Origin of the sequence: Winslowiella arboricola (genome assembly GCF_025527015.1) — a bacterium.
Taxonomy (GTDB): Bacteria; Pseudomonadota; Gammaproteobacteria; order Enterobacterales; family Enterobacteriaceae; genus Erwinia; species Erwinia arboricola.
This window is the reverse complement of record NZ_JAODIM010000036.1, coordinates 1-57,671: the sequence shown is the minus strand read 5'-3', so window position 1 is coordinate 57,671 and position 57,671 is coordinate 1. Positions and strand designations below refer to the sequence as shown.

Genomic DNA, 57,671 nt, shown 5'->3' with positions numbered 1-57,671 from the left:
GGCTGAACGGCGTCAGCGTACGCAAAGCGCGCTGGAACTGGTGGGACTGAGCGGTTTCGGCGCGCGCAATCCTGCTGACCTCTCCGGCGGCCAGCGTCAGCGCGTGGCGCTGGCGCGCTGTCTGGTAGCGCGTCCGCAAGTGGTGCTGCTCGATGAGCCATTAGCTAACCTCGATGTCCATCTGCGCGCCGCGATGGAGGAAGAATTTGCCCGTTTCCACCGCCATTCCGGCGCCACGCTGCTGTATATCACCCATGACCAGCAGGAAGCGATGGCGATTGCTGATCGCGTGGTGGTGATGGATGCCGGGCGGGTGATGCAGTTTGCCAGCCCGCAGACTTTATATCGCGAACCTGCCAGCGAAATGGTGGCGCGTTTTATCGATGATGGCCGGGTGATTGCCGTCACGGATATTGAGCCGGATCATCATGGCTACGCCTGGGTGACGCTACTGGGTGTTCGTCTGCGTCTGCGCGCCAGCGCCAGTCAACCGACCATACCGCACGGCAAAATCTGCCTGCACGCGGCCGATTTACGGCAGGCGCGGGACGATGAGGCAGGTTTTGCGGTGCGCATTCAGCGCCTGATTTATCGCGGCGGCTATAGCCAGCTGGACGTAGAGCCAGAGGCCGACAGCTGTCGCTTAACGCTTCACCTGACCGAGGCGCAACATCTGCGCTGCGGCGATCGGCTGATGCTGACCGCTGATGATGGTTGGGTGATTCCAACAACAAAATAAGATGAATATTAAGGATGCCCGGGACATGTTCAACACCAGTACCAAATTGAAAACGCTGCTGATATCTGGCGCTTTACTGGCTTCAGCCGTCGCCACTGCCGCTGATGGCAAGCTGGTGGTCTATACCTCGCAGGCACCGGAAATCGCCCAGCAGACCATCGATGCGTTTAAAGCCGCCAGGCCAGGTATTGAAGTGGAATGGACGCGTAACGGTACAACGCAGTTAATGAACGTACTGCGCACAGAGGCGATGAGCGGCCAGGTGAAAGCCGATGTGCTGCTGGTCGCGGATGCCATTAACCTTGGTACGCTGAAAAAACAGGGCCAGCTGATGGCTTATGCTGATGCGCCGGTCAGCAATATCAGCGCCGATTTTTATGATAAAGATAAAACCTGGTTTGGCACTAAAGTTATCGCCACTGTGATTGGCTATAACACTAAAAATGCCCGGCCGGTTGATAGCTGGATGGCGCTGACCGATGCCAGCAACAAAGGCCAGGTCGCGGTGCCAGGTCCGCTCTATTCCGGCGCGGCGCTTTATCATCTGCATACCGCAATCAATACCGCCGATATTGGCTGGGCGTTCTATCAGAAGCTGGCGGCCAATGGCGTGACGCCGGAAGGCGGCAATGGTCCGGCGCTAAAAGCGGTAGCCAGCGGTATGGCGAAATATGGCGTGATCACCGACGCCGATATCATTCGCGCGAAAAAGCAGGGCTCGCCGGTTGATCTGATTTATCCAAAAGAGGGCGTTTCATTTGTTACCGAACCGGTAGCGATTCTTTCCGGCACCCATAATCTGCCAGCGGCGAAAGCCTTTGTTGATTTCCTGCTGTCGGAAAAAGGTCAGCAACTGGTGGCGCAGCAGGGCAACCGTCCCATCGATAAGCGCGTAGCGGCGCCGGAGGGCTTTGCGCCGATTGACAGCATTAAGCTGCTGACGCTGGACAGTGATAAAGCGGTAGCTGATGACAAACAGGTGCGGGCGAAATTCAGCGAAATCTTTGGCGGATAACCTGATGAGCATCGCGCAGGAGTATACGCAGAGTCTCCCGCGGCGCCAGTGGCGCTGGCTGCGCACGGAGACCAGCGTGCTGTGGCTGCTGGCGCTGCTGATCGGTCTGTTATCGATAGCGCCATTAACCCGGCTGATCTGGGCGGCTATCGCATCGGAGGGGAGTCCGGATCTGACGCGCGCCTGGCATCTGCTGAGCAGTACGAAAGTGCTGCGCGCCACCGCTAATACGCTGGGTATCGCAATCGCCAGCACGGCGATTGCTGTGCTGCTCGGCACCCTTGCCGCCTGGTTAGTGGCACTGACCAATATGCGCGCCAAACGGGCGTGGGTATTCGCCTTTATTCTGCCGCTGATGATCCCGCCGCAGGTGACGGCGCTGGCCTGGGTGCAGGCGCTATCACCGGCCAGCTGGATTATTACCCTGTTAAACCGCATCGGTTTGCCGCTGGCCAGCGATGGTCAGCAGCCGCTCTATTCGGCGAGCGGAATTATCCTGCTGCTCGGCCTGCATAACGCGCCGCTGGTCTTTCTGTCGGTGCGTGCCGGTCTGCGCCGCCTGCCTGCGGATCTGGTGGAAGCGGCGCGGATCACCGGCGCTTCGCCGTTACAGGTGATGTGTTCGGTGATCCTGCCACTGGCGCGCCCGGCGATGTTTGCCGGTGCGGCGCTTTCATTTGTCGCCGCGGCGGGAAACTTTGGTATTCAGGCGATGCTGGGGATCCCGGGACGGGTGCCAACACTGATTACCCTGATCTATCAGCAGCTGAATAACAGTGGCGCCGATGCGCTACCGGATCTGGCGCTGCTGTCGCTGTTAATTGCCGTGATCACCATCGGTGGTCTGGTGCTGAGCCGGGTGCTGGGTGGTTGTCGCGATGTGCGGGTGACCGGCACGCCGCGTCAGTTGCAGCAACCGCTCGGCCACTGGCGTTTGCCAGTGGAACTGCTGGTATGGCTGGCGATTATTCTGACGCTGGCGCTGCCACTCTCCGCGCTGATCACCACTTCGCTGACCAGCGGTTTCGGTCAGACGCTTAACTGGCAAACCCTGACCTGGCTGAACTACCGCAATGCACTGTTTGATTTCCCGGCGATCCGTAACGCTTTTTTCACCAGCCTCGGTCTGACCCTGCTGGCGGTCGTGATCCTGACAGCAATGGCACTGTTTATGGCTTTCTTTCTCAGCTGGCAGCGCACGCGGCTGGTGCGGGTACTGGCGCTGTCGAGCGAACTGGCTTATGCGCTGCCGGGTATTGTTATCGGTATCGCCGCGATTCTGTTTTTCCTTAAGCCGCTGCCGCTGCTGGATATCAGCCTGTACGGCACGGTATGGATTATTCTTGCCGCCTACTTATCCAACTTCCTTGCGCTGGTATTGCGTCCGACGCTGGCCGGGTTCGCCCAGATTGAGCGTTCGCTGGACGAAGCTGCGCAGCTGGCGGGCGCCGGTTTCCTGCGGCGGATGCGCGATATCCTGCTGCCGCTGGCGGCCCCTTCCGCAACCGCCGGGGCGATTCTGGTGTTTCTGACCGCGCTGAATGAAATTCAGGTGTCGATTTTACTGGTCACCGCCAACAGCCAGACGCTGGGGCCAATGATTGTGGCGCTGGATGAAGGCGGTTCCTCGACGCTGGCGGCGGCGGTTGGCTGCCTGATGATCGTCGTGGTGCTGCTGTTTATGTTACTGGCTTCACGGGTAGCAAAACGCTTACCTGAAGGGGTATTGCCATGGCAAATCTGAAGGTAGTCAGTGGTGTGGGCGATAAACTTCCCGCGGCCTTTCTGGTGGAGCTGCACGGCTTTCGCCTGCTGTTTGATTTAGGTGAAGGACCGCAGGCGGGGGTTCGCCCCGATATCAGCGGGCTGGGTAAAGTGGATGCCATCTGTCTGTCCCACTCCCATGAAGATCACACCGGCGCGCTGGATTATCGCGCGCAGCTTGGCGATCCGCCGGTCTTTGCCACCGCGCAGACCTGGCAACAGCTGCCGGACAGTGGCATTGATGCCGGTGACCGCCATCTGCTACCGTTAAAAGGCCATGTTTCCGTCGGCCCGGTTGCACTGTTGTGCGGACGCAGCGGTCATGCGCCGGGTTCAGTCTGGTTTCATCTGCCGGATAACGGCGGCCTGACCTATATGGGCGACTGGAGCCGTGAATCGCGGCTGCTGCCTTTTGATCTGCCGCCTGCGGCGAATTTATTGATTACCGATGCCTCTTATGGCGATCGCGCCGAGCCGCTGGCGCAACAAATTAGCCGTATCGCTGAGGCTGCCCGAGGCGGTGCGGTGTTACCGGTGCCAGCCCATGGTCGCGGGCCGGAGATGGCTTTACAGCTGCTGGATCAGGGCATCAAAGTGCTGCTCTGCCCGGAGGTGCGCAAAGAGGTGGCGCAGCTGTTGCACGAGCCGACCGCCATCTGCTCGCGTCTGCAATTACGTCTGCTGGAGCTGTTGCATCACCAGCCTGAGCAACCCGACTATACTCAGGGGCAGGTGATTATCGCCACCGATGCGATTGCTGACGCCGGACTGGCGGCACAACTTAGCCAGCGCCCGGGCTTTCGCTTTATTTTCAGTAGTTATGTGGCATCCGGCACCCGTGCGCGCCAGATGCTGGATGCGGAGCAGGCGATCTGGCTACCGTGGAATGTGCATCCGGTGCTGGAGGATCAGCTGATGCTGATCCGCGCCACGCGTGCGCGTCAGGTGGTAGCGGCTTTTGTCCCGGAAACGCAGACCCGGCAGCTCTCATCGCTGTCGCCCGCCCGACTCAACTGGCAAAGCAGCATTGAATTTTAGGGATTATGATGACGTTAACCGAAGAAGCGCAGCATGCACGGCGTCAGGCCGAAAAAAAACAGGACAAGCAGGCGGTATTATTACGTGCGGCGCCGCTGCCCAATAGTGACCGCTGGCTGTGGCTGGGTAATCTGCCTGCCGCCCAGGATGGCGCGCTGCTGCTGCAAAGCGGTATTACCTCGACGCTTAACCTGGCGGTGAATCTGCATCCTGCTGCACTGACGCTGGCAGATGGCACCACGGTGCGTCGCACGCAGGTAGGATTGATCGATGGCGCGGGCAATCACGTCAATCATCTGCTGGCAGGCGTGCTGGCGCTGGATGGCATGGTGCATCAGGAAAGTCCCGGCAAGCCCTCGTATCCGCTGCATCGACGCGGCGATATCCTGGTGCATTGCCGCGGCGGCCGCAGCCGTTCGGTGGCGGTGCTGGCGCTCTATCTTACCTTTAGCCAACCGACAAAATATCCCGATGTCACGGCGGCGCTGGCTCACTTACGTCAGCTGCGCGGCACGGATGAGGCGCACCCCTGCCAGCCGCTGATGACGCTGATTCATCAGGTGGCGGAGATGCCGCTGCGTAATTATCTGTTTGCATAAAAAAAAGGAGCCAGTGATGGCCTCCTCTTTACCAGTAATCAATTACAGATGATCGCGGCCATGCGGTTCATCCCAGTTAAACGCCGGGCCGGTTGAGATCACCCCGTGCGGATTAATGGTTTTATGGCTGCAATAGTAGTGATGACGGATATGCGCCAGATCGACGGTTTCAGCAATGCCTGGCATCTGGTAGATCTCACGCAGGAAACCATTCAGATTCAGGTAATCGCCAATACGATGCTTGTCGCATTTAAAATGGGTGACATAAACCGGATCAAAGCGCACCAGCGTGGTCCACAGGCGCAGATCGGCTTCGGTCAGTCGGTCACCGGTCAGATAGCGATGCTGTCCCAGCATCTGCTCAAGGCGATCCAGTGAGCTGAACAGCGTGGTCACCGCCTCATCGTAGGCTTCCTGCGATGTAGCGAAGCCGCTTTTATACACACCATTGTTAACCGTGTCGTACACCCAGCTATTCACTTCATCGATACTGCTGCGCAGTTCTGCCGGATAGTAATCGCCGGCACGGGCGCCAACACCATCAAACGCCGAGTTAAACATGCGGATAATATCGGCGGACTCATTACTGACGATGGTGTTCAGCTGTTTGTCCCACAATACCGGCACGGTCACGCGTCCGGTGTACTCTTTGTCGGCATGCAGATAGAGCTGATAGAGGAATTCATTCTGATACAGGCTGTCGCCGGTGGCCGCCGGGAAATCATCATCAAAGGTCCAGCCGTTTTCCAGCATCAGCGGATGCACCACGGAAACCGGGATCAGTTCTTCCAGGCCTTTGAGCTTGCGCATTAACAGCGTGCGGTGCGCCCACGGACAGGCAAGGGAGACATACAGATGGTAGCGGTCACGCTCGGCGCGAAAGCCGCTTTTGCCGGTTGCACCGGCTTCGCCATCGGCTGTCACCCAGTTACGAAAGGCAGATTCTGAGCGCTTAAAGCGCCCGCCGGTGGATTTGGTGTCATACCAGTTGTCGTGCCAGACACCGTCAATTAGTTGTCCCATAAATCCTCCCGAAAAAAAACGAGGCGAGGATGTTGTCATCCTCGCCCTTGCGATTACTTACACAGTATAGACTGCGGAGCTTACCATTTTTTATTGATAATGCGGTCGATGCTGAATGCGCCCGGACCGCTGATACCCAGCGCCAGGAAGCCGCCGGCAATGCTCAGGTTTTTCATAAACATCATCTGGTTAACGCCTTCCGCAAAGTTGTTGTGGAAAATCAGCGCGGTCAGAATGGTAAAACCAGCGGTAAACAGCGCGGTTGTGCGGGTCAGGAAGCCAAACAGAATCGCCAGACCGCCGCCAAACTCAAGCAGAATGGTCAGTGGCAGGAAGAAGCCCGGTACGCCCATCGCTTCCATATACTGCTGCGTACCGGCATAACCGGTGATTTTTCCCCAACCTGCGGTAATAAACAGGATTGGCATCAGAATGCGTGCAATCAGCAGGCCAGTATCTTCTAATTTTTTCATCATCATCTCCAACGTGTTTTTTTATTATAGGCAGCACAAGTCAGCCAGCTAAGTAACAAGGCTCGCGGGCAGTTTGCGCTGGAGTCCTCAGGTTGTTGAAGATGATAATCGCGAAAGGTGACGGTTGTAAGCGAGATATACTGTCGATGTTGTTCAATAAATATGAAGATGGGGATGGGCGAGTGGGATGAAGTGCAATTCTTTGACAGATGCGGCGAAAACGCCGTGCCTGGGATCAGAACGCTGTAGGGGCGGCGTTTTCGCCGCCCGTTCTGTTAATCAGCTGACGGCAAATTCTTGCGAATCAGACGCCAGGTGCTCCAGATACCAAAACCACGCCGCGCCCAACGCAATAAAAAGCCCGATTTGCGTCGGGTGTTGCGCGTGGTCCAGATAGCCAGCGCGCTACTGCCGAGCAGCAGGTAACGCCGCAGGCTGATTAGCGTGAGCCAGCCATGATCGTAGCGAGCGGTATGTGCCAGCCAGTCACGCCGTGCGGCACTGAGATCCAGACGTTGCTGCTGCACTCTGCCCAGCAGCTCAGCCTTGCGCTGTTGGCGCTCGCGCTGACTCATGCGTCATCCTCAAGCAGTTTGCGGTCGGTCTCCAGCTCTTTACGTGTGGCGCTGAGCAATGTCGATTTGCGCGACTTGCTCAGCGTCCACAGGCCAAAGAACAGAGCAAGAGCGAACAGCACGCCGGTGGTGATGCCAATCGCCATCAGACGATACTGCGCGTCAACTGCCCAGATAATCAGCACCATCAGGCTCATCAGACCAAATGCGGTAAACAGCATGGTGAGACCGACCATCAGCAGCATTTGCAGCAGATTGGCTTTCTCTTCCTCCAGCTCGACCACTGCCAGCCGTACGCGGGTTTCAACCATGCCGACCAGCGTGGTGAGTACACGCTGTCCAATGTTAATGACCCCTTTGCCCGGGCCGTGGCTTTGCTGTGAGTCGGCCATGATTAACGACGCGTCAGCAGCACGCCGAGCACCACACCCACTGCGGCGCCGATGCCTACACCATGCCATGGATTTTCACGCACATACTCGTCAGCGCGGCCAGCGGCTTCACGCGTGGTCTGCGCGAGGCGTTCGCCGGATTCACCCAGACGATGACGGGACTCTTCCAGCGTAGCGCGCGCTTTGCTGCGCAGCTTGTCCAGCTCACTTTTCGATTTGTCAGCCGAGCTGCTCAACACTTCTTCCAGCGTATCCGCCAGGTTTTTTAATTCGGCGCGCAGATGTTCTGAGGTGGTATCTTTTGACATGAAACACTCCTTTATGATGATTAAATCAGGTCAGTTAGTAAGGTGCCGCTTCTGTGCTTTTTAACTCTTCCCGTGCTTCTGCCAGTTTTTTCTCACGTTTGGCGATTTTTTCACTGTCGCCCTTATCCCGTGCTTCTTTTAGATCATGCTCACGCTGAGTAATTTCCTGCTGGTGCTGTTTAATCTTCTCCTGATGCTCGCCTTTCAGCTTTGCATCGGTACAGCCTGCGCGCGCTTCCGTCAAAGCACGTTCCAGCCCGGTGATCCGGCGCTGATTATCATGCTTACGGGCCATATCGATTTCATGCTGGATCGCTTGCTCTTTCTGCAGACAGAGTGGTTCTGCTGCCTGAACAAAGCCGGAGAGAGAGAATAGAGCCGGGCAGAGAATGTAGCGAAGTTTCATCTGACTTTACCTTCCTTTGTTGATATGCCGACCAGCATTCTGATCGTCACTCTGGGGTCCTGAGTCTGCGGTGAGACAGATAACACTTTGTAAGGATAGTCAGAAATCCGTCAAAGCTCAAAGCAGAGGAAAGAAGCAGGAATGTTCCTGGTGGCGAAAAGTGAAAAGAGTGGGGGATCCTCAGCCTACCGACTGAGGATTAAAGCTGATACGACTGAACCAGTTCTTCGATGATGAAGAGTCCATCTGCGCAATTTCAAAACCATACGGCAGGATTTCGCGTAATGCTTTTTGTGCCGCGATGCTCTGCTCCCGGGAATCAAACTTGATGACCAGCGAATCGCGATCCGGGGTGATGCTCTTAATCTGGATGCCCTGCGCATTAAGGCGTTGCCAGACATAGAAACCATCAGGCAGCGAGGTTCCCTGCCGGGAAGCGCGGATCTGTAACGCGGTTTCCTGACGATAGATCGCTGGCATCAGGGCCACGGCCAGCAGCGCCAGCACACTTAGCATCAGCCAGGGCATCAGGCGCCGGCGCGCCGCTATCCATTTAGGTTGCAGCATCATTCTCAGCTCCCTTTCTCGTTGCTGCTGCTGCGTTTTTTACGCCACAGCACATACAGTGAGCCAAACAGTCCAAACACCAGCAGTACCAGCGGCAGCAGCATCAGGCAGAACATCAGCTGATCTTCATAACGACGGAAAATCGGCGTTTTACCGAGCGCGAAGCCGAGAACGGTAAGAATCACTACCCATAGTAGCGCGCTCATCCAGTTAAAAAACTGGAAGCGGGCATTGCTGAGGCCGGATAAGCCGGCAATGGTCGGCAGCAGGGTGCGCACAAACGCGATAAAGCGGCCAATTAACAGCGCCGAAAGACCGTGGCGGTGAAACAGGCTATGCGCACGCTGGTGATACTGCGCGGGCAGATGTGATAGCCACTTCTGTACCGTATCGGTATTTCCCAGCCACTTACCCTGTATATAACTGACCCAGCAGCCGAGGCTGGCGGCGGTAGTCAGGATAAAAATGGTAAGCGGGAAATTCATGGTTCCTTTGGCGATCAGTACGCCGACCAGAATCAGTAAGCTGTCGCCGGGCAGAAAGGCTGCGGGTAACAGGCCATTCTCCAGAAACAAAATCATAAACAGGATGCCGTAAATGGCCCAAACCAGAGTGGGATCGGCAAGAGTCTCAAAATCTTGTTGCCACAATGCATGCAACAACGCTTTCATAATATCCATTAAGTCTTCCTGAACATCATTGTTAAACACGCTCGCTGGAGTAGAAACTCTGACAGGCTGGCGCTGATTTTGCTCGTTTTGCCAGGCACTGGCCGCCGCCGGATTGGGATAAACTCACATTACGTGCATAAAAGCAGCACTCTATTTCTGGCCCGTCGCAAAGGGTAAGAAAAGGCAGTTAACTGTAACAAAATTCGCCACTCTGAGACAGGAGAAACTAGCAACAGCATGGGTGTTTTACCGTTCAATGGCGTTAGCAGAAAGGAGTTTTACACAGGCTGACACTATTGCAGGTTTGCTTAATTTGTCAGCCGGGGCAGGAAAGGCGATTTTTACTCTGGCTTTTCCGATTTTTCGAGGGTTATCACCGGGTTTTCGGCGAACATATAGCGATCGACATTAAATTCGAAGTCATCGCTGGTGGCACGGAATAACATCTGTCGGGTGTTCTCCAGATGCTGCCACATCGCCAGTTTGCTGGCGGCGGGATCTTTACGCATCAGCGCTTTTAGAATGCGGTCATGATCGTCACACCAGCTTTCAATCGATTTATCGTCTATATGCTCGTGCAGCTTCAGCCAGTAAGGGTTGTACAGGCGGTGCGACCACATCTTTTCGACAATCGCGGCTAACGCGCTATTTTGCGTCGCTTGCGCTATCTGCACATGGAATTTCATATCCCATTCTGAGTCGCGAAAACGATCTTCATTGCGCGCCTGCTCCTGAATCTCCATCAGTTGCATAATATCCTGACGGGTAACCTGAGTGGCGGCAAATTCAGCCACATTACTCTCAATCAGCTGGCGCGCCTGAAGCAACTCAAAAGGGCCGAAATTGGCGAACTCGAGCTGACTATGGGGCGTAACGCTCTTTTTCTGCTGATTGCTGACCACGTGGATGCCAGAGCCTTTACGCACTTCAACGTAACCTTCCACTTCCAGCATAATGATCGCTTCCCGCACCACGGTGCGACTGACGCCGGTCTCTTCGGCGATAATGCGCTCGGCAGGCAATTTATCACCCACGGCGTAATCACCTGCTTCGAGGCGCCGTTTTAGTTCGGCAGCCAGTTGCTGATAAAGACGGCGTGATTCGCTCAGTTCCATGATGGCGTCTCCGGAATATAAACACGTGGGGGGGGTAGTTGTTATACCAGTTTATTGCCGGATTTTACAGCGCAGGGGCCGAATCCTTTCGGCCTGTGGTTGAGATTATGCTTTTGGTACCGCATTAACCGGCGGGATGGCGCTACTTTGGGCGGTGAGTTCTGACACCGGCTGATTTTTCAGCAGAGTCCAGATGGCGACCGCACCCAGCAGGTCAAACACTGCCAGCGCCGCGAACAGCGGGCTGAAACCAAGCGTATCCGCCAGCGCACCGACTACCAGCGCAAACATAGTACTGGCGGTCCACGCGGCCATACCGGTCAGACCGTTGGCCGTCGCCACTTCATTGCGACCAAAGACATCAGAAGAGAGCGTGATCAGCGCGCCGGACAGTGACTGATGCGCAAAGCCGCCAATACATAATAAGCCAATGGCGACATAAGGACTGGTAAACAGGCCGATAGTGCCGGGGGCGATCATCAGTACCGCACCCATGGTAACCACCAGTTTGCGCGAGACAATCAGGTTAACGCCAAACAGCCGCTGGAACAGCGGTGGCAGATAACCGCCGACGATGCAGCCGAGATCGGCAAACAGCATCGGCATCCAGGCGAACATGGCAATCTCTTTCAGATTGAAGCCATAGGCTTTAAACATAAACAGCGGGATCCAGGCGTTAAAAGTCCCCCAGGCGGGTTCGGCTAAAAAACGTGGCAGCGCAATACCCCAGAACTGGCGGTTACGCAGGATCTGCCAGGCCGACATTTTTTTCGCATTGTTAGTCTGATGCTGGGCCTCCTGACCGGAGAGAATATAGTCGCGTTCTGGTTCGCTTAATTTCTTCTGATCTTTTGGGTGTTTATAAAAAATCAGCCAGCAGATCGCCCATATCAGGCTCAGTACACCGGTAATAACAAACGCCATCTCCCAGCTATGGGCCATTATCGCCCAGACCACTAATGGCGGAGCCAGCATCGCGCCAATCGAGGAGCCAACATTAAAGTAACCGACGGCAATTGAGCGCTCTTTGGCCGGAAACCATTCGCTGGTGGCTTTTAAACCTGCCGGGATCATTGCCGCTTCCGCCGCGCCAACTGCACCACGGGCAATCGCCAGTCCGCCCCAGCTACCGGCCAGTGCGGTAGCGGCGCAGAAGATCGCCCACATAATGGCAAACATCGCATAGCCGATTTTGGTGCCGACGATATCGAGGATGTAACCGGCAACCGGCTGCATAACGGTATAACAGGCTGAGTAGGCCGCAATGATATAGGAGTATTGCTGAGTGGTGATATGCAGATCGGTTTGCAGTGTCGGCGCCGCCACGGCGATCGCATTGCGTGTCAGATAGCCTAATATCGTACCGATGGTGACCAGCCCGATCATATACCATCGTAACCCTTTAATTTTACGCATTTAATACCTCTTCCAGTCTCTGTTTTCATGCGCTTATGGCATGTCTTGTTATCTGGAGCGGGACCGCTTCTCGCTGGTTTTTAGCCAGCACTACCCGCGAACGCGCAGCATGGCTGAGCGCCTTAATTGCTTGTTCCTCGCCAACCCCTCAGGGTAAACATGCCAACTTTCGATAGCGGGCTAAAGATAACTTGTCATACAGATTTAAAAGTTGAGAGCCATCACAAAAACCATTTTTCTTGTGTGGGATAATAAATTCGTCGTTTTGTCAGGGGATTAGCCATTCAGCTGGTCACGGGAAAAGAAATCAAAACGATAAACATGCTGCTAATGTGAGATGAATCACAAAATTAGCACTGCGCTGACGAGAATTGGTATGATAACTTTTTAACGTCAGGGCCGTGCAGGCCACGGCGATAAAAACGTCGATCAAGAGGAAGCAGGTATGTCCCATTTTATGAGCGAAGATTTTTTACTGGATAGTGAGTTTGCCCGGCGGTTATTTCATGATTACGCTGCCGATCAACCGATTTTCGATTATCACTGTCATTTGCCGCCGCAGCAGATAGCCGAAAACAGGCGTTTTACAAACCTGTATGACATCTGGCTGAAGGGCGATCACTATAAGTGGCGGGCGATGCGCGCCAATGGTGTGCCGGAAGCATTCTGCACCGGTGACGCCAGCGACCGTGAAAAGTTTGATGCCTGGGCGCGTACCGTGCCGCATACCATCGGCAATCCTCTCTATCACTGGACGCACCTCGAATTACGCCGCCCGTTTGGCATAACCAATGTTCTGCTGTCAGAGAAAACCGCCGACAGCATCTGGCAGCAGTGTAATCAGCTGCTGGCGCAGGACGCGTTTAGTGCACGCGGTATCATGACGCAGATGAAAGTGAAAATGGTCGGTACCACCGATGACCCGATCGACGATCTGCAACATCACGCTGCGCTGGCGCGCGAAAGCAGTTTTGCCACTAAAGTGCTGCCTTCATGGCGCCCGGATAAAGCCTTCAATATTGAAGCGGAAGGGTTTGTCGAATATCTGCAGAAACTGTCGGCCAGTGCCGATGTGGCGATTTCACGCTTCGATCACCTGCGCCAGGCATTAAGCAAACGCCTGGATCATTTTGCCGCCCACGGCTGTAAAGTCTCTGACCACGCGCTGGATGTGGTGCTGTTTGCCGAAGCCGATGATGCGACGCTGGACACCATTCTGACGCGCCGCTTGCAGGGCGCAACGCCGGATGAAACGGATATTGCGCGCTTTAAAACTGCGGTGCTGGTGTGGCTGGGAGCGGAATACGCGCGTCGCGGCTGGGTGCAGCAATATCATATTGGCGCGCTGCGTAATACCAATCGCCGTCAGCTGACGCTGCTGGGGCCGGATGTCGGTTTTGACTCCATTAACGACCGCCCGCTGGCGGAACCGCTGGCGCGTCTGCTTGATGCGCAAAACCGCAATAATGCGCTGCCAAAAACCATCCTTTACTGCCTGAATCCACGCGATAACGAAGTGCTCGCCACCATGGCCGGTAATTTCCAGGGCGAAGGCGAGCCTGGCAAGATGCAGTTTGGTTCTGCCTGGTGGTTCAACGATCAGCTGGATGGCATGCAGCGTCAGATGACGCAGCTGGCGCAAATCGGTTTATTAAGCCGCTTTGTCGGCATGCTGACCGACAGCCGCAGTTTCCTCTCGTATACCCGTCATGAATATTTCCGCCGCCTGTTGTGCCAGATGATTGGCCGCTGGGTAGAAAACGGCGAAGCGCCAGCAGATATCGATTTGCTGGGCAAGATGGTGCAAAACATCTGCTTTAACAATGCCCGTGACTATTTCGCCATTGAACTTTAACCAGGGATTGACTATGCAAACGCTAAATCGCAACCAGTTTCCAGGACGGCAGCATCCCGACCGTATTATTCAGTTTGGCGAAGGTAACTTTCTGCGGGCTTTTGTTGACTGGCAGATCGATCTGCTGAATGAACATACCGATCTCGATGCCGGTATTGTGGTGCTTCGCCCGATTAACAGCCAGACGGATAACAGCCTGAACAGTCAGGATGGCCTCTATACCGCACTGATCCGTGGCCTGAATGATCAGGGTGAAGTGGTGAGCGAACCACGGCTGGTGCGTTCAGTAAACCGCGAAATCCATATCTGGCGCCAGTTTGAAGAATTTCTGGCGCTGGCGCGCGATGCCAGTATCCGTCTGGTGTTCTCCAATACCACCGAAGCCGGTATTGCCTACGATGCCGCTGACCGGCTGGAAGATACCCCGGCTAACAGTTTTCCGGCCAAACTGACGCGCCTGCTGTATGAGCGCTTTAAACACTTTAATGCGGCGGCGGATAAAGGCTGGATTATTCTGCCGTGCGAGCTGATTGATGATAACGGCGCGGCGCTGAAAGCACTGGTATTGCGTTATGCGCAACAATGGCAATTGCCAGCCGCGTTTACGCAGTGGCTGGAACAGCACAACACCTTCTGTTCGACGCTGGTGGACCGGATTGTGACCGGCTATCCGCAGGATGAAGCGGAGCAAATTTTCCAGCAACTGGGCTACCGCGATAACTACCTGGATACTGGCGAAGTCTATTACCAGTTTGTGATTCAGGGGCCAGCCTGGCTGCAGCAGGAGCTGCGCCTGGATCGTTATCCGCTGAATGTGCGGCTGGTTGATGACATCAAACCTTATAAAGAGCAGAAAGTGGCGATCCTGAATGGTGCCCATACGGCGCTGGTGCCGGTGGCGTATCTTGCCGGACTGGACACTGTCGGTGAGGCGATGAATGACACGGATATCGCCGCTTTTGTCGACCGCATGCTGCGTGATGAAATTATTCCCACATTAGATCTGCCCGGCGAACAGCTGCATGCTTTTGCCGATGCGGTATTAAGTCGTTTCCGCAATCCGTTTATTCGTCATCAGTTGTTGTCCATCGCGCTCAACAGTATGACCAAATTCCGCACCCGCCTGTTGCCGCAACTGCTGGTCAGTCAGCAGCAGCAGGGGCACTGGCCACGCCGGCTCACTTTTGCCTTTGCGGCGCTGCTGGTGTTTTATCGCGGTCAGCGTCACGGTGAGACCTTCTCGCTGCAGGATGATGCGCACTGGCTGCAGCGGTTTGCCACGCTGTGGCCGCAGCTGGATCGCGGGGAGATCACGCCACAGCAGCTGGTCGAGTGCGTGCTGGCCGATAAAACCCACTGGCAACAGGATCTGACGCAGTTACCCGGACTGGTGGCTGCGGTGACCGAACACCTGCAAATTATCGTCGAGCGCGGTACACGCGCCGCAGCACAACAACTGGGGTAACACCGCTATGCAACGCATGATTAAAATCGACCCGCGCGATAATGTCGCGGTGGCGCTAAGCGATCTGGCTGAAGGGGAAACTCTGCAGCTGGACGATCTGTCGGTAAGGCTGCTGCAGCCGGTGGCGCGTGGCCATAAATTCGCGCTTCAGCCGCTGGAGCCGCAAGCGCTGATAATTAAATATGGCCTGCCGATTGGTCATGCCACCCAGCCGGTCGCGGCGGGCGAGGTGATCCACTCGCAAAATGCACGCACGAATCTCAGTGATCTCGATCAGTATCAGTACCAGCCCGACTTTCTGACGCTGCCCGCGCAGGCGGTGGATCGCGACGTTGCGATCTATCGCCGCGCCAGTGGTGAGGTCGGCATCCGTAACGAGCTGTGGATCCTGCCAACCGTCGGTTGCGTCAACGGTATTGCGCGGCAAATTCAGTCGCGCTTTCTGCGCGAGACCGAAAATGCCGCGGATATCGATGGCGTTCATCTGTTCAGCCACCCGTTTGGTTGTTCGCAGTTGGGTGAGGATCATGAGAACACCCGCACCATGCTGCAGAATATGGTGCGCCATCCGAATGCCGGTGCGGTGCTGGTGATTGGCCTGGGTTGTGAAAATAACCAAGTGGATGTGTTCCGCGAAACTCTCGGCGAGTTCGACAACGATCGCGTCATCTTTATGATCTGCCAGCAGCAGGATGATGAAGTTGAAGCCGGTATTGAGCGTCTGCATCAGCTGTATAACGTGATGCGTAACGATCGGCGTCAGCCGGGCAAACTGAGTGAGCTGAAGTTTGGGCTGGAGTGTGGCGGCTCTGACGGTTTATCCGGGATAACCGCCAATCCGCTGCTGGGGCGCTTCTCGGATCAGATGATTGCCAATGGCGGTACCACGGTGCTGACCGAAGTACCAGAGATGTTTGGCGCTGAACGTATTCTGATGAGCCGCTGCCGAGATGAAGCGACCTTCGATAAAACCGTCAGTATGATCAACGACTTTAAACAGTATTTTATTGCCCATCAGCAACCGATTTACGAGAACCCCTCACCGGGTAATAAAGCGGGCGGTATCACCACGCTGGAAGAGAAATCACTGGGCTGCACGCAGAAAGCGGGGCAGAGCCAGGTGGTGGATGTGCTGAAGTATGGTGAGCGGCTGAAAGTACATGGACTCAATCTGCTAAGCGCGCCGGGGAATGATGCTGTTGCAACCAGTGCGCTGGCGGGAGCCGGTTGTCATATGGTGCTGTTCAGCACCGGGCGCGGCACGCCGTATGGTGGCTTTGTACCGACGGTAAAAATTGCCACTAACAGTGAGCTGGCAAGCAAAAAGCCGCACTGGATCGATTTCGATGCCGGTAAGCTGATTTATGGCGCCAGTATGGATGCGTTGCTAAGTGAGTTTGTTGATCAGATTGTGGCGATTGCTAATGGCAAACTGACCAACAATGAACGCAATGATTTCCGCGAGCTGGCGCTGTTTAAAAGCGGGGTAACCTTGTAATACGGGAGCTGAGAACGGCTCCCCTGCAATAATCCAGGGGCGGCGTTCTCGCCGCCCGCTACCATTACGCTTGCTGTGAAACGCGACTCTGTTCCGCCTGACAGACGGCCGCTGTAAACAGAATATCGGTGGAAGAGTTCAGCGCGGTTTCCGCCGAGTCCTGCAGTACGCCGATAATAAAGCCCACTGCTACCACCTGCATCGCCACTTCATTCGGAATACCAAACATATTACAGGCCACCGGGATCAGCAGCAGCGAGCCACCGGCAACACCGGATGCGCCACAGGCACAGAGGGATGCCACCAGGCTTAACAGAATCGCCGTCGGCACATCAATGCTGACACCCAGCGTATGTACCGCCGCCAGCGTCAGCGTGGTAATGGTAATCGACGCGCCGGCCATACTGATGGTGGCACCGAGCGGAATCGAAACCGAATAGGTGTCTTCGTCCAGATTCAGCCGTTTTGCCAGCGCCATATTCACCGGAATATTGGCCGCTGAGCTGCGGGTAAAGAAGGCGGTGACGCCACTTTCGCGCAGGCAGGTAAACACCAGCGGATAAGGGTTACGGCGAATTTTCCAGAACACCAGCATCGGGTTAAATACCAGCGCCATCAGCACCATACAACCCAGCAGCAGCGTCAGCAGATGGGCGTAGCTCCACAACACATCAAAGCCGGTAGAGGCGAGAATTGACGCTACCAGGCCAAAAATACCTATTGGCGCGCAGCGGATCACCAGACGCACCATCCAGGTGACCGCTTCGGAGGCATCGTTCAGCAGGGTTTTGGTGGTATCGCTACTGTGGCGGAACGCCAGACCTAAACCGATGCCCCACACCAGAATGCCGATGTAATTGGCATGCAGCAGGGCATCAATCGGGTTGGAAACCATGCTCATTAGCAAACCGCGCAACACCTCGACAATCCCCGACGGTGGGGTGATATCGTTATTGGCGGCGCTTAGCGTCAGGGTTTGCGGATAGAGATGGCTGAACACCACCGCCACAACAGCGGCGAAAAAGGTGCTCAGCAGATAGAGCATCACAATCGGGCGAATACTGGTTTTCGTGCCGTGCTTATGGCTGGCAATCGCCGAGATCACCAGCACCAGCACCAGCAGTGGCGCCACGGCTTTCAGGGCGCTGACAAACAGCGTACCGAGTAAACCTACCGCCAGCGCAGTGTCTTTTGAGAACCATGCCAGAGCAATGCCAGCGACCAGACCAAACATAATCTGTTTCACCAGGCTGCCACCGAGAAGGCGTGCGAGCAAGCCGGAAGGCTTCTTTTCCATCATCATGTTCAAAACCATTACTTAATAGTTATAAAAGTCTTTCATCCGGCATCCCTGGGTGTTTCTCCAGATGAAGTGTTTGCCCGGGGGAGTATAAGGAAATGTGATGGCAGGAAAAGGGGAAATTGTCACTATTTGATGCGGGCGGCGAGAACGCCGCCCCAACGGGAATGATGTACGGGCGGCGTTCTCGCCGTCCGTAAAGGTTATTCGCTGATTTTTTTCTGGTCGTTGCGGTGATTAACCCAGGCATTAATTAACAGCGTCAGTGCCAGAATACCGCCGACAACCCCCAGCGAAACCGAGACCGGAATATGGTAGATATCGACAATCAGCATCTTCGCGCCGATAAACACCAGCACAATCGCCAGGCCGTACTTCAGCATTGAGAAGCGTTCCGCCACATTCGCCAGCAGGAAGTACATGGCGCGCAGGCCGAGGATGGCGAACAGGTTTGAGGTCAGTACGATAAACGGGTCAGTGGTGACAGCGAAGATCGCCGGAATACTGTCGACGGCAAAAATTACGTCGCTCAGCTCCACCATAATCAGTACCAGCAGCAACGGCGTGGCAAACAGTACGCCATTTTTACGGGTAAAGAACTTCTCTCCTTCCAGGCTATCGGTCATCCGCAGATGGCTGCGCAGCCAGCGTACCACCGGTTTATCACCCACCGCGCTGTCATCTTCTTTCGCCAGCGCCATTTTGATGCCGGTAAACAGCAGGAAGGCACCGAAGATATACAGGATCCAGCTAAACTGTGTGACCAGCCAGCTACCGGCAAAAATCATAATGGTACGCAGCACAATAGCGCCAAGCACACCGTAGATCAGTACGCGGCGTTGCAGCGCCGCCGGTATGGCAAAGTAGCTAAACAGCATCAGCCAGACAAACACGTTGTCGACCGCGAGGGCTTTTTCCAGAACATAACCGGTAAGGAAGGCGAGAGTCTGCGTATCGGCCACTTCGCGCCCAAGAGTGCCATTCAGGTGCCACCAGAAGGCGGCACTAAACAGTAGCGAGACGGAGACCCACACCAGCGACCAGACGGCAGCTTGTTTCAGTGACATGGTGTGGGAGCCGCGACGTCCCTGCAACAGCAGGTCAATCGCCAGCATAATAAGAACCACGACAGCGAAGCTGCCCCAGAGTAACGGCGTGCCGACAGTATTCATAAACTATCCTTTAAAAACAAAAACGGCTGACATCGGAAGACGTCAGCCGCTCTGTTGACGTGCAAGCAAAACCTCGCCTTCCGGCAAGGTCTCACTTACAACGCAGGATAAGGTGCTATCCGGGTTGCCCAGTAACCGGGCTAAAATCACGCGTGATGCGCTGATTTATCATGGCCGTAATGACGATTAACTGGCTAAGAAGTTACTCCCCTTTGCAGAAACGTAAGATACGTTCAGCGGCAGCAATGGTCAACGAAACAATGTAATATTTAGAAATATTTACACAGCCGTGAAATTGCGGCTATCTGCCGGGAACACCACGCCGGTCTGACGACGGATTTCGGTCAGCAATTTAGCCGTAATCCGGGATGAGGTCAGTCCTGCATGATTCACTTCATGGTTAACAACCAGAGCCGCGAAGTGCTCCGCTTCATACAGCATAGTATTAATATGCTGCGGCTGGCTCAGCTCTCTGGCTTTGCCGCCGCGCGGCGTCAGGGTAATACGCTGACAGTGTGAAAGCTGGTCAATCACCAGCGATCCGTCTTCGCCCTGGATTTCGCTGGGGATCAGTGAGTCACTGACTTTAGAGTGCAAAATAGTGACATCAAAATCACCGTAGCTCATGACCACAGAGCCGTGGGCATCGACGCCGCTTGCCAGCAGCGTAGCCTGCGCCTTTACGCTCTGCGGTTCGCCCCACAGGGCGACGGCGCTGGCGAGACTGTAATAGCCGATATCCATAACTGATCCGTTTGACCAGGCCGGATTAAAGGTATTCGGGTTTTCACCATCAAGATAGCGCTGATAGCGCGAAGAGTACTGGCAGTAGTTAAACAGCACTTTGCGCAGTTTACCGACGTCCGGCAGCGCCTGACGCAGGGTAATAAAATTAGGCAGGCTGGCAGTTTTAAAGGCTTCGAACAGGATCACCTGGTTATCACGCGCGCAGGCGATCAGCTGCTCAACTTCCGTTAAGTTGGACGCCAGCGGCTTTTCGCAAATCACATGTTTCTTGTGGCGCATAAACAGCTGCGCCTGTTCAGCGTGCAGGGCGTTGGGGCTGGCGATATAGACCGCATCAATATCTGCCGATTGCGCCATCTGCTCCAGCGAGATAAACAGGTGCTCGACCGGGTACTCATGGCTAAAAGCCTGCGCCTGTTCCAGCGTACGGGAGTAGACGGCGGTGAGTTTTATTTTACCGCTTTCATGCGCGGCATCGACAAACTGGCGGGTAATCCAGTTGGTGCCAACAACAGCGAGGCGAATCATGCTTTTAAGCTCCACTATCCTGTGAGTGAAGCAGCAGATTAGCACAGCCAGAAGTGAGAGCAATGATGAAGCGTGTGGCGAATTTGATACTGAGATCATGCTTCCAATATGATAGTTTTCAGCCTTTCCCGTTGCAGGCGCGGGCGTAAAAAAAGGATCAGCAGTGGGCATTACAGTAGCCGGAAATAAACATGCACTGAACTGGACCAGCATTCTGGTGGCGATCCCGGTGGGGATTGTCGCGTCGCTGGTGACGCTGGGATTTCGTCTGATCATTGAGCTGATCAACCAGCTGTTGTTCGGCAGTGAGCAGGATATCACCCAGGCAGTGACGGTCTGGCCGTGGTTTTTCTGGCCACTGATTGTCGGCCTCGGTGGGGTGATTGCTGGTTTCTTTCTTAAATACGCCACCTCGATTGAACAGCAACAGACGGTGAAAACCGACTATCTGGAGGTGATCAATGCGCGCCTTGATGCGGTGCCAACCCGAACCTCGCTGTTTCGTGCGCTCTCTTCTATCGCCAGTATCGGCAGCGGCGCGTCGATAGGTAAAGAGGGGCCGATGGTGCAGCTGTCGGCGCTCAGCGGCAGTATTATGGGCCGTTACTGCTTTAAATCGCTGGCGCTGAAAAACAGTGATGTGGTGGCGATGGCGGCGGCGGCCGGACTGGCCTCGGTCTACCACGCGCCGCTGGCCTCGGCGATCTTTGTGGCGGAAATCGCCTTTGGCATCTCGGCGCTGCAACGGCTGATCCCGCTGATTATCTCCTCCGCGGTGGCAGTGCTTACGATGTGGACGCTGGGCTATCGCTCGGCGATCTATCCGTTTGCCGACGTGCAGTTTCAGCTGACGCCAGCCACCATTGGACTGACCGTGGTGATTGGCCTTGTCGCCGGACTGGCGGGCTGGCTGATGATCTTTCTGATTGGCAAAAGCAAAGGGCTGTTCTCGCGGCTGAAAAGCCTGCCGTTAAGGCTGGGCATCGGCGGCTTTGCCGTTGGCGTGCTGGCGATAGTGTCCAGCGATATCCTTGGTAATGGCTACGAAGTGATTGTGGAGGTGATGGCCGGGAGCCTGGCATTGCAGGCGTTGCTGCTGCTGCTGGTGCTGAAAATGGTTGCGACCACGCTGTCGGTGGGTTCCGGCGCGGTCGGTGGGCTGTTTACGCCATCACTGCTGATTGGCGCGCTGTTGGGGGTGGCGATCGCCAGCGTTGCCAGCGCGCTGGGCTTGCCCGCAGGCAATGCGCTGCTGTATGCGGCAATTGGGATGGCGGCGGTGCTGGCCTCGGTCAGTCAGGCGCCGCTGATGGCGATCATTATGGTGCTGGAGATGACGTTAAACAGCAGCCTGCTGTTTCCGGTGATGATCGCTGCGGTGCTGGCATCGATGATGGTGTATCGCTTGCAATCCGCCAGCACCTATCCGGTTATCAGCCATCACTTTAGTCGTTCTGACGCCAAGTTTGATTTCGATAACGGCATTATTTCGCAGTTTATTGTGCCGGGCGCGGCGCTGCTGCCGGAGCAGTCAGTGGGCGAAGCGCTGGCGGTCAGCTCGCTGAAGCGCGAACGCTTTGTCTATATCGTTAACGATCATGGCCAGTTCCTTGGCGTGGTATCGATTCATGATATCTCGCGTAAAATCCTCGACGGCGAAATCACCCTCGATTCGCCGGTCAGCGTGGTGATGGATGGCGATTTCCCGTTTATCTGCGCCAGCCAGACTATTCGCGAAGGCTGGGAGGCGTTTGCGCTGGTGACGCTGGAGCGTTTGCCGGTTCTGAACAATCCGGTTGAAAGGAAGTTTCTTGGCGCGCTGACGAAAACCAGTCTGATCCAGAAGGCGAAAGGCTTTATTTAAGCGGCATTCCCTGCCAGCGCTTGCGCCGTCAGCCATAAACGGGTATCGAACTCAAACTGATGATAGTTGGGTTCCATATGGCAGCAGAGCTGATAGAACGCTTTGTTATGGTCTTTCTCTTTGATATGTGCCAGTTCATGCACCACGATCATACGCAGAAAGGCTTCCGGCGCGTGTTTAAAGATGGTGGCGACGCGGATCTCCGCCTTAGCCTTCAGCTTACCGCCCTGCACGCGAGAAATGGCGGTGTGCAGGCCAAGCGCATGCTTCATCACTTTGATTTTGCTGTCGTAAGCCACTTTATTCAGCGGCGCGGCGTTGCGCAGATAACTGTTTTTCAGATCCAGCGCGTACTCATACAGGGCTTTATCACTGGTGATGTTATGCCCGCCGGGATAGCGTTTCTGCAATACTTCAGCTAAACGTTGCTGTTCAATCAGCGTTTGTACCTGGCTGAGCAGTGATTCAGGGTATCCCTGTAAATAGATTAGCGATGACATTAATTAGGGCTCCCGGGCGAAAAGAAAGTATACTGCGCCCCCATTTTGGGGTTAGAACGCGCAAATATTATCATGCTGGAGATCCAATGAGCCAACTCGAACTGAGCAACCGCACGCTGACGCTGCATCGCTTCCCGCAAATGGATGATGAGAGCCCGTTGCAGGCCTGGGATGCCGCAGATGAATATTTGCTACAGCAGCCGCTGCCTGTTGCCAGCGACGGCCCGATCCTGATCTTTAACGACAGCTTTGGCGCGCTGGCCTGCGCACTGAGCGAGCATCAGGTGTACAGCATCGGCGACTCGTTAATGAGCGAGCTGGCGACGCGCAAAAATTTACGGCTGAATGAGCTGGATGAAGACGGCGTCATCTTTCTCGACAGCATGGCGGAACTGCCGGCTGCGCCATCCTGCGTAATCATTAAAATTCCGAAAACGCTGGCGCTGCTTGAACAACAGCTACGCGCTTTGCGGCAGGTGCTGACACCGGACACGCTGATTATTGCTGGCGCCAGAGCGAAAGATATTCACAGCTCGACGCTGCAACTTTTTGAACGCGTGCTGGGTGAGACTAAAACCTCGCTGGCATGGAAGAAAGCGCGACTGATCTACAGCACTTTCACCAAACCGGCGCTGAAAGATGCAGAGATGATCACCGTCTGGCCGCTGGATGATACGCCTTATCAGATCCATAACCATGCCAACGTGTTTTCGCGTAATGGCCTCGATATCGGCGCGCGCTTCTTTATGCAGCATCTGCCGGACAACCTTGACGGTGAGATTGTCGATCTGGGCTGTGGCAACGGGGTGATTGGTTTACTGGCGCTAGAGCAGAATCCGCTGGCGGAAGTGCATTTTATCGATGAGTCATCAATGGCGGTGACGTCAAGTCGCCTGAACGTCGAAGTGAACCGCCCGCAGGATCTGAGCCGTAGCCACTTTGCGGTCAATAACTCGCTGAGCGGCTTCCCGTCGGATCGTCTGAATGCGGTGCTGTGTAATCCGCCGTTCCATCAGCAAAGTGCGATGCATGACTATATCGCCTGGGCAATGCTGCGTGATGCGCGCCGTTGCCTGCAATATGGCGGTGAGTTGCGGATTGTCGGCAACCGCCATCTCGGTTATTACCAGAAGATGAAAAAGCTGTTTGGCAACTGCGCCACACTGGAATCCAATCAGAAATTTGTGATTTTGCGTTCGGTGAAATTGCGCTAAAAACAGCGATACCTTTCTCGGCTCCGACCGGAGCCGATTTCTCCCGTTTTTAAAAAAATTAATTAGAGCGATAATTAGTTTAATTCCATCGATATTATTTTTTTTCGTAAAGCTATCAGGTGATATAAAGTGTCGCCAGTAATTAGCTAAGCAAGGAAATGCACTGTAGTTTGTTTATTTTTTGTTTTTTATCCGGGTGTGATCTACCTTTTTCAAATAAGTTTTTTATTAAACTCGGCTGCGCGAAATACGTGTTTGGGGTTGGTGATAATGACTCCAGTCTGCACAATCACGGATTTTCCACCCCCGGTTACATCCAATAAGATCAATCCCATGACTGATTTAAGCATCCTTGAATTTGCCGATCGCTGTGCGGGCGCGTTAAAACCTGTCGACAATAGCAAACCTGCTTCCGCGGTTTCGCTTATCTATTTTTCGCAACTGCATGAACATGTCAATGATATCCGTTCAGCCAGCGAACTCAATTATGACACCTGCCAGTTAATACGTGAGGCCATCACAGATCTGCCATTTTCGGTGATAAATAAGTTGAGACTTAACCCGACGTTTATTGACCGGCAGGACAACGCTGAATCCTTTGATACGGTAAATAACCGGGTGTTTCTGCGTCAGCTATTGGCGCAAGGGCGTAAGCAGGGTATTGATACTGTCGGTGATGCCGAGGTTGAAAAGCTGCGCGCGGCGGTTATTGCTGAACTGACCGACTATGCCGATTACTGGCACGAAAAAAAAAACAGTATTGATCCGATAACGCTGGATTGCGCTGCGCGTTCGGTTAACCCGCAGGATGACACCGCCCTGCGAAAACATGCCGACGTTCTGCAACGTAAGATCTTAAGCCATCTGGTAGGGGAGTCTCTGCGCCGGGCATTTGCAGGCAGTGAAGTGGAAGCACTGGCAAAACTGCTACCGGATGTGATGCTGACGCTAAAACAGATTTTTGCCGACAGGCAAGGAACGTCACATAAAATGGCGCTAAATAAATTGCGCCATGCTGTACCCGGAGATTCAGCAGATCAGAAAATCTGCGCGCTGCGCCTGCTGCTTGATACGCTGGTGAGCATAGTTGAGGTGACAGAGGATCCAAAGTGCCGCTGGACTGAGCTGCAGCTGAGTATTGGACAGTTGCAGCAATCATGTCAGGCGGGTAATCCTCTGCAACAGCTGTTGCCGTTGGCGGTGACTGAGCGGCTGAAGCAGGGGCTGGGAATTTGCGCGTTACTGGCTGAAAAAATGGAGCAACAGCTCGCAATAAGTGGCGCGCCAGATTATGCCGAATGGCTCACCGATACGGTGTGGCTCAACCAGTTATTGCCACAGAATCTCCACGGGCTGGCGGCAGCGGGTGCTGAAATTTACCGGATTAGTCAGGCGATGGGCACTGTCCGCAAGCTGTCGCCCGATGCCAGCTATTTGCAGCAAGCGGAGCAGCTGCTGCGTTTAATTAACGCCAGTGGCTTAAACAGCCAGCTGAGTGTTTATGTTGGTGACAAACTGCGCCCGGTATTCAGCACGTTGTCCGGCACACTGACCATTCTTGACCGGCTAAGACACCTGCCTCAGGCCGATATTGCCACGCTGATCGGCTGTCTGGCGACACTGCTGGCTGACAGCCGGCTGGCATTACCGTCGCGCCTGATAGCCGAACTGACCACCTCCGCCGTGTTGTTACAAGAGCAGATAAGCGATCTGCCGCCATGGCCGGCGGGCGATCGCTTTCAGCAATCTCTGTGGCTGCTGGCAGCGGTTAAAATCCTCACCCCTTCGCCGGGGCTGGCGGAGAATGTATCGCCCCAGTTTGGCTGGCTGATCAGTTTGGCTCAGCAGGCGCAATCGCTGGGAGCAACCGCGATCGCCGTTAACGTACCAGCGGGAGCCCTGGCGCAGGCGAGCTGGCTGGCTGGATTGCTCACCGACACGGCGCTGAGCAGCCTGCTGGAAAGATTATTGCCTGCGACCAGCTTTCAGCCAGTGAAAAAACTGACAGAGCAGCTGGAACAGGGACGCAGGGTGCTGGAGAAAGTGCAGACGTTTCCGCACCAGGGGAGCAGGGCGCAGCAAGCGGAATGGGTGTTGCAACTGATGGCCTGGCCGCAAGCGTTAAGCGTGTTGAACATGCTGTATCCCGGCCGTTTTAGCGCCTTACCGGATGGACTGCATATTTTGCTACGGCTGCACCGGCAGTGGCAGAGTCTGCCACCGGATGCCTCCGGTGCAATGGCACTAAAAGCGATAAGTTATGAAGTACTGGAGTTGGGGCGGGAAAAAATTATCGCCCATCCTGAATTACTGCTGAGCATGGCAAAACAGTATCCGCCAGTCGCGATTCTGCATGCCGCTTTCAGCGCGCAATCCTGTATGCCAGCGGGCCTGACGCGCAGGCAGCAGCTCGAATTTATGACTTATGAAATAGTTAATACTCTGGGGGGGCGCTGGACATCGCTCTTTAGCCGTATCAAAGAAACGCCGACGATGTTCTGCGCGTTGCGCCAGTGTTATCGCTGGTATCGCGACCCGGGTAAAGCGGAAGAGGCATTGATGCATCTTGCCGCTTTATTGCGCGATAAGAGCGGCAATCAGTTGCTGGCGAAGCTGTTGCCAGCGCTGCCTGGATTGTATGAGATATGGCAGCGTTTCGACCATCAGGCCGGGACGCTTTACACATGGGGAGATCTCAGCCAGCTGATAATGCTGGCGGATAAGAGCAGTAATACCGCATTGCAGGCGCTGGTGGTTGAGCTGGAAGAGGAGATGGCTAAGGCTGTCGCCAGTCTGCTGATCCGCAGTGCTGACCAGCTAACCGATAAGCTGGTGGCGATATTACCCGTTGCGAATGCAACAACGATTACACCGGAAGTCGACGTCCCGCTGGCAAGCGAGGTGAGAAAGAATATTGAGGATTGCCTGCGCGTGCATCTCAGTCAACAGCTGAACGCGCAGAATAAAGTCTTAACCCCGCAAGCGCAGCGGGTAATGAAACAACATCTGGCCGCGCTAACGGATAATTATCTGCGCGATTATCAGATGTTGTATCAAAACCGCCACGATGACGCGGTGCGGGCGTTACTGGTTTCTCCGCGACAGCTGGTGGATAAAACGTCAGATTCACCTGGTTCGTCAAAATATCAGCGAGACGATGAGTATTGGCATGATCTGTTATTTTGCGCAGACCTGAATGCTTACCAGTTTTTAGGTGAAATACAGATAAGTGGGATGCGTTTTACCGGGTCATCAGAAAAACAGCTGCAAAGCTTTCTCCAGCCTGAACCGCCACGTAAATTACTGGTTGAAGCCGCATTACAGAAGCGGGCAATTGTTGCTTTGCAGGCAGAAATAGACGCGTATGAACTCGATAATCTTAATGAGGAACTCTTTATCGCTGCCCGGCCTCTGCTGGTGAAGTGGATCGAGGGTTCTGCGATGTCAACCTATGCTGAATGGTACAGATATATGCAGCAAGGGAAGCCGTTTGCGCCCGCTGAAACCTCTTGTTCAAATTACGAATTATGGTACCGCCCATCAGGGCAGGAAGCGATGCTGGATATGTTAAACGAAGAGTTATCTCAGGGCGTACGCTCTTCTTTTAACGCTGCGCTCAAGGAAGTCAAACCGGGTACCGTATTAGTAAAATCTGCCGATGTGGATAAATTAGCCGATATTTATAATGACCATCTTCAGCAGATTAATGAATACGGTAAAAAATACAATTACGCGAATATCAGAGACCATATTATTTCAGAGGAACTACAAGCGGTTTATGATTTGGGGTTGAGTTATAGCTGGCAGGCGAACGCGCAACGGCTGGAAACCTTCCGCGAACCTTTAGCAGAACAACTTCAGCCAGACACCCGTATGCAGGTCATGATTGATAATGAATATAAATCTTATACGATGCGTGAAATTGCCATGGGGGCAGTTTTCAAAGACTCTGGTTCATTTTCGTCTGTCTATTATGACTGGCAGCGCGGAGGTGCTGCGCATAGTACTGTCTATCTGGCAAAACTGTGGGAGCTCCCCGGCCGGGTGCAGGAACGCCTGCAGAATATTTTTGATAAGCTAAAAAAAGATAATAAAGCCGCAGAGAGTATAACAAAACTTTTCGTGCTTTCTGTCCATGCCTGCCTGTATCTGGTGAAAAAAAAGCTGGATAAGGAGTTAACTGCAGAGTTTGGTGATGTTATTGAGCGGTTTGTCAAAGGTGAGGTTGCGCCTGAATTTCTGTCGATTCAAAACGGCGAGCTTTCGCAAATTATTGCGTTGAAAGGCAGGAAGAATCGTCGTTTACTTATTTCAGCTCTGGATGGCAATTTTAACATTGTTACAGAACTGGATATCAATACGTCAGTAACGGGCAATATCCGCAAAATAAGTGTATTTGATAAAAAAGATATCGCCGATGAAAAATTACGCGGCTGGCTGGCAAAACATTTACCCTATGCCGAACAGGGAAAAGTCGATGTTGCATTTAAGGGCGCGAAGTTTGATTCCCCCTCAATGATACTGAGTTTACCCAAAAAAGAGAGAAATTACCGGCCCATTAATTACACGGTATGCTCTGATTACCGCGCAGAACTTTTTAGACGTTATATTAATAAAAGCGCCTCCGATGCTGATGCCAGCATTAAAACTCAATTCGAGAAAGGCGTGGACAGGGTGCTTGACCTGGCCAGCTATATTGCTGGCGCGCTCTCCTTCGGCATGCCGGGCACGCTTGCCGGACGCCTTATTTCACTGTTTCTCGGTTTGGTAGTTGAGCCAGCGATTCAGGTAAGCAAGTTCCTGAACGCTGATACTCACGATGAAAAGGATCAGGCGCTTTGGGCAATGCTGTTTGCCGGCGCCGGTAGCGCGGTGTTCGATGTGCCGGTGGTTGCGAAAGCCTTACGCAGCAGGCTGGCAAAACAATTTATGGCGCGCAAAGTGATTGATGCCGGCAGCACCGGGGGATTACCTGAAGCCGTGACAAAAGCGGCTGCCCGTTCTGCGCGTCGCGATACGGGTTATCGCTTGCAGGAACCCGTGACGCAAGGAAAAACCAGCAGTATCTATCAGCTGGACACCGGTCGGTTTATTAAGGATATCAAGCCAGCTGATATCCCGTCTGAGGGAAAGGAAGCAGAAAAATACAGCCAGCTCTTAATTGAGGCTAATAATGATTCGCTGGCACTAAACCGGTTTTATGGTACGGGATCTGCAACGGTAAAAATTTATCACGGTGCGGGTACGATGATGGAAAGTATCGCTATACAAATAAATAATATTGCAGGCGACACCATTTCCTCAGTGTTAAAATTACTTGATGAGAGAAAATTTTACGATCTGAAGGTTTTTATTTCCGATGATAACTTGGTTAATAATAAGATAAATGATTTCTTTGCTAAATTAACCCGGAATGGCATCTCAGTTGATAAAGTGAGCTGGCAGGATATTCTTTTCGATAGCAAGCAAAAAACATTAAACCTGCTAAATTTTGACGGTGCAAAGGTAAGCCCAAAACCTAACGGGGAAATAGTCCCGCTACCTTCAGGTAAACTCTCGAAGGCTAAAATGCTTTTTAAACTGGAGAGGGAGGTATTAAAAAGGAAACTGGATAAAATCGATCTGCTGGATCTGACAATTAACAGCGATATTTCCCTTGAAAAATTAGTCGGCCCACGCTGTATTGTGAAGCGTGGCGCTAAATCTCCTTGTGTGGTGAGTCCGTTAGATACCGATCTGTTAAAAGCGAAAGAGAAAACGCTGAATGATTATCTGAATGGTTATAGCTATCAGTTTGAAATGAAAAACACACCTGAGTTAAGAAAGATTCAGAAAATAGAAGATTTAAATAAGTACGATTATGATATCGAGAAGACCTTATTTCGCGCGCATACTGCGCAAAAAGAGGAAATTGTAAAAAAAGGCCTGTTACGCCGTGTCAGTATCAATGAAAATCGTTACCTTACTGATTTTGATCTCTATCTGCGGGATATTTTCCTGCATGTCGGTTCAAACGGCACCCGCGGGAAGGCCTTGTCGCTATCGACCACCCGAAGGGTTTCAGAAAGTTTCTTGCAAGATGTTGAGGCGCGCTCTTTAGTTAAAATTGGCATCAAAGATTCCGAGAAAGGACGCTTTATGTCGACGCCGGATATTATTAAGACCTATGGCGGTTATGCACTTGATAAAAATTTAATCAGTGATGAAGAAATTTGCAACAGCCTGAAGAGTCTGGAAGCCTCCTTCAGTGAGAAAGAGGTTTTCTTTATGGGAAAATATTCTGGCCTGAAATGGGGGGAGTTGCCGGTCAAAAAATGCAGCGTGATAAATGCGGGAACCGGCATCAGAAAACTGAGCTGCTACTGAGTCACTGTTAAGGCGCGAAGGCAGGATCTGATAATCAAATCTCCAGCGCCAGTCGGGTACCCTGCGCAATCGCCCGGCGGGCATCAAGTTCCAGCGCCACATCCGCACCGCCGATAATATGCAGCGGCATACCCAGCGGAGTCAGTGAGGCCAGTAACGCCCGATTTGGCTCCTGCCCGGCGCAAATCACCACATTATCTGTTGCCAGCGTCAGCGGCTGACCCTCACGGAGAATATGCAGCCCCCGATCGTCGATGCGCTGATACTGCACGCCGCCCCACATTTTCACGCCATGCGCCTGCAAACTGGCGCGATGGATCCAGCCGGTGGTTTTACCCAGCGTGGCGCCCGGTTTGCCCGCTTTACGCTGTAACAGCCAGATTTCGCGCGGGCTGGCCGGCGCTTGCGGACCGGCGGGCGCGAGGCCACCGGCGTGTTGCAGTGAGCGGTCAATGCCCCATTCGCGGCAGAAGGTATTGATATCAAGGCTGCTGGCGTCTCCGCTGTGACACAGGTATTCGGCGGTATCAAAGCCGATGCCGCCAGCGCCGATAATCGCCACACGTTTCCCCACCGGTTTTTTCTGCGCAATCACCTCGAGATAACTCAGCACACTGGGATGATCGATACCCTCAATCTCTGGCATCCGCGGTGAGATGCCGCTGGCGAGGACCACTTCATCAAATTCAGCCAGCACTGTACTGTCGGCCCACTGATTCAGTTTTACCGTCACGCCGGTCAGCGCCAGCTGGCGACGAAAATAGCGCAGGGTTTCGTTAAACTCCTCTTTGCCGGGGATCTGGCGCGCGATATTAAATTGTCCGCCAATGTCACTGGCGGCATCAAATAGCGTGACCTGATGGCCGCGGGCCGCTGCATTGACTGCAAACGCCAGTCCGGCCGGTCCGGCGCCCACCACCGCCAGCTTTTTCACCCGGATCGCGGCGATAACCGGCATCAGGGTTTCATGGCAGGCGCGCGGATTGACCAGGCAGGAGGTGACCTTACCGGCAAAGATTTGATCGAGGCAGGCCTGATTACAGCCAATACAGGTGTTGATCTCATCGGCGCGGTTCTGCTGTGCTTTCAGCACAAATTCGGCATCCGCGAGAAATGGCCGCGCCATCGAAATCATATCGGCGCAGCCTTCATCCAGCAGCGACTGCGCCACATCCGGGTGGTTAATCCGGTTGGTGGTAATCAGCGGCAGACTGACATACTGCTTCAGGGTTTGCGTCACCCAGCCAAAGGCGGCGCGCGGCACGGAGGTGGCGATGGTCGGCACCCGCGCTTCATGCCAGCCGATGCCGGTATTGATTAAGGTGGCGCCAGCTTGCTCAATCGCCTGCGCCAGCCGGATAGTCTGTTCAAGCGTATTGCCTTCCGCCACCAGATCAAGCATCGACAGGCGATAAATAATAATAAAATGTTCGCCGACGGCGGCACGTACCGCGCGGACGATCTCAACGGCAAAACGCATACGCTGACTGAAATCACCCCCCCATTGATCGTCGCGCTGGTTGGTGCGCGCAGTCAGAAACTGATTAATCAGATAGCCTTCGGAGCCCATAATCTCCACGCCGTCGTAATCAGCCTGTTGCGCCAGCCGGGCGCAGTGGGCGAAATCCGCTATCAGCTGCACAATTTGCTGATGCGTCAGCTGCTGCGGTGTAAACGGATTAATCGGCGCCTGCAACGGCGAAGGCGCCACCAGCGCAGGCTGATAGCTGTAACGCCCGGCATGCAGAATTTGCAGGGCAATTTTGCCACCCGCTTCATGTACCGCCTGCGTCACCGGACGATGATGCGCCAGCTGCTGCTCACTATTCAGCACCGAACCGCCTGCCACCACCACCCCTTCCGGCGAGGGGGCGATACCGCCAGTCACTATCAGCGCCACACCGGCGCTGGCGCGTTCAGCATAAAACGCCGCCAGCCGCGCGGTGCCATCCGGATGTTCTTCCAGTCCGGTATGCATCGATCCCATCAGCACACGATTTTTTAGCCGGGTAAAACCGAGATCGAGAGGGGAAAACAGCGAAGGCGCAGCCTGCATATAAGTGTCCACCGGAATGTTGCAATAATGTTATGTGGTCGGATGAGTTGACTGTAGCGCCTGGCCGCGGAAAAGCGCAAGCGTCGGCGGCAAAGCTGTGAGGCGGCTCAAAAAAAACATCTGCCACAGGGAAGTGGTGAAAACCTCGCCGTTAAAGCACAACCTGGTTCACGTTATGCGTAACATCCCTTTCGTAACACCCTTTTTAGTGATCTTGTTCACAGTTTTGTAGTGCCGAAAACTATCTGATGTGCAGCTGGCGATTTAGGTGATGAGGCAACGATGAATATGAAAACCCAGTCCTGCATGATTAACGGCAAAGAAAACGTCGAAGTGATCACCCAGGAAGTGAATTATCAGGGCGAGGGCACGCTGGTGCGCATCACCCGTGGCGGTATCTGCGGTTCCGATCTGCACTATTATCAGCATGGCAAAGTCGGCAGCTTTGAAGTGAAAATGCCAATGATCCTTGGTCACGAAGTGATCGGTTATGTGGTGAAAAGCGACAATCCGGCGCTGAAAGCGCAGCAAAAGGTGGCGATCAATCCGTCCAAACCGTGCGGCAGCTGCAAATATTGCCTGAATGATGAAGAGAACCAGTGCGTCAGCATGCGTTTCTTTGGCAGCGCCATGTACTTCCCGCATGTTGATGGCGGTTTTACCCAATTTAAAGTGGTGGATAGCGCGCAGTGCGTGCCTTTCGCCAGTGAGGCCGATGAAACGGTGATGGTGTTCGCCGAGCCGCTGGCGGTGTGCATTCATGCCGCCAATCAGGCGGGCGATCTTAGCGGCAAAAAAGTGTTTATCTCTGGTGTTGGCCCGATTGGTTGCCTGATTGCGGCAGCGGCAAAAGCCAAAGGCGCGGCGGAAATCGTCTGCGCTGATGTCAGTGAACGTTCACTGTCGATGGCGGAAAAGATGGGCGCGACAAGCCTGATCCATGCCGCCAGCGGCGATTTTACCCCGTATCTGGCGGATAAAGGTTACTTCGATGTCGCCTTCGAAGCCTCCGGCCATCCCTCCTCGTTGCAGCGCTGCCTCGAAGTGACACGCGCGAAAGGCACACTGGTGCAGGTTGGTATGGGCGGCGCAGTGCCGAATTTCCCGATTATATTGCTGATTGCAAAAGAGATAAAACTGGTGGGATCCTTCCGCTTTACCCACGAATTTAACACCGCCGTAGAGTGGCTGGGCAATGGCACCGTCAACCCGTTGCCGTTGTTTAGCGGTGAGTATCGTCTGGAAGAGATTGATGCCGCGCTGGTGTTTGCCGGCGATAAACAAAAAGCCGCTAAAGTTCAGCTGACCTTCTGATTCGGGGATAACCATGAGCACTCTTTTTTCTTTAGATAACAAACGTGTATTAATTACCGGTTCCGGTCGCGGCATCGGTTTCCTGCTGGCAAAAGGTCTGGCGGAAGCCGGGGCGGAAGTGATTATTAATGCCACCACCCAGGCGGGTGCGGAGAAGGCGGCGCAACAGCTGATCGCCGCCGGGCATACAGCGCATGCGGTAGCCTTTGATGTGACGCAGTCGGCGGCGGTGAATGCGGCGGTAGAGCAGATCGAAAGCCAGATTGGTGCTATCGATGTGCTGGTGAATAACGCCGGTATTCAGCGTCGTCGTCCGTTCCTCGAATTCCCCGAGCAGGACTGGAATGATGTCATCGCAGTAAACCAGACCGCCGTATTCCTGGTTTCGCAGGCGGTGGCGCGCAAGATGGTAACGCGGCAGAGCGGCAAAATTATTAATATCGGCTCGATGCAGAGCGAACTGGGTCGCGACACCATTACGCCGTACGCCGCATCAAAAGGCGCCGTGACCATGCTGACGCGTGGTATGTGCGTTGAACTGGCGCGCCACAATATTCAGGTTAACGGCATCGCTCCGGGTTACTTCAAAACCGAAATGACCCAGGCGCTGGCCGATGACCAGGACTTTACCGCCTGGCTGACCAAACGTACGCCAGCTGCACGCTGGGGCAACCCGGAAGAACTGATCGGCGCGGCGGTATTTTTATCCACTAAAGCCTCAGATTTTGTGAACGGACACCTGCTTTTCGTCGATGGCGGCATGCGCGTCGCAGTGTAAGCATCTATACCTTGCATACCTGGTGTTAACTGATTCACCTGACTCCTCAAAGGAAACTTCTATGCCAATTACAATAATAGCGACAGGCGTGATTTTGCTGCTGGTGCTAATGATTGTGTTTAAGGTCAACGGCTTTATTGCGCTGGTGTTTGTCGCGGCAGTGGTCGGTATCGCCGAAGGGATGACGCCGCTGGAAGCCGTGGCATCAATCCAGAAAGGGGTCGGCGGCACGCTTGGCAGTCTGGCACTGATCCTCGGCTTTGGCGCGATGCTCGGCAGGCTGGTCTCGGATACCGGCGCTGCCCAGCGCGTCGCCACCACGCTGATTAAGGCTTTCGGTAAAGATAAGTTGCAATGGGCGCTGATGATTACCGGCCTGATTGTTGGCCTGGCGATGTTCTATGAAGTCGGTTTTGTGTTGCTGCTGCCGCTGGTGTTTACCGTGGTTGCCGCGGCGCGCATGCCGCTGCTGTACGTCGGTGTGCCGATGGTGGCTGCGCTGTCGGTCACTCACTGCTTCCTGCCGCCGCATCCGGGTCCAACCGCGATCGCCACTATCTTTGGCGCCAACCTCGGTACGACCCTGCTGTATGGGATGATTATTACTATTCCGACGGTGATTATTGCCGGGCCAGTGTTCTCTAAGTTCCTGAAGAATTTTGAGAAAGAGCCTCCGGCGGGGCTGTATAACCCGAAAATCTTTGAAGATCATGAAATGCCGGGCTTCTGGACCAGTATTTTTGCGGCGATTATCCCGGTGATCCTGATGGCGGTGGCGGCGGTATTTGAGCTGACCATGCCGAAAGAGAACCCGGTACGCCAGTTCTTCGAATTTATCGGCAACCCGGCGGTGGCGCTGTTTATCGCGGTGGTGATTGCGATCTTTACCCTTGGCCTGCGCAATGGCCGTAAGGTGGAAGAAGTGATGGATATGTGTGGCGACTCGATCTCCGCCATCGCCATGATCGTATTTATTATCGCTGGCGGCGGCGCCTTTAAGCAGGTGCTGGTGGATAGCGGTGTCGGTACCTATATTGCCGATATGATGAAGGGGTCTTCCCTGTCGCCACTGCTGATGTGCTGGACGGTTGCCGCCATGCTGCGTATTGCCCTCGGTTCGGCGACGGTTGCGGCGATTACTACCGCCGGTATTGTGACGCCGATTATTGCCGTTACCGGCGCCGATCCGGCGCTGATGGTGCTGGCGGTGGGTTCCGGCAGTGTGATCGCTTCACACGTCAACGATCCGGGCTTCTGGCTGTTTAAAGGCTACTTTAATCTCAGCGTGATCGAGACGCTGAAAACCTGGACGGTAATGGAAACCCTGATTTCGTTCCTCGGTTTAGCTGGCGTACTGATTTTAAACGTGATAATTCATTGATTTGGTGGGCGGGTTAATCCCGCCCTTTCTCTCGCTGTAACGGACATCCCGCTGTGCGCTCCCATCGCATTTCACTACAAGATATTGCCACCCTCGCGGGCGTCACCAAAATGACGGTCAGCCGCTATCTGCGCACGCCGCATAAAGTGGCCAGCAGCACCGGCGAAAAGATCGCGCAGATTATCGAAGAGATTAACTATGTGCCCAATCGCGCGCCGGAGATGTTGCTGAGTGCCAGGAGTTACACCATTGGTGTACTGATCCCGTCATTTAAAAATCAGATCTTTGCCGATCTGCTGGCGGGAATTGAGGCGGCGACCAAAGAGGGACGCTACCAGACGCTGATTGCCAACTATAACTACAATTCGCAGGCGGAAGAGGAGCAGATTATCAATCTGCTGTCATGGAATATCGACGGCATTATCCTCAGTGAAAAGTCCCATACGCTGCGGGCGGTAAAATATCTGCGCGCCGCCAAAATTCCGGTGGTCGAAGTGATGGACACTGAAGGCGGCTGTCTGGATATGGAAGTGGGCTTTAATAATTTTAACGCCGGCTACGATATGACGAAAACCCTGCTGGAGCAGGGGCGGCGCCAGATTATTTACTTCGGATCGCAGGATGACCGGCGCGACGATCACCGTTTTCGTGGTTACAGCCAGGCGATGGCTGAGCGTGGTTTGTCGGCGCATCGTGTTAACCCGAAGTCGATCTCATCGCAACAGCTGGGCGCGCGCATGCTGGAGAGTGCGTTACAGGAGTTTCCCACACTGGATGCTATCTTCTGCACCAATGACGATCTGTCGCTCGGCGCGCTGCTATGGTGTCAGCGGCGTGGCATTGCGGTGCCACAACAGATTGCGATTGCCGGTTTTCACGGATTGGATATCAGTCGCGAGATGTATCCCAGCGTCGCCAGTGTGATTACGCCACGTTACGCCATCGGCTATACGGCCGCTGAGCTGCTGCTAAAAAAGATCGGCAACGCGGATTTCGTCGCCGATTCGGTGGATCTGAGTTATCAGATTTTTATGGGCGAAACCATTTAGTCCTGCCGCTGGATCCATGAATAGCGCGCCGCATAGCCTTCAGCGAAATGGGTGTTGCGGCGATAGCTGGATTGCGGCTCTGCCATACAGTAGGTGCAGACGGGCACCGTGTCGATCTGCGCCGCCGGGATCCCCATCTGTTGCAGCATCTGTTGCGCCAGCGCGGGCAGATCAAACCAGATCCCGCCAGTGGTGCCAGCCGCCTGTGGACGCACCGCCTGTGGATTAACCGGCTGTTGCGGGTGCCAGCGCACGGGCTGCCCCAGCAGCGGCATCTTTTCCAGCACCTCTTTTCCCAGCTCGTAACAACAGGATCCTATTGACGGGCCGATGGCGATATACAGGCTGTCGGCAGTGGCGCCCAGCGCGATCAGGCGCTGCACCGCACTGTACAGCACGCCGCTCAGCGCGCCTTTCAGCCCCGCATGCACCGCAGCAACATGATGCATGCGATCGTCAGCAATCAGCACCGGTAAACAGTCGGCGGTGTAAACCGCCACCGCGCGTTGATCAACCGCAATCACGCCATCAGCATCACGGCTTTTTGCGGGGGTGGTTTCCTCCGCCAGTACCACATCGGCGCTGTGTCGCTGATGTGCCCATGTAGCCTCTGCGGGTGGGGTGGCGCCGGCGGGCAGAAAAGCGTGCTCGACCCAGCCAAGCCCGGCAAGCAGTGCTGAGGAGCGGGAATGAGGAGGGGGGCTGTTTTGCATGACGCGATCCTTGTGATGACTGATTGCAGAAATATGGCTTCCTCTACCCTACGCGCAAATGGTGACGTTTTTAAATCTTTTCTCTGCCCTTTGACAGTGCGCCTGGCGACCATCGTGATTCACACTGAACCCGGATACAGCGGATTTTTGTAACTAAAAAAAATCATTAAATGCGGGAGTAAACAGCTGATTTAATTTCCCCGCAGCCTGATTAAATAAATCATCTTTATTTAATAAATATAAGCTGGTGCAGAGACGGATAACGTTGCACCGAAAACATGCAAAGGTTGTCATGCAGTCTGGTAATTCATTTGAGACTTTAGTCTTTTAATTGTTATATCCACATTAATACTATTGTTATATTTTATTTGCAGTAAATACAATGCATCTTTATTAATAATTAACTGTAATTTAAGGGTTTTGTCTGGTTAGCTATTTGGCCGGTAATTACAAGTGATATCTCATTAATTTACTTAATGAATACATTAAATTTAAATAAACTTACATTCAGATAATTATTTATCTTTATGGGAATATTCCTAATCCTGTATTAATCTATAAAGTGTTAGAACTTATTTCCCTGGCCGTGAATCTGTAGCTATGGTCCAGGTTAATTCCGCTGAAATTAGGTGATTAAGGTTACGCGATTTATCTGTCGCCCAGATAGAAGCCTGTTTGTTCCCAGAGAGAGACTATTATTTTGACGACACTTAAACCCTTGTTAGCAAAAAACCGCAGTTGGGCACTCCAGCGGCGCCAGCGTAATCCGCAATATTTCGACAATAATCTGCATCAGCAGAAGCCGCACTCGTTATGGATTGGTTGCTCTGACAGCCGTGTTCCGGCGGAGGTGCTGACCGGCGCGCATCCCGGAGAACTGTTTGTCCATCGCAATATCGCCAATATGGTGATCGACAGCGATGACAACTTTATGAGCGTGCTGCAGTACGCGCTCGAATATCTGAAAGTCTCACGCATTGTTTTGTGCGGCCACTATGGTTGTGGTGGTGTGCAGGCCGCGATAGCGCTGCCTGATAGTCCACTGGATAACCAGGACTCGGCGCTGGCGCGGCGAATTGGTCAGCTGCGCGCCGCGCTGGAGAGCGGTTTAACCGCTTTCCATGCCGATAAAGATGAAGAGAGCAACCGACAGAACCGTCTGGTTGAAGCGAATGTGCTTGCCCAGTTTTCGCGGCTGGTGGCGACCGAACCGGTGATTGCCGCCTGGCGGCAGGGCATTGCGCTGGATGTGTTTGGCTGCGTTTACGATCTGCAGTCAGGACATCTGAAAGAGTTAATCCAGCAATCCACAGAGGAATCCACACCATGAATCTGAGAACGCTTCGTCAGGATCTTCCTGCCGGCCTGGTTGTGTTTCTGGTGGCGTTGCCGTTGTGTCTGGGCATCGCCCAGGCCAGTGGTTTACCGCCATTTGTTGGTCTGCTCACCGGAGTGATTGGTGGCCTGATTGTCACCTCGCTCAGCCCGTCGCGCTTTGCCGTCAGCGGACCCGCCGCCGGACTGGTGACCATTGTTGTGGCTGCGATTGAGACGCTGGGCTCTTTCTCCGCCTTTCTGCTGGCGCTGGTGCTGGCGGGCGTACTGCAATTTATGTTCGGCGTGATGCGTGCCGGACGCTTTATTACGCTGGTGCCCGGCAGTGTGATTAAAGGCATGCTGGCGGCCATCGGCATTCTGTTGATTATGCAGCAGATTCCGGTAGCGTTCGGCGCGTCAGGCGACACTGAACTCGCATCGCTGTTTAGCGGCGAGTTCAGTTTCTCCCCATCCGCGATGATTGTGGCGGGCATCGGGCTGGCGATCCTCTGGCTGTGGACCACGCCGATGGTGAAGCGGGTAAAAGCGCTGAACTGGATCCCCGGACCATTGATTGCGGTGCTGTTTGGCTGCCTGGCGACGGTATTTGGCGATCGCATCCAGCCGGAGTTTGTCAGCAACCTGCCGCGTATTTCGCTGCCGGAATTTGGCTCACTCGGCGAGCTGACGCGTGAACTGCAGCGGCCAGACTGGCAGGCATGGCGTAATCCTTCCGTGTATGTGGTGGCGGTAACGCTGGCGCTGGTCGCCAGCCTGGAAACCCTGCTGAGCCAGGAAGCGCTGAAGAAACTGCGGCCACAGAACCCGGCACCTTCGCCGGATAAAGAGATGCGCGCGCAGGGTATTGGTAACCTGGTCGCTGGGTTCGCTGGCGGTTTACCGATTACCTCCGTGATTGTGCGTAGCTCGGTAAACGTCAGCGCCGGTGCGCAGAGTAAAGTATCGATATTAGTCCATGGCGTGCTGCTGCTGGTGTGCGGTCTTTACTTTAGCAACTTACTTAATGCGATTCCGCTGGCGAGTCTGGCGGCCGTGCTGCTGTATACCGGTTATAAGCTGGCGCCACCGCGCCTGTTTGTCGATCAAATCCGCATGGGCGCGCAGCAGTTTGTGCCATTTATTGTCACCATTGGTGGGATTATCGTTTTCGGTATGCTGGCGGGGATAGGGTTGGGTATTGCCACACAGATCCTGTACAGCGTGTATAAAAGCCATCGCAATGCGCTGCAACTGACGCGTTATGATGACCATTACGTTCTGCGTTTTCAGCAGAATCTGACCTTTATGCATAATCCGCGTTTACAGGGATTGCTGGCTGAGATCCCGGAAAATAGTGTGGTGATCGTCGACCATGATAACGCCGAGTATATTGATCCTGATGTAAAAGCAGTGCTGAAGGACTTTAGTGAAAATGCCAATGACCGTGGCATCAGGCTTAGCCAGTGGCCAGCCGCAGCTAAATAATTTTGTCAGCGATGGATTAAAGCGAGTGACGCTATTCTGGCGTCACTCGCTTTCTTATGCCCGTTAACTATTTCCTGTGATAAAATTGGCCCCGCTGCAGCCAGGATTAATCTTATAAACCAACAGGCTACAGAATAACATTGCGATTATTTTTGTTTGAGCAGATTAAAATAAAGCTCAGGCTCTGCCTTATTGCTTTGCAGACGTCGCAACCGATAGCAGCTGACACTGGCTGATGTCGTTTCAGGGTAAATATCACAGGTATTGGGGCGTATGCGATTCAAACTGTTTGACGAAAATAATAATAAAGCCAACGGGATAACCATTTTTGTTTTCACTGTAGTGTTTTGTTTTATCGGTGCCCATTTGCGTATGCCGCAGGAGTTGTCATTATTCTGGCCGGTCAACGCGCTTGTCGCCGCCATAATTGTCCGTTTCCCTTTCCTGCATAACACGCGTATTTACCTGATCACTTATCTGGCAATGATATTCTACGATATGGTGTTTTCCGGCTGGGCATCGCTGTCGGTTACCATTAACTTCGCCAATATTATTTTTATCTTTGTCGTTGCTAACCTGCTGATTAAGAGAAATAAACCGGCTGCCGGTTTCAGCCGGCCGGTGCGCGCGTTACAGATTTTTCCCGCCAGTCTGCTGGCCGCGCTGCTCAGCGCCAGCTGGGGAACATTGGTTCAGGATGGCTGGATGGGCGGCAATTTCCTCACTTCGTGGAGCGACTGGGTCAGCGAACAGTTCTCGACTGGCGTGCTGCTGTTGCCTTTTCTGCTGACTTTACCCGCCAGCATTAATCTGGTGTTAAGACCCTGCCGCTTAAAGGATCTGCTACCGGTTGCTGCGCTGGCCGCGTCAGTGGCGGTGGCGGCGATTATTGGCGGCGGCGGCAGTCTCTCCTTCCCGTTACCGGCGCTAATCTGGTGCGCAATTGCTTATCCGTTGCATGTCACCAGCCTGATTACGCTGGTGACCGGCGTCACCGAAATTATGCTGGTGGTGAGCGGGGTGATGAATATTCAGGGCGCCGATGAGTTCCTGGCGCTAAGTCATCTGGTGTCTGCCCGCCTCGGAATCGCCACGCTGGCGATCAGTCCGCTGATTGTTGCCGTCAGTATGGATGCGATTCTGCAGCTTAATAAGCAGCTGGCGCTGCGCGCTAACTACGATTTTCTTACGCGTCTGCTGTCACGCTCGGGACTCTATGAACAGCTGCGTTTGCGCGATGCTCAGGCGCACAATAAACCGCAGAGTGCTGGCGTGATGCTGATTGATATCGACTATTTTAAAGCGATTAATGACAGCTTTGGTCATGATTCCGGTGATGCGGTGCTGGAAGAGATGGCGAACCGGATGCGCAATGTGGTCGGCGATCACGGCATGGTTTGTCGCTTTGGCGGTGAAGAGTTTGTGGTGGTGTTTTTTGATCAGGACCGCACGGCGCTCTTCCAGTTTGCTGAACAGATTCGTCAGGCGATTGTTGCGCATAAGTTTGCGCTACAGGGGAATACTGTTGGGGTTACCGTCAGTATCGGTATTGCCAGTGAATCTCAGCGGGTAAAAAGCTGCGTTGAAACGGTTAACGCCCTGATTTCCGCAGCGGATAAGCGTCTTTATCATTCGAAACGCAACGGCCGTAATCAGACTTCACCCCGCCTGGAGCTTGAGCTGGAAGAGGTAGTTTAACGCCTCTCTTTTGATCGATATCAGAAGTTATTAAACTATTTATCGTCAGCTAAAGTGGATGTTCTACGCTTAATTTTGTTTAACGCGTCAGCAATCAGGGGGATTTATGAGAGCAGCTGTAGTTACACCGGATCATTCCGTTGAAATTCAGGACAAAACGCTGCGTGAGCTGAAATATGGCGAAGCGTTGTTAAGCATGGAGTATTGCGGGGTTTGTCATACCGATCTGCATGTTAAAAATGGCGATTTTGGTGAAGTGCCGGGGATTATTCTCGGCCATGAAGGGATCGGCATCGTTAAACAGATTGGTCCGGGCGTGACCTCTCTGAAACCGGGCGAACGCGCCAGTGTCGCCTGGTTCTACAAGGGCTGCGGGCACTGTGAATATTGTAATAGCGGCAATGAAACCCTGTGTCGTGATGTGCAAAACGCCGGTTTTTCGGTTGATGGCGGCATGGCGGAAGAGTGCATCGTCGTAGCCGATTATGCGGTGAAAGTACCGGAGAACCTGGATCCGGCCGCCGCCAGCAGTATTACCTGCGCCGGTGTCACCACCTATAAAGCGGTGAAAGTTTCAAAAATTAAACCTGGCCAGTGGATTGCCATCTACGGTCTCGGCGGACTGGGCAATCTGGCGCTGCAATATGCCAAAAACGTGTTTAACGCTAAAGTGGTGGCGATTGATGTTAATGATGCGCAGCTGGAGTTTGCGCAGAGCGTGGGCGCCGATCTGGTTATCAACCCGCTGAAAGAAGATGCGGCAAAAATCATGCAGGAGAAGATTGGTGGCGCGCACGCCTCGGTAGTGACCGCAGTAGCTCGTTCGGCATTTAATTCGGCGGTGGATTGCGTGCGTGCCGGTGGGCGGATTGTCGCTGTTGGCCTGCCGCCAGAATCGATGGATCTGAATATTCCACGGCTGGTGCTGGACGGTATTCAGGTCGTGGGCTCGCTGGTCGGAACCCGTGAAGATCTGAAAGAAGCGTTCCAGTTTGCCGCAGAAGGCAAAGTGGTGCCGAAAGTGAGTAAACGTCCACTTAACGATATCAATACCATTTTCGAAGAGATGAAAAATGGCAAAATCACCGGCCGTATGGTGATCGATTTATCGCTGTAATCGAAGGGTCGCAGTCATGCGACCCGCAATATTTAATCCAGTAGTGCGCCATCGGCACTATAAAACGGCCAGGGGCCGGGAAAATGATCGATGACGCACTGATGGGTCACCATTCCTTGCTGTTCACTCCAGCGGTGCAGCAGAAAACCCGCCGGTTCAAGACAGAAATGAGCCGGGCCATCCTGCTGTAAATCCAGCGCCACCTGATGCGATGCGCCTGGCGCGCTACATGCCAGCGTACCGGCGAAACGAACTTGCATACTGCGGTGCAAATGACCGCAAAGCACCCGTTCCACCTGTGGATAACGCGCAATAATCGCCGCCAGATCCTGCGGATTGATCAACCGTTGACGATCCATATGATCGATGCCGCTGATAAAAGGCGGATGGTGCAGCATCACCAGCGTCGGACGATCTGGCTGAAGCCGCAGCTGCTGATCCAGCCAGAGCAGGCTTTCCGCCACCAGTTCACCTTGTGGCTGGCCCGGCACCGATGAATCCAGCGCCAGCAGACGTAGCGGACCACACTCCGCCTGCCACTCTACCCGCTCCGCATGCTGATCGAGATAAGAATGGTCGGCAAACGCCGCTTTCAGCTGCTGGCGATCGTCATGATTTCCCGCCATCACATACCACGGAATTTCCAGCGCCTGTAACGCTTCACGCAGAGTCTGATACTCATCGGCATGACCAAAATCCACCAGATCGCCGGTGATCACCACGCAATCCGGCCGCGGTTTTAGCTGATTCAGGCTGGCGATCGCCTTGCGCAGCGCGCCAAGCGTGTCGACTTTGCCGTAAGAGAGTTTTCCCTGTGCTTTGATATGCAGATCGCTAATCTGCGCGATTAATACGGTTTGTGCGGTCATCAGCATACTTCTCCCTGTTTACTGTGAAAATGCATTAGCCGATCGGCGGCGATAAACAGCCCGACCTGCTGGCCGCTCCGCCAGATTTCACGTGCCGGGCGATCAACCTGCAATGGCTGCTGGCCACCAGTATCGATAATCAGACGCTGGCTGGCGCCAAGAAATAGCTGCTGCACGATACGACCACTATGTGGCGCGCCCTCGACGGCGCCTGGCGTGATATCTTCCGGGCGACAGTAAAGGCCGGGGCCATCGGCGGATTCCGGCAGCAGGCAGTTAATTGCGCCAACGAAATCGGCGACAAAGCGCGTGGCGGGCTGCTGATAGAGGGTCTGTGGCGTGGCGATTTGCGCAATACGGCCTTTTTCCAGCACCGCGATCCGGTCGCCGAGCGCCATCGCCTCCTGCTGATCATGGGTGACATAGACAGCGGTGATATGTAGCTGGCGCAATAGCTGTCCGATATCTTCGCGCAATTTTTCGCGTAATTTGACATCCAGCGCCGCCAGCGGCTCGTCGAACAGCAGCACTTTGGGCCGGGCCGCCAGCGCGCGCGCCAGTGAGACACGCTGCTTCTGACCGCCGGAGAGCGCATTGACCGGACGCTGCGCTACATGTTGCAGATCGACCATGGTTAGCATCTCTTCGACGCGCCGGTTGATTTCGATGCGCGGCAGGCCCTGAATCCGCAGACCGTAACCGACGTTCTGCGCCACGTTCATATTCGGGAATAGCGCATAGTGCTGGAACACCATACCGACATTGCGTTTTTCAATCGGTAAGGCAGTGACATTGCGATCGCCGAACCACACTTCGCCACCGACATCCGGTTGTTCCAGGCCGCTGATAATACGCAAAGTGGTGGTTTTGCCGCAGCCCGACGGACCCAGCAACACCAGGGTTTCCCCGGCGTTGATATCCAGATCGAGCGGATGCAGTGCGATAGCATCGTCGCTAAAACGACGGGCGCACTGACGTAAACGAATGGCAACAGATTGAGACATCAGTGTGACTCCTGAGGTGTGGCAGGCGTGGCTTTAGCCGGACGTTGGCTAAAGCGGGAGATCCAGCTGAGCGCCAGCAATAACGGTAAAATCATCGCCAGGAAGATCAGGGTATAGGCCGAACCGATCTCCAGACGCATCGAGGCGTAGCTGTCCGCCAGCCCTACCGGTAGCGTTTTGGTTAATGGCGTATGCAGCATCCAGGTAATATTGAATTCACCCATCGACAGCGTCAGTACCATAAACGCGCCGGCCAGAATGCCGTTACGGCAGTTAGGGATAATCACGCTAAAAAAGCGTTGCCAGAAACCAGCGCCGAGGCTGGCGGCGGCCTCTTCCAGCTGCGGCAGATGGCTGGCGCGCATTACCGACAGCACCGGACGCACCATAAACGGCAGGGTAAACAGCACATGGCCAATTAAAATAAACAACCAGCTGCCGCGCAACCAGTGCAGATGACCGTAAATCAGCAGCATGCCAAGCGCCGTCGCCAGCCCTGGCAGCGCAACTGGCAGCAGCAGGCACTCTTCGATACGGCTTGCCCAGCGGGAGGGCAGTTTTAACAGCGCCCAGGCAGCGGGAACGCCCAACAGCGTGACCAGCAGCAGGCAGCAAATGGCAATCAGCAGCGACAGCCAGACGGTATCGGCATACATCGCCCATACCTGCTCAACCCAGCGCAACGTCAGGCCGCTTTTCAGGCCAATAAAGGCGTTATTGGTTATGCCAGCCAGGCAGGATAACAACACCGGCACCAGCATAAACAGGCAGATAAACAGCGTAAATCCTAGCTGTAACCAGAACAGTGGGCGGCGCTTCATAGCGTACCCTCCCGGTTTTCGCCCGCCAGTTTGCGCGCCACAATCAGCGCCAGCCAGGCAACGCCCCCCATCACCACGGAGAGCGCAGCGGCGGTGGCAAAGTTGGCATAATTCGTAAACTCACCGTAGATGGTCAGCGGCAACACGTTAAGATCGGTTCCGAGGGTAAAGGCAGTGCCAAAAGCGCCCATGCTGGTGGCAAAACAGAGCGCGCCGCTGGAGATCAGCGCTGGCGCCAGACCGGGTACAATGACGTCGCAAATCACCCGCCACTGGCTGGCGCCCAGCGAACGCGCCGCTTCTTCCAGCGTGGGATCGAGTTTTTCGCAAGCGGCGACCAGCGCCATAATCACCCGCGGAATGGAGAAGTAGAGGTAACCAATAAACAGTCCGCTCAGGGAGTAGGCAAACATCCAGCGTTCGCCGACCAGCGCTAACCCCAACTGGGCCAGCAGTCCCTGACGTCCGGCAAGCATCACCACCAGAAATCCGACCACCACGCCGGGAAACGCCAGAGGAAAGGTGAGGATCGCCAGCAGCAGTGATTTGCCGGAAAAATCATGACGGGCAAGAAAGCAGGCAACTACCGCCGAAATCGCGACTGCCGCCAGCGATACCAGCAACGACAGCAGCAGGGTAATGCCAAGGCTTTCCAGATACTGCGGGCGAGTCAGCACCGTCCAGTAAGCATTGATATGCGAGCTGTTATCCGGCTGACTGCCCATCGCAATCAGCGTGGCGAACGGCAACAACCAGAAGGCGGCAAAAAACAGTAACGCAGGCATCACCATCCACGGGAACTGGCGGCGTTGGCTCGCCACAAAGCGGCTGAAAAACGTTCCCGGACGGGGACGCTGCGTGTGGCGCGTTGCTGAAACGCTCATTAACGGATCTCACTCAGGTAACGGCTGGAGAAGGCTTTCTGCACGTCAGCCATCTGCTGATAATCGATGGTGCTGGCGCGGGCGTAGTCGCTGTCCGGCAGGAAACGTTTTTTCGCATCAGCTGACAGCGTGCTGGCGCGTACCGGACGCAGGAAGGCATTGGCCCAAATTGCCTGACCTTTGTCTGACAACACATAGTCGATCACTTTTTTGCCATCGTCAGCATGCGGGGCGTTTTTCACCAGGCTAATGGTGTAAGGCACGGTGATGGTGCCTTCCTGCGGAATAACAAACACCACGTTGGCGTTATCTTTATATCTGGCGCGGTAGGCGTTGAAATCGTAATCCATCATGATCGGGATTTCGCCCGACAGCACGCGCGCATAGGCGGTTTGTTTTGGCACGATGGGTTTATTGGCCGCCAGCTGTTTAAAGTAGCTGATGCCCGGGGCAAAATTATCCAGCGTGCCGCCGAGCGCTTTATTGGCGGCCACTGCTGCCACATAACCGACAAAGGCGCTGGAAGGGTCGAGGAAACCGACCATGCCTTTGTACTCTGGCTTCAGCAGGTCATTCCACGATTGTGGCACCGGCAGACCGTTCAGCGCATCGACGTTCACCATAAAGCCTATGGTGCCACTGTGCAGCGCGACCCATTTGCCGTCTGGATCTTTCATCCCGGCCGGAATATTATCCCACTCTTTAGGTTTGTAAGTGGTCACTACATCAGACTTCGCCGCCTGAATGCCAAAGCTGACACCAAGGTAAGCCACATCGGCCACCGGATTGGTTTTTTCCGCCACCATTTGCGCCAGCGCCTGGCCGGAGTTTTTATTGTCCTGCGGCACGCTAATGCCAAGATCTTTTTTTATCGCCTGTAACTGCGTGCCCCAGTCCGCCCACTCGGGTGGACAGTTGTAGCAGATGGCTTCAGCAGCCGAAGCCATCTGACTGAACAGCGCGCTGCCTGCCAGCAGAGTGGCCAGCGCCAGTTTTTTAGCGGATGTATTCTGTGACATAGGATTTCCCTGGTGTTGGTTAAGTCATCAAAGTGTTTGTGTCGCGGGTGGAGCAATACTTTCCCCGTATCGGAACTGGTGAGCCAGACATCCGGGCGGCGGGGTTTCTCCGGCGATTTGCGCCAGTAAATGCGCGATCGCCAGGCGCCCCATCTCTTCCAGTGGCTGTACCACGGAGCTGAGTGAAGGAAACTGCATCCGTCCCATTTCGATGCCATCAAAACCGATAACCGAGATTTGCCGAGGAATTTGGTAGCCGGTACGCATCAGTTCGCCCATCACGCTTAGCGCCAGTAGATCGTTAGTGCAGAGCAGGGCGGTAAAAGCGCGCGGGCCATGCAGTAGCGGCAGCAGGGTATTAAGATCGGAATGGATATGGTCTGGCATCTCGACGACATCAGCGGGAGTCAATCCGGCCTTTGACATCGCATCGCAGTAGCCCTGATAGCGCTGGCGTGCGCGGTCGGATTGCAGCATCGGCCCGGCAATCATGCCGATATGACGATGACCAAGCTTCAGCAATACCCCGGTGGCCTGCATCACGGCCAGACGGTTGTCGACGCGCACCGCCGGTAAGCCAAGACGCTGTGGCGAGTTATGCACCAGCACCAGTGGAATCGCTTCACGTTGCAGATCCAGCAGTACTGCGCTGTGATCCGCATCGGCGACTGTCAGCACCAGCCCGTCAACCCGCTGGCGCAGCATATTTTCCACTATCGCTGCTTCACGCAGCGGCTGATAGTTGCTGGTGGCGACCAGCAGCGAGTAGCCATGCAACTGAGCAAGGTTTTCCATTGCCTGCAGCTGGGCGGCGAAAATCGGATTCTGCAGCGAAGGCAGCAACACGCCAATCATGCGTGTCGACTGGGTACGTAGCTGGCGTGCAATATGATTGGGACGAAATCCCAGTTGTTCTGAGGCGGCAAATATCTTGTTGCGCGTCTCTTCCCGCACCAGATCCGGCGAGGAAAAAGCGCGTGCTGCGGTGGCTCGCGATACCCCAGCCAGTTTTGCTACCTGCAATAAATCACTCATTCGCTGCTCACTTTTGCATCATGAGATCGATCTCAATGGCAGCAAATTAGCAGCGCTATATGACGGATATATGATGTTTTGAGGTGTGGAAGATGACAGCAAGGGGGATGTGACGGATGGTGTGGCTGCGGGGAATCGCTGAGGCAACATCACATATCAGTATCACCGTGGTTCAGCTGTGGTGCTGCACGCTGTAGTATAAACCCATGCTGTCGCGGGGGAGTTATAACATGTTAAATCATTCAATCTGTGACGCTTTTCGTTGTCTTGATCTGTTAGCGGCCAGTCGCGAACCGGTTGGCATTCGTGATATGGGGCGGCGGCTTAATCTGGATTCTGCCAAAGTCACTCGTATTATGCAGTCGTTGTTGTCGCTGGATATGGTGCATCGCAACGAAAAACGCAAATACTCTGTCGGTATCGGCGTGCATCGTATCTCGGCTCTGTCGATACATCACTCTGCGTTTTACACCGCGGTAATTGATACGCTGGAAGAGATTGGCAAACACGATATTTCTATTGTGATTGGCGTGCTGAAAGATCGCCATGTGGTCTACCTGATTCATACCCGAAAAGGGGTCAGCGTGGCGCGCGCTATTGGCAACTACCATACGGTAGCGGCAATTGATTCGGTGATTGGTTTAAAGCTGCTGGCGCATAAGAGCGATGAAGAGATTATCGCATTGATTGGCATTCATGATTTTAATTTGATTGCCGAAGACCTTGCACTGGCGCGTAAAAATCAGGTGTTTGTGAAATCCTTTCAGGACGATGAGTATCGCATGGCCTGCATGATCCCTGGTATGCAGGCCGCGATTGCCCTCTCTAACTTTACCGGCAGTGTAAAAGATCTGGATAAGCTGAAGACCTTTCTGCTTTGCGCCGCGCAAAAGATTGGTGGTGTATAAGCCGTTATAGCTGTGCCACTAACTGGCGGCAGCGCTGGTGCATCTGCTCCAGCGACTGGCCCGGCTGGTATAGCGCTGAGCCAATCCCCACGCCGTCATAGTGGGATAAATACGCGGCGATATTCTGCAAGTTGATGCCACCCACGGCACAAAACGGTATCGGCTGTTGCAGTGGCCCTTTAATCAGTTGTGGATAATCGACGGGCAGGGCGGCTGCCGGGAAAATTTTCAATGCATCTACGCCTGATGCACAGGCACAGAATATCTCGCTGGCGCTAAAGACCCCGGCGCAGATTTTTAATCTTAATGCCCGACTGCGACTGATGACTGCCGGATTAAGGTCAGGCGTCAGAATATAATCTGCTCCCGCCTGCGCAGCGGCTTCTGCCAGCGGCGGTTCAGTGATGGTTCCGGCACCAAGATGAATACTGTTGCCAAACCGCTGTTTCAGCAGGCGAATCGTCGTTTGCCAGTCAGGAGAGTTGGCTGGGATCTCAATATCAGCAATGCCATATTGCAGCAGACATTCCACCTGCGGCAGGCATTCCTGCGGCGTGATACCGCGTAAAATAGCCACCACCGGTCCATTAAACATCATGTTCAAATACCTTATTGAGTCCGGCAATTAATGCCTCTTCTGCTGCCAGCGTGGTGCAGGGTAATTCAAGATGGTGGCTGGCCAGCTGGTAATGCTCAAGCAGTGATGAAGCACCGATAAAGCAAACCGGCTGCTGGCGCGGGTGGCCGGTCAGCAGTTCATGGGCGGTGAGAAATCCGGACAGCCAACAGGCGGCGTAAGCGGCATCAAACTGCCCAAGGATATAGCGCCCACGACAGCGAAATAGCTCGGTCATCAGATCGCGTTGCTGCGCTTTTGCCAGCGCGGCGCTATCGACGCCCGCAAGAAAATGTTCACGGGAGAAGGTTTGTGGCGGCAAGCCTTTGCCGACTACTGAATGATTTAACAGCAGATTATACAGCTCACCAGACATCAGGGTGCAGAGACCGGTAATCTGCTGGTGGTCACGATCGACGGTGAGCCACTTGCTGTGGGTGCCAACTGCGGCGAAGATCCGGGCATCACTCAGGTACAGGGCGCCAAGCAGCTGCATCTCCTCACCGCGACACACTTCCCACTCCGCCGGGCTGGAGATGCCTGCTTTAATGGTGAGCGGATTGGGCAGGATGCCGGGAAGCGGAATGCCTTTATCCTGTAAGGCGCTAAACGCCAGCGGCAGGGACTGATAACCGGCGTCACAGAGGCCGATATTGCTGCCTGCCATGCCACATACAATCACCGGCAGCTGCTGGTGATAATGCTCGCCAAGGCGCGCGATCTGCTGCTGCAATATCAGCGGCAGCATTTCACGCTGGCAACGCCCAACGCCTTGATCTGACTGAACGATGGCGGCGATCTGCCCGTCAGTGACGCGTATAGCGCGAAAGTTACTGGTTCCCCAGTCGACGGCGATATAGTTCATTTTCCCTCCTCCAGAATCGCCAGTGGCAGACAATCAGTTAACTGGCGCAGCTCTTCCCGCGTGAGGTCATCGATGCGTTTTGCCGGATCGCGCACCCTGTCGGTGGCGAACAATCCCGCCTGGTGAATAATCGTTTTATGAATGGCAACGCCAATGCCTGGCTGGACGCCGTAGCGTAAAAAGGGCAGGTAACGATAGAAGATCTCGCGAGCCTGCTGCTGGTCATGTTGCCAGGCAGCCAGAATGCGGTTAATGACATCGGGAAACTCACAGGCGGGCATGGTACCGGTAATGCCACGTGCCAGCTCTTCATACAAAAATCCTGCATTCAGACCGCCGAACAGCCCAATATCATCAGCTAAAGCCTGTTTTAACTGACTGATTTTCAATGTTGTTGGCGGTTGTTCAACTTTGATATAACGAATCTGTGGAAAGGTCTTGCACAGGCTGACCAGCGTGGCGACCGGTATCGTCACCCCGGTCATCATCGGTGCATCCTGAATCATAATTTCAATATCGCAGTGTGCGCAGATATCACGATAGAAGCGAAAAATCTCTTCTGGCCCGGGCTTGACCACTGCCGGTGGATTGACCATCGCCACCTGTGCTCCCATGCGCTCTGCCAGCTTAATCTCTTCAATGGCTACCTGGCTGGAAGCTCCACCCGCCGCAACCACCAGGGGTAAATTCGCCGTCATCTCCTTCACCGCGGAGAAGATAGCCTGTTTTTCGGCGCCAGTGAGGGCATAACCTTCGGAAGCATTGCCAAACAGCGCCAGACCATCGATGCCTTGCTGCAGCAGAAATGTCACCAGTTTGCGGATCGAGGGGATATCCACTTCGCCCTGCTGATTAAATGCGGTGGCGAGAATCGGTACGTTACCTTTTAGCATGACGGACTCCAGAGATGTTCTTGCAGCACGTCTTCATTGATTTCGATGCCGAGGCCAGCGCCTGACGGCAGCTGATAGTGGCCCTGGGCGCACACCAGCGGGGTATGCAGCAGGCTGTTTGCCACGTCAAATACCGGCGGCTGAAACTCCAGCATAAACAGATTGGGCAGGGCAGCGGCAACATGGATGGATGCGGCGATGCAGGGCGCGAGGCCGACGCTGAGATGCGGAGCAACCTTCAGATTATGGGTTTCCGCCAGTGAGGCGATGCGCATCAGTTCGCTGATGCCGGTGCGCCCGACATCGGGCTGCAAAATATCCACCGCCCGCTGCTCAATAAAGGGGCGGAACTGATAACGGGTTCGTTCGGTTTCGCCGAGGGCGATGGCCACACTGGATTTCTGACGCAGTTCTCGGTGGCCCGCCACATCCTCCGGCAGTAATGGCGCTTCAAGAAAATGCAGCCTGAAGGGTTTAAGTTTCTCCAGCAGGTCGCAGGCTTCGCTGACGCTATAGTTCCAGTGGGCATCAAGGAACAGCGACAGGTCATCCCCGACCGCAGCGCGAATGGCGCGTACATTTTTGACGTCTTCTGCCACTCCGTAACCGAGCGCCAGTTTGATGGCGGTAAAGCCACGTTCACGCCAGCTAATCGCCAGCTCGCAGCGCTGCTCAAGTTCCGCCTGCGGTAAACCGGATACATAGCATGGCACCGACTGACGCCAGGCGCCGCCCAGCAGTTGCCACACTGGCAGGCCAAGGCATTTACCCTTTAAATCCCACAGCGCAATATCCACTGCGGCAATCGCATCTACCTGATAACCGGTGATATAACCACGGTCACGCATCGAGTCGTACATTTTAGCCCCGAGGACATTGCTGTCGAAAGGGCTGGCACCCAGCAGTAACGGTTTAAAAAGGTGATTAATAATCTCAGCAACAATATGTGGCACCACTGGCGCCAGCGCTTCGCCCCAGCCAGTCTGACCGTTGTCCGCGGTGATCTTTACCAGACAGGTTTCCATTTTGCGTGAATAGACACAGCGATATTCATCGCGATAATAATAATCTGGCAGGCTGTCATCTGTTTTACCTCCCAGATAAATATCCTGTGGTGTTATCTTTAAGGGAAAACACTGGATATCGACGATTTTCATACTGCACTCCCGTTATTGTTATCTTTAATCAAGGATCTTGCCGGCGGTCTCTTTACACATCAGTACGGCAATAAATGAAATTACTGCAGTCGCCATCACATAATAAGCAGGAGATAATGGATCGCCGGTGAAGGAAATAAGTGAGGCCGAAGCCAGTGGGGTAACACCACCAAATAGTGCCACTGTCATGTTATAAGCGATGGCAATACTGCCGTAACGGATCGCTGTCGGAAATAACTCCACCATTGCGGCACCGCAGCCACCATTAAATAAGGCAACAAATATGCCGAGCATACTCATGGCGCCAACGGAGGTGGCGACCGAACCATGGGTCATCAACAGCATCGCCGGATAAGTCAGTAAAATAAATCCGCCACATCCCAGCAGCATCACCGGGCGGCGACCAATACGATCGGAGAGATATCCGGTCAGTGGCATGCAAATCGCTACGCTCAATAAACCCAGAGTCGTGATTAAGTAAGAATCGGTTCGACTGTAATGCAGATGGGTAGACAAATAGCCGGGCATAAATGACTGTAACACCCAGCTACTTACCGCTTTCACTACGACAAAGCCGACACAGAACAGCAGCGCTTTACCCGAGGTGCGCAGAGAAGTACGCAGCGGAGATTTATCAATTTTTCCGCTGTTTTTCAGTTTATGAAACTCGGCGGAGTCTTCCATATTGCGGCGCATATATAAGCCGCCGAGGCCAAGTGGGGCGGCAAGTAAGAACGGGATACGCCAGCCCCAGTCATTCATCGCGGGTTCGCCAAGGGTATGCGTTAACAACAGAACCAGGCCTGAACCACATACAAAGGCCATAAAGCTGAAGTTCTCACTCCAGCAGGTCAGCGTGGCGCGACGATGAGGTTTGGCGCTTTCCGCCAGATAGGTAATAACGCCGGAACTTTCACCGCCAGCAGCAAATCCTTGTAATAAGCGTGTTAACACCAGCAATGTCGGAGCGATAATGCCAACCTGATGATAAGTCGGTAAAATACCCATAATAAACGTTGAAAACGACGTAATAACGATAACGGTGACCAGTACTTTTCTGCGGCCCAGCCGATCGCCCATTGAGCCGAAATAGAGGCCACCGAGTGGACGCATCAGAAAGCCGGAACCAAAAACGGCAAATGACTTTAATAATGCGACCGCTGGATCACCACTGGCAAAGAAATTACTGGCAATAATCGCCGCCAGCGTGCCATATAAACCAAAATCAAACCATTCGATAAAATGTCCGATACCGGCAGAAAGCATTATTTTTCGGGTTCGTCCCGCCGTGTTTTTGTCTGTGGCGCCCTGATAATGTCCGGCGCTTTGCGTATTGGAATTGTCCACTTTTCCTCCAGGTAAATAGATTATTTACCACTGCCTTCGCAGAGAGTTCTGCCGTAACCGTGTCTGGGTGTAGGAAACAGGTTATTACTATTTACCTGAAACGTAGCTGGAGTGTATCGGCACAGGAAAGTGTTGCCATTGCCATGCAGGGTTACGTGAGAGCACTCATAAAAATCGACAGCAAATTGCTTCACATAGTGAAGCAACAGGGTTTGACGGCAAGCGCATGGAGATTTAGCAGCGAATCAGTATTTTGCCTGCGGGACGCTGCTGCTGATAAAAACGCAAGGCATCGGCGATTTCTGTCAGCGGGAAGATAGCGGCAATATGGGTGGCGGCTACACCATCGCGGATGAGTGCAAATACTTCAGCCAGTTTTGCGGCAATTTGCGGCTGGCTGGCATGATGGATCCACTGCCTGAGATGGAAGTAACTAAACTCGATATCCGGGCGTTCCAGCCAGAAGGCTTTGGGGATCGCCTGGCCGGAGAGCAGGCCATAGGAGATAAACTTACCGCCCGGCTTAAGTGCAGTTGCCAGCGTGAGCGCGCTATTGCCACCGATACAATCCAGCACCGCATCGACTCCTCCGGTCGTTTTTAATGCCTGCGCGGTGTGCCGATGTTCAGCGGAGGGCATAATCATCACTGATGCAGCATCAAGAGATTGCGCCGCCTGCTGACTACGCACGATCGCTACCACATCCAGCTGCAGACGTTTGGCCATTTTTAACAGCATCAGTCCAATGGCGGAGTTTGCGGCATTGATCGCCAGCTTTGCGCCAGCAGGTAAATGCACGGCTTCGGTTAGCATTAGCCATGCGGTCATTGGATTGACATAGCTGGTGGCTGCCTGCTCGTCAGTGAGCCAGTCCGGCACCGGAAAACACCAGGCTGGATCGCTGTATTTAATCTTCTGCCATGCGCCAGCAGTACCAAGCGGCAGTACGCGTTTGTTGCCTGCGGCAGAAGTCACACTACCGACCCCTTCAAAGCCAGGAATAAAAGGAAGTTGCGTGCGCGCAGGATAGGCGCCCGAGATAGTAATCAAATCAGAGGGATTGATGGCCGCTAACAGCATATTTACGGCAATACTGCCAGTGGACGGCAAGGTATCATCATATCGCTCAAGCTCGACGCATTGCGCCGCCATACCAAACTGACGAACAACCGCGCGTAATAAAGGGGTCGGGGTCATAGGCTTCTGTCGTAATAAGCGAAAATGGCATAGTAGCAGAGTTTGGCGGGGAGAGAATGTTTTGAGAACGTTTAAAACGATATTTCCCTGTGTTCAATAATCGAGTTTTGAATGATTTTAAATATTATATTTGTCTGTGATGGGGTTCTCACGGGTATTGCATTATTATCAGATCTGATTCGTGTTTTGTGAATTCTCGCTCACGGAAGAAATTCAATCAGGTAAACTTCCTGGTGGGTGCTCTGGATCTTTTTGTCCTGAGCATACGTAAGGGACAGAAAGAGAAAGGCCCCACCTGATATTAAACCAAGTGAGGCCAACCCTTATGCCCAACAACATAAAGGTAGCCTTTTCCCCGCTGAAAAGCAATGGAAGAAGGAGCCACAGATGGCAGCAAAACTATTTATACTTAGCGTGATATTTATATACGTAACTTTCTTTACATTTACGTTTATAACGCGAGGTTCCCTCTGTGAAATGTCGGTTAAATACGGAGGGTTAGAGGTTGTCGCCAGACTGGCCTGCGAATCCATCAGGTAAGGCAACCCAACGGCGGGGCGGGTTCCCGCCCGTTGGATGTTGTGAGCATGATCCATGAGCACCCTTTTTATAAATATCGATTAAAGCCAGTGAGAAAGATTGTTGCGACATGAGATAATGATTGTTGTACTTTTTTTAGTAGAAAGGTACAGGTAATTTATATTACTTATTGAAATAACCGTAAGTTTTATTAAATTGATAGTGTATAATTGAAATATTTCGTTGCTATTACATAATAATCAGAGCTTGTGCATATTTTAGCAATCTCCTGTCTCAGAAGGGAATCCATTAAGGTAAACTACCTGGCGGGTGCTCTGGATCTTTATATCCGGAGCATTTGCAAAGGACATAAAGAGAAAAGCCCCATACCAACGTTAATTGATATGAGGCTAGTCCTATGCTCGACAACATCAGGTTAGCCTCTTACCCAGGAAAATGCAATATGCATGGAGGCCATGATGCTGCAAAAACTTGTAGTGCTTAGTCTGAGAATTATCGTCGTAACAATAGTTATGTTGGGATTGATAATACGGGATTCAATTTGTGAGTTCCGCATAAGGCAGGGCAATATGGAGGTTGCGGTTACCATGGCCTGCAAATCCAGCGGGTAAGGCAACCCAACGGCGGGGTAAGTCCCCGCCTGTTGGATGTTGTGAGCATGATCCATGAGCACCCTTTTTATAAATATCGATTAAAGCCAGGGCGAAGGGCCGTTACGACCTGAGATAATGATTTTTGTAGTGTTAAATCTTCTTCTCATTCAGGGGGTTATATTATTAATTTATGTAACAGAACGCATTATTAAATTAAGGTGGAACTGAAGCACATTTCAGTGCAATTGCATAATAAACAAATTTAGCGCACATCTTAGTAATATTCTTTCTCAGTAGGAAATTCATTAAGGTAGACTGTCTGGTGGGTGCTCTGGATCTTTATATCCTGAGCATTTGCAAAGGATATAAAAGAGAAAAGCCCCATACGACTGTTAATCGATATGA

General features: G+C 53.8%; 51 protein-coding genes (1 of these 51 running past the window's edge). 22 read left to right on the top strand and 29 right to left on the bottom strand.

Annotation, left to right across the window (positions count from 1 at the left end; all coding sequences use genetic code 11):
• The 5 genes in view from N5923_RS04030 to N5923_RS04010 are tightly spaced (at most 25 nt apart) and all read left to right on the top strand, a layout consistent with a single transcriptional unit that may run on beyond the window.
• Nucleotides 1–739, top strand: partial view of an ABC transporter ATP-binding protein gene (locus N5923_RS04030; protein ID WP_267141249.1) — the 3' portion only. It extends 332 nt beyond the left edge of the window; the window shows 739 of its 1,071 coding nt (coding positions 333–1,071); its start codon lies off the left edge, out of view; it ends in the stop codon at nucleotides 737–739.
• Between the two features lie 25 nt (nucleotides 740–764).
• Nucleotides 765–1,754: an ABC transporter substrate-binding protein gene (locus N5923_RS04025; protein ID WP_267141248.1), complete on the top strand. Its 990-nt coding sequence runs from the start codon at nucleotides 765–767 to the stop codon at nucleotides 1,752–1,754.
• A gap of 4 nt (nucleotides 1,755–1,758) precedes the next feature.
• Nucleotides 1,759–3,498, top strand: coding sequence for an ABC transporter permease (locus tag N5923_RS04020; protein WP_267141247.1), 1,740 nt, complete (start codon nucleotides 1,759–1,761; stop codon nucleotides 3,496–3,498).
• Entirely contained in the window at nucleotides 3,486–4,556 is a 1,071-nt protein-coding gene (locus tag N5923_RS04015) for an MBL fold metallo-hydrolase (protein WP_267141246.1), read from the top strand. Before N5923_RS04020 ends, N5923_RS04015 begins: the two co-directional genes overlap by 13 nt.
• Before the next feature lie 8 nt (nucleotides 4,557–4,564).
• Nucleotides 4,565–5,155: a protein-tyrosine phosphatase family protein gene (locus tag N5923_RS04010; protein ID WP_267145219.1), complete on the top strand. Its 591-nt coding sequence runs from the start codon at nucleotides 4,565–4,567 to the stop codon at nucleotides 5,153–5,155.
• Nucleotides 5,156–5,197: 42 nt separating this feature from the next.
• On the opposite strand, the gene N5923_RS04005 is transcribed toward N5923_RS04010, so the two are convergent.
• The 10 genes from N5923_RS04005 to N5923_RS03960 all read right to left on the bottom strand — a co-directional run bounded on the left by N5923_RS04005 (nucleotide 5,198) and on the right by N5923_RS03960 (nucleotide 12,101).
• On the bottom strand, nucleotides 5,198–6,178 hold the full coding sequence (locus N5923_RS04005) for a glutathione S-transferase family protein (protein ID WP_267141244.1): 981 nt from the start codon (nucleotides 6,176–6,178) through the stop codon (nucleotides 5,198–5,200).
• A gap of 80 nt (nucleotides 6,179–6,258) precedes the next feature.
• A complete protein-coding gene (locus tag N5923_RS04000) occupies nucleotides 6,259–6,651 on the bottom strand; it encodes a DoxX family protein (RefSeq protein ID WP_267141243.1) in 393 nt (130 codons plus the stop codon).
• A gap of 275 nt (nucleotides 6,652–6,926) precedes the next feature.
• Nucleotides 6,927–7,226, bottom strand: a complete 300-nt coding sequence (locus N5923_RS03995; protein ID WP_267141242.1) for a YqjK-like family protein — start codon at nucleotides 7,224–7,226, stop codon at nucleotides 6,927–6,929.
• Entirely contained in the window at nucleotides 7,223–7,618 is a 396-nt protein-coding gene (locus N5923_RS03990; RefSeq protein ID WP_267141241.1) for a phage holin family protein, read from the bottom strand. Before N5923_RS03990 ends, N5923_RS03995 begins: the two co-directional genes overlap by 4 nt.
• Before the next feature lie 2 nt (nucleotides 7,619–7,620).
• Entirely contained in the window at nucleotides 7,621–7,926 is a 306-nt protein-coding gene (locus N5923_RS03985; RefSeq protein WP_267141240.1) for a DUF883 family protein, read from the bottom strand.
• 34 nt (nucleotides 7,927–7,960) lie between these two features.
• Nucleotides 7,961–8,332 carry a DUF1090 domain-containing protein gene (locus N5923_RS03980; protein WP_267141239.1) on the bottom strand — a complete coding sequence of 124 codons (372 nt, stop codon included), beginning with the start codon at nucleotides 8,330–8,332 and terminating at the stop codon, nucleotides 7,961–7,963.
• A 180-nt stretch (nucleotides 8,333–8,512) separates the two neighbouring features.
• A complete protein-coding gene (gene mzrA / locus N5923_RS03975) occupies nucleotides 8,513–8,902 on the bottom strand; it encodes an EnvZ/OmpR regulon moderator MzrA (protein ID WP_267141238.1) in 390 nt (129 codons plus the stop codon).
• A 2-nt stretch (nucleotides 8,903–8,904) separates the two neighbouring features.
• A complete protein-coding gene (locus tag N5923_RS03970; RefSeq protein ID WP_267141237.1) occupies nucleotides 8,905–9,579 on the bottom strand; it encodes a DedA family protein in 675 nt (224 codons plus the stop codon).
• Between the two features lie 332 nt (nucleotides 9,580–9,911).
• Nucleotides 9,912–10,685 (bottom strand): transcriptional regulator ExuR, encoded by a 774-nt coding sequence (exuR, locus tag N5923_RS03965; RefSeq protein ID WP_267141236.1) that lies wholly within the window; start codon nucleotides 10,683–10,685, stop codon nucleotides 9,912–9,914.
• 105 nt (nucleotides 10,686–10,790) lie between these two features.
• Nucleotides 10,791–12,101, bottom strand: a complete 1,311-nt coding sequence (locus N5923_RS03960; RefSeq protein WP_267141235.1) for an MFS transporter — start codon at nucleotides 12,099–12,101, stop codon at nucleotides 10,791–10,793.
• Between the two features lie 445 nt (nucleotides 12,102–12,546).
• On the opposite strand from N5923_RS03960, the gene uxaC reads away from it, so the two are divergent.
• The 3 genes from uxaC to N5923_RS03945 are packed head-to-tail and all read left to right on the top strand — an operon-like array spanning nucleotide 12,547 to nucleotide 16,919.
• Entirely contained in the window at nucleotides 12,547–13,956 is a 1,410-nt protein-coding gene (uxaC, locus tag N5923_RS03955) for a glucuronate isomerase (RefSeq protein ID WP_267141234.1), read from the top strand.
• Between the two features lie 13 nt (nucleotides 13,957–13,969).
• On the top strand, nucleotides 13,970–15,421 hold the full coding sequence (locus tag N5923_RS03950; protein ID WP_267141233.1) for a tagaturonate reductase: 1,452 nt from the start codon (nucleotides 13,970–13,972) through the stop codon (nucleotides 15,419–15,421).
• Nucleotides 15,422–15,428: 7 nt separating this feature from the next.
• The gene (locus N5923_RS03945; RefSeq protein WP_267141232.1) at nucleotides 15,429–16,919 is read left to right on the top strand and encodes a UxaA family hydrolase; all 1,491 of its coding nucleotides are present in this window, start codon (nucleotides 15,429–15,431) and stop codon (nucleotides 16,917–16,919) included.
• A 64-nt stretch (nucleotides 16,920–16,983) separates the two neighbouring features.
• Here the strand turns inward: N5923_RS03945 and sstT are convergent, their stop codons facing one another.
• The 3 genes from sstT to N5923_RS03930 all read right to left on the bottom strand — a co-directional run bounded on the left by sstT (nucleotide 16,984) and on the right by N5923_RS03930 (nucleotide 20,666).
• Nucleotides 16,984–18,216: a serine/threonine transporter SstT gene (sstT, locus tag N5923_RS03940; RefSeq protein WP_267141257.1), complete on the bottom strand. Its 1,233-nt coding sequence runs from the start codon at nucleotides 18,214–18,216 to the stop codon at nucleotides 16,984–16,986.
• 206 nt (nucleotides 18,217–18,422) lie between these two features.
• A complete protein-coding gene (locus N5923_RS03935) occupies nucleotides 18,423–19,391 on the bottom strand; it encodes a TerC family protein (protein WP_267141231.1) in 969 nt (322 codons plus the stop codon).
• A gap of 279 nt (nucleotides 19,392–19,670) precedes the next feature.
• Nucleotides 19,671–20,666, bottom strand: a complete 996-nt coding sequence (locus tag N5923_RS03930) for a Gfo/Idh/MocA family protein (RefSeq protein ID WP_267141230.1) — start codon at nucleotides 20,664–20,666, stop codon at nucleotides 19,671–19,673.
• A 169-nt stretch (nucleotides 20,667–20,835) separates the two neighbouring features.
• On the opposite strand from N5923_RS03930, the gene N5923_RS03925 reads away from it, so the two are divergent.
• Nucleotides 20,836–22,530: a chloride channel protein gene (locus tag N5923_RS03925; RefSeq protein ID WP_267141256.1), complete on the top strand. Its 1,695-nt coding sequence runs from the start codon at nucleotides 20,836–20,838 to the stop codon at nucleotides 22,528–22,530.
• Here the strand turns inward: N5923_RS03925 and N5923_RS03920 are convergent.
• Nucleotides 22,527–23,030, bottom strand: coding sequence for a M48 metallopeptidase family protein (locus tag N5923_RS03920; RefSeq protein ID WP_267141229.1), 504 nt, complete (start codon nucleotides 23,028–23,030; stop codon nucleotides 22,527–22,529). The two genes, N5923_RS03925 and N5923_RS03920, sit on opposite strands and share 4 nt — an antisense overlap.
• A gap of 86 nt (nucleotides 23,031–23,116) precedes the next feature.
• Here N5923_RS03920 and rlmG point away from each other — a divergent pair, with 86 nt between their 5' ends.
• A complete protein-coding gene (gene rlmG / locus N5923_RS03915) occupies nucleotides 23,117–24,244 on the top strand; it encodes a 23S rRNA (guanine(1835)-N(2))-methyltransferase RlmG (RefSeq protein WP_267141228.1) in 1,128 nt (375 codons plus the stop codon).
• A gap of 633 nt (nucleotides 24,245–24,877) precedes the next feature.
• On the opposite strand, the gene N5923_RS03910 is transcribed toward rlmG, so the two are convergent.
• A complete protein-coding gene (locus N5923_RS03910; protein WP_267141227.1) occupies nucleotides 24,878–25,075 on the bottom strand; it encodes a hypothetical protein in 198 nt (65 codons plus the stop codon).
• Between the two features lie 705 nt (nucleotides 25,076–25,780).
• Between N5923_RS03910 and N5923_RS03905 the strand changes: the two genes are divergently transcribed.
• Nucleotides 25,781–30,610 carry a hypothetical protein gene (locus N5923_RS03905; protein WP_267145218.1) on the top strand — a complete coding sequence of 1,610 codons (4,830 nt, stop codon included), beginning with the start codon at nucleotides 25,781–25,783 and terminating at the stop codon, nucleotides 30,608–30,610.
• A 34-nt stretch (nucleotides 30,611–30,644) separates the two neighbouring features.
• Here N5923_RS03905 and N5923_RS03900 read toward each other — a convergent pair whose 3' ends face one another.
• The gene (locus N5923_RS03900) at nucleotides 30,645–32,666 is read right to left on the bottom strand and encodes an NADPH-dependent 2,4-dienoyl-CoA reductase (RefSeq protein ID WP_267141225.1); all 2,022 of its coding nucleotides are present in this window, start codon (nucleotides 32,664–32,666) and stop codon (nucleotides 30,645–30,647) included.
• Between the two features lie 282 nt (nucleotides 32,667–32,948).
• On the opposite strand from N5923_RS03900, the gene idnD reads away from it, so the two are divergent.
• The 4 genes from idnD (at nucleotide 32,949) to idnR (ending at nucleotide 37,188) form a co-directional block, all read left to right on the top strand.
• Nucleotides 32,949–33,980, top strand: coding sequence for an L-idonate 5-dehydrogenase (gene idnD, locus N5923_RS03895; protein ID WP_267141224.1), 1,032 nt, complete (start codon nucleotides 32,949–32,951; stop codon nucleotides 33,978–33,980).
• Nucleotides 33,981–33,993: 13 nt separating this feature from the next.
• Nucleotides 33,994–34,758, top strand: a complete 765-nt coding sequence (idnO, locus tag N5923_RS03890) for a gluconate 5-dehydrogenase (RefSeq protein ID WP_267141223.1) — start codon at nucleotides 33,994–33,996, stop codon at nucleotides 34,756–34,758.
• 61 nt (nucleotides 34,759–34,819) lie between these two features.
• Nucleotides 34,820–36,139 (top strand): gluconate:H+ symporter, encoded by a 1,320-nt coding sequence (locus N5923_RS03885; RefSeq protein WP_267141222.1) that lies wholly within the window; start codon nucleotides 34,820–34,822, stop codon nucleotides 36,137–36,139.
• 53 nt (nucleotides 36,140–36,192) lie between these two features.
• On the top strand, nucleotides 36,193–37,188 hold the full coding sequence (idnR, locus tag N5923_RS03880; RefSeq protein WP_267141221.1) for a DNA-binding transcriptional regulator IdnR: 996 nt from the start codon (nucleotides 36,193–36,195) through the stop codon (nucleotides 37,186–37,188).
• Here idnR and N5923_RS03875 read toward each other — a convergent pair.
• The gene (locus N5923_RS03875; RefSeq protein ID WP_267141220.1) at nucleotides 37,185–37,901 is read right to left on the bottom strand and encodes a polyphenol oxidase family protein; all 717 of its coding nucleotides are present in this window, start codon (nucleotides 37,899–37,901) and stop codon (nucleotides 37,185–37,187) included. The two genes, idnR and N5923_RS03875, sit on opposite strands and share 4 nt — an antisense overlap.
• Nucleotides 37,902–38,595: 694 nt before the next feature.
• Here N5923_RS03875 and N5923_RS03870 point away from each other — a divergent pair.
• The 4 genes from N5923_RS03870 to adhP all read left to right on the top strand — a co-directional run bounded on the left by N5923_RS03870 (nucleotide 38,596) and on the right by adhP (nucleotide 43,518).
• Entirely contained in the window at nucleotides 38,596–39,231 is a 636-nt protein-coding gene (locus N5923_RS03870; protein WP_267141255.1) for a carbonic anhydrase, read from the top strand.
• Entirely contained in the window at nucleotides 39,228–40,703 is a 1,476-nt protein-coding gene (locus N5923_RS03865; protein ID WP_267141219.1) for a SulP family inorganic anion transporter, read from the top strand. The genes N5923_RS03870 and N5923_RS03865 overlap by 4 nt, the downstream gene beginning before the upstream one ends.
• 273 nt (nucleotides 40,704–40,976) lie before the next feature.
• The gene (locus tag N5923_RS03860; RefSeq protein WP_267141218.1) at nucleotides 40,977–42,401 is read left to right on the top strand and encodes a GGDEF domain-containing protein; all 1,425 of its coding nucleotides are present in this window, start codon (nucleotides 40,977–40,979) and stop codon (nucleotides 42,399–42,401) included.
• A gap of 106 nt (nucleotides 42,402–42,507) precedes the next feature.
• On the top strand, nucleotides 42,508–43,518 hold the full coding sequence (gene adhP / locus N5923_RS03855) for an alcohol dehydrogenase AdhP (RefSeq protein ID WP_267141217.1): 1,011 nt from the start codon (nucleotides 42,508–42,510) through the stop codon (nucleotides 43,516–43,518).
• A 32-nt stretch (nucleotides 43,519–43,550) separates the two neighbouring features.
• On the opposite strand, the gene N5923_RS03850 is transcribed toward adhP, so the two are convergent.
• Genes N5923_RS03850 through N5923_RS03825 form a run of 6 tightly spaced genes read right to left on the bottom strand, consistent with a single transcriptional unit; the run spans nucleotide 43,551 to nucleotide 49,150 of the window.
• The gene (locus N5923_RS03850) at nucleotides 43,551–44,387 is read right to left on the bottom strand and encodes a phosphodiesterase (protein WP_267141216.1); all 837 of its coding nucleotides are present in this window, start codon (nucleotides 44,385–44,387) and stop codon (nucleotides 43,551–43,553) included.
• Nucleotides 44,387–45,391 carry an ABC transporter ATP-binding protein gene (locus N5923_RS03845; RefSeq protein ID WP_267141215.1) on the bottom strand — a complete coding sequence of 335 codons (1,005 nt, stop codon included), beginning with the start codon at nucleotides 45,389–45,391 and terminating at the stop codon, nucleotides 44,387–44,389. The genes N5923_RS03850 and N5923_RS03845 overlap by 1 nt, the downstream gene beginning before the upstream one ends.
• Nucleotides 45,391–46,212, bottom strand: coding sequence for an ABC transporter permease (locus N5923_RS03840; protein ID WP_267141214.1), 822 nt, complete (start codon nucleotides 46,210–46,212; stop codon nucleotides 45,391–45,393). The genes N5923_RS03845 and N5923_RS03840 overlap by 1 nt, the downstream gene beginning before the upstream one ends.
• Nucleotides 46,209–47,096, bottom strand: coding sequence for an ABC transporter permease (locus N5923_RS03835; protein WP_267141213.1), 888 nt, complete (start codon nucleotides 47,094–47,096; stop codon nucleotides 46,209–46,211). The genes N5923_RS03840 and N5923_RS03835 overlap by 4 nt, the downstream gene beginning before the upstream one ends.
• Entirely contained in the window at nucleotides 47,096–48,115 is a 1,020-nt protein-coding gene (locus N5923_RS03830; protein WP_267141212.1) for an ABC transporter substrate-binding protein, read from the bottom strand. Before N5923_RS03830 ends, N5923_RS03835 begins: the two co-directional genes overlap by 1 nt.
• A gap of 27 nt (nucleotides 48,116–48,142) precedes the next feature.
• Nucleotides 48,143–49,150, bottom strand: a complete 1,008-nt coding sequence (locus N5923_RS03825) for a LacI family DNA-binding transcriptional regulator (protein WP_267141211.1) — start codon at nucleotides 49,148–49,150, stop codon at nucleotides 48,143–48,145.
• A gap of 230 nt (nucleotides 49,151–49,380) precedes the next feature.
• Between N5923_RS03825 and N5923_RS03820 the strand changes: the two genes are divergently transcribed.
• Nucleotides 49,381–50,058 (top strand): helix-turn-helix domain-containing protein, encoded by a 678-nt coding sequence (locus N5923_RS03820; protein ID WP_267141210.1) that lies wholly within the window; start codon nucleotides 49,381–49,383, stop codon nucleotides 50,056–50,058.
• 4 nt (nucleotides 50,059–50,062) lie between these two features.
• Here N5923_RS03820 and N5923_RS03815 read toward each other — a convergent pair whose 3' ends face one another.
• The 6 genes from N5923_RS03815 to N5923_RS03790 form a co-directional block, all read right to left on the bottom strand.
• Nucleotides 50,063–50,656: a beta/alpha barrel domain-containing protein gene (locus N5923_RS03815; RefSeq protein ID WP_267141209.1), complete on the bottom strand. Its 594-nt coding sequence runs from the start codon at nucleotides 50,654–50,656 to the stop codon at nucleotides 50,063–50,065.
• Nucleotides 50,646–51,539, bottom strand: coding sequence for a 2-dehydro-3-deoxygalactonokinase (locus N5923_RS03810; RefSeq protein WP_267141208.1), 894 nt, complete (start codon nucleotides 51,537–51,539; stop codon nucleotides 50,646–50,648). Before N5923_RS03810 ends, N5923_RS03815 begins: the two co-directional genes overlap by 11 nt.
• Nucleotides 51,536–52,432 carry a dihydrodipicolinate synthase family protein gene (locus N5923_RS03805; RefSeq protein WP_267141207.1) on the bottom strand — a complete coding sequence of 299 codons (897 nt, stop codon included), beginning with the start codon at nucleotides 52,430–52,432 and terminating at the stop codon, nucleotides 51,536–51,538. Before N5923_RS03805 ends, N5923_RS03810 begins: the two co-directional genes overlap by 4 nt.
• A complete protein-coding gene (locus tag N5923_RS03800; protein WP_267141206.1) occupies nucleotides 52,426–53,589 on the bottom strand; it encodes a mandelate racemase/muconate lactonizing enzyme family protein in 1,164 nt (387 codons plus the stop codon). The genes N5923_RS03805 and N5923_RS03800 overlap by 7 nt, the downstream gene beginning before the upstream one ends.
• Before the next feature lie 24 nt (nucleotides 53,590–53,613).
• Nucleotides 53,614–54,855, bottom strand: coding sequence for an MFS transporter (locus N5923_RS03795; RefSeq protein ID WP_267141254.1), 1,242 nt, complete (start codon nucleotides 54,853–54,855; stop codon nucleotides 53,614–53,616).
• Between the two features lie 315 nt (nucleotides 54,856–55,170).
• Complete coding sequence (locus N5923_RS03790; RefSeq protein WP_267141205.1) at nucleotides 55,171–56,133, bottom strand: zinc-dependent alcohol dehydrogenase family protein; 963 nt, start codon at nucleotides 56,131–56,133, stop codon at nucleotides 55,171–55,173.
• 387 nt (nucleotides 56,134–56,520) lie between these two features.
• Between N5923_RS03790 and N5923_RS03785 the strand changes: the two genes are divergently transcribed.
• Both N5923_RS03785 and N5923_RS24765 read left to right on the top strand, forming a co-directional pair.
• Nucleotides 56,521–56,673: a Hok/Gef family protein gene (locus N5923_RS03785; protein WP_267141204.1), complete on the top strand. Its 153-nt coding sequence runs from the start codon at nucleotides 56,521–56,523 to the stop codon at nucleotides 56,671–56,673.
• Between the two features lie 446 nt (nucleotides 56,674–57,119).
• Nucleotides 57,120–57,284 (top strand): Hok/Gef family protein, encoded by a 165-nt coding sequence (locus tag N5923_RS24765; protein WP_407704376.1) that lies wholly within the window; start codon nucleotides 57,120–57,122, stop codon nucleotides 57,282–57,284.
• Nucleotides 57,285–57,671 lie beyond the last annotated feature (387 nt).

Coding starts and splice junctions, on each gene's coding strand:
- N5923_RS03810 (WP_267141208.1), bottom strand. CDS start 51,539: ATGAACTATATCGCCGTCGACTGGGGAACCAGTAACTTTCGCGCTATA.
- N5923_RS03850 (WP_267141216.1), bottom strand. CDS start 44,387: ATGACCGCACAAACCGTATTAATCGCGCAGATTAGCGATCTGCATATC.
- N5923_RS03835 (WP_267141213.1), bottom strand. CDS start 47,096: ATGAGCGTTTCAGCAACGCGCCACACGCAGCGTCCCCGTCCGGGAACG.
- N5923_RS04015 (WP_267141246.1), top strand. CDS start 3,486: ATGGCAAATCTGAAGGTAGTCAGTGGTGTGGGCGATAAACTTCCCGCG.
- N5923_RS03990 (WP_267141241.1), bottom strand. CDS start 7,618: ATGGCCGACTCACAGCAAAGCCACGGCCCGGGCAAAGGGGTCATTAAC.
- N5923_RS03825 (WP_267141211.1), bottom strand. CDS start 49,150: ATGAGTGATTTATTGCAGGTAGCAAAACTGGCTGGGGTATCGCGAGCC.
- N5923_RS03920 (WP_267141229.1), bottom strand. CDS start 23,030: ATGTCATCGCTAATCTATTTACAGGGATACCCTGAATCACTGCTCAGC.
- N5923_RS03970 (WP_267141237.1), bottom strand. CDS start 9,579: ATGGATATTATGAAAGCGTTGTTGCATGCATTGTGGCAACAAGATTTT.
- N5923_RS03800 (WP_267141206.1), bottom strand. CDS start 53,589: ATGAAAATCGTCGATATCCAGTGTTTTCCCTTAAAGATAACACCACAG.
- sstT (WP_267141257.1), bottom strand. CDS start 18,216: ATGGAAAAGAAGCCTTCCGGCTTGCTCGCACGCCTTCTCGGTGGCAGC.
- N5923_RS03945 (WP_267141232.1), top strand. CDS start 15,429: ATGCAACGCATGATTAAAATCGACCCGCGCGATAATGTCGCGGTGGCG.
- N5923_RS03935 (WP_267141231.1), bottom strand. CDS start 19,391: ATGAATACTGTCGGCACGCCGTTACTCTGGGGCAGCTTCGCTGTCGTG.
- exuR (WP_267141236.1), bottom strand. CDS start 10,685: ATGGAACTGAGCGAATCACGCCGTCTTTATCAGCAACTGGCTGCCGAA.
- adhP (WP_267141217.1), top strand. CDS start 42,508: ATGAGAGCAGCTGTAGTTACACCGGATCATTCCGTTGAAATTCAGGAC.
- N5923_RS03830 (WP_267141212.1), bottom strand. CDS start 48,115: ATGTCACAGAATACATCCGCTAAAAAACTGGCGCTGGCCACTCTGCTG.
- N5923_RS24765 (WP_407704376.1), top strand. CDS start 57,120: ATGGAGGCCATGATGCTGCAAAAACTTGTAGTGCTTAGTCTGAGAATT.
- N5923_RS03950 (WP_267141233.1), top strand. CDS start 13,970: ATGCAAACGCTAAATCGCAACCAGTTTCCAGGACGGCAGCATCCCGAC.
- mzrA (WP_267141238.1), bottom strand. CDS start 8,902: ATGATGCTGCAACCTAAATGGATAGCGGCGCGCCGGCGCCTGATGCCC.
- N5923_RS03785 (WP_267141204.1), top strand. CDS start 56,521: ATGGCAGCAAAACTATTTATACTTAGCGTGATATTTATATACGTAACT.
- N5923_RS03820 (WP_267141210.1), top strand. CDS start 49,381: ATGTTAAATCATTCAATCTGTGACGCTTTTCGTTGTCTTGATCTGTTA.
- N5923_RS03980 (WP_267141239.1), bottom strand. CDS start 8,332: ATGAAACTTCGCTACATTCTCTGCCCGGCTCTATTCTCTCTCTCCGGC.
- N5923_RS04000 (WP_267141243.1), bottom strand. CDS start 6,651: ATGAAAAAATTAGAAGATACTGGCCTGCTGATTGCACGCATTCTGATG.
- N5923_RS03930 (WP_267141230.1), bottom strand. CDS start 20,666: ATGATTCGCCTCGCTGTTGTTGGCACCAACTGGATTACCCGCCAGTTT.
- idnD (WP_267141224.1), top strand. CDS start 32,949: ATGAATATGAAAACCCAGTCCTGCATGATTAACGGCAAAGAAAACGTC.
- N5923_RS03900 (WP_267141225.1), bottom strand. CDS start 32,666: ATGCAGGCTGCGCCTTCGCTGTTTTCCCCTCTCGATCTCGGTTTTACC.
- N5923_RS04025 (WP_267141248.1), top strand. CDS start 765: ATGTTCAACACCAGTACCAAATTGAAAACGCTGCTGATATCTGGCGCT.
- N5923_RS03875 (WP_267141220.1), bottom strand. CDS start 37,901: ATGCAAAACAGCCCCCCTCCTCATTCCCGCTCCTCAGCACTGCTTGCC.
- N5923_RS03795 (WP_267141254.1), bottom strand. CDS start 54,855: ATGCTTTCTGCCGGTATCGGACATTTTATCGAATGGTTTGATTTTGGT.
- N5923_RS03860 (WP_267141218.1), top strand. CDS start 40,977: ATGCGATTCAAACTGTTTGACGAAAATAATAATAAAGCCAACGGGATA.
- N5923_RS03840 (WP_267141214.1), bottom strand. CDS start 46,212: ATGAAGCGCCGCCCACTGTTCTGGTTACAGCTAGGATTTACGCTGTTT.
- N5923_RS03995 (WP_267141242.1), bottom strand. CDS start 7,226: ATGAGTCAGCGCGAGCGCCAACAGCGCAAGGCTGAGCTGCTGGGCAGA.
- N5923_RS03805 (WP_267141207.1), bottom strand. CDS start 52,432: ATGCTAAAAGGTAACGTACCGATTCTCGCCACCGCATTTAATCAGCAG.
- N5923_RS03960 (WP_267141235.1), bottom strand. CDS start 12,101: ATGCGTAAAATTAAAGGGTTACGATGGTATATGATCGGGCTGGTCACC.
- N5923_RS03910 (WP_267141227.1), bottom strand. CDS start 25,075: ATGTTTTCGCAGGGCGGTGTCATCCTGCGGGTTAACCGAACGCGCAGC.
- N5923_RS04010 (WP_267145219.1), top strand. CDS start 4,565: ATGACGTTAACCGAAGAAGCGCAGCATGCACGGCGTCAGGCCGAAAAA.
- N5923_RS04005 (WP_267141244.1), bottom strand. CDS start 6,178: ATGGGACAACTAATTGACGGTGTCTGGCACGACAACTGGTATGACACC.
- uxaC (WP_267141234.1), top strand. CDS start 12,547: ATGTCCCATTTTATGAGCGAAGATTTTTTACTGGATAGTGAGTTTGCC.
- N5923_RS03845 (WP_267141215.1), bottom strand. CDS start 45,391: ATGTCTCAATCTGTTGCCATTCGTTTACGTCAGTGCGCCCGTCGTTTT.
- N5923_RS03865 (WP_267141219.1), top strand. CDS start 39,228: ATGAATCTGAGAACGCTTCGTCAGGATCTTCCTGCCGGCCTGGTTGTG.
- N5923_RS03885 (WP_267141222.1), top strand. CDS start 34,820: ATGCCAATTACAATAATAGCGACAGGCGTGATTTTGCTGCTGGTGCTA.
- N5923_RS04020 (WP_267141247.1), top strand. CDS start 1,759: ATGAGCATCGCGCAGGAGTATACGCAGAGTCTCCCGCGGCGCCAGTGG.
- N5923_RS03985 (WP_267141240.1), bottom strand. CDS start 7,926: ATGTCAAAAGATACCACCTCAGAACATCTGCGCGCCGAATTAAAAAAC.
- N5923_RS03815 (WP_267141209.1), bottom strand. CDS start 50,656: ATGATGTTTAATGGACCGGTGGTGGCTATTTTACGCGGTATCACGCCG.
- rlmG (WP_267141228.1), top strand. CDS start 23,117: ATGAGCCAACTCGAACTGAGCAACCGCACGCTGACGCTGCATCGCTTC.
- N5923_RS03790 (WP_267141205.1), bottom strand. CDS start 56,133: ATGACCCCGACCCCTTTATTACGCGCGGTTGTTCGTCAGTTTGGTATG.
- idnO (WP_267141223.1), top strand. CDS start 33,994: ATGAGCACTCTTTTTTCTTTAGATAACAAACGTGTATTAATTACCGGT.